53 protein-coding genes, 4 tRNA genes and 1 riboswitch (1 of these 58 running past the window's edge) are annotated in these 57,125 nt (G+C 41.0%); of the genes, 31 read left to right on the top strand and 26 right to left on the bottom strand.

From position 1 onward, the window contains the following. The 3 genes from thiL to ACTCIM_RS02495 all read left to right on the top strand — a co-directional run. Positions 1–175: the 3' end of a thiamine-phosphate kinase gene (gene thiL, locus ACTCIM_RS02505; RefSeq protein WP_472313685.1), read on the top strand. It extends 725 nt beyond the left edge of the window; 175 of the gene's 900 nt are visible here — the last part of the coding sequence; its start codon lies beyond the left edge, outside the window; the stop codon is at positions 173–175. 87 nt (positions 176–262) lie between these two features. After that, positions 263–2,062, top strand: coding sequence for a translation elongation factor 4 (gene lepA, locus ACTCIM_RS02500; protein ID WP_464278774.1), 1,800 nt, complete (start codon positions 263–265; stop codon positions 2,060–2,062). A 21-nt stretch (positions 2,063–2,083) separates the two neighbouring features. Then, positions 2,084–2,974, top strand: coding sequence for a hypothetical protein (locus tag ACTCIM_RS02495; protein ID WP_029969670.1), 891 nt, complete (start codon positions 2,084–2,086; stop codon positions 2,972–2,974). Here ACTCIM_RS02495 and ACTCIM_RS02490 read toward each other — a convergent pair. Beyond that, complete coding sequence (locus ACTCIM_RS02490; RefSeq protein ID WP_472313683.1) at positions 2,955–3,938, bottom strand: FecCD family ABC transporter permease; 984 nt, start codon at positions 3,936–3,938, stop codon at positions 2,955–2,957. The two genes, ACTCIM_RS02495 and ACTCIM_RS02490, sit on opposite strands and share 20 nt — an antisense overlap. Between ACTCIM_RS02490 and ACTCIM_RS02485 the strand changes: the two genes are divergently transcribed. The 3 genes from ACTCIM_RS02485 to ACTCIM_RS02475 are packed head-to-tail and all read left to right on the top strand — an operon-like array spanning position 3,937 to position 6,763. Then, positions 3,937–5,289, top strand: a complete 1,353-nt coding sequence (locus ACTCIM_RS02485) for a cobyrinate a,c-diamide synthase (RefSeq protein ID WP_472313681.1) — start codon at positions 3,937–3,939, stop codon at positions 5,287–5,289. The genes ACTCIM_RS02490 and ACTCIM_RS02485 overlap by 2 nt on opposite strands. Next, a complete protein-coding gene (locus tag ACTCIM_RS02480) occupies positions 5,290–6,246 on the top strand; it encodes a precorrin-8X methylmutase (RefSeq protein WP_472313679.1) in 957 nt (318 codons plus the stop codon). It abuts the gene before it with no gap. Between the two features lie 10 nt (positions 6,247–6,256). Then, positions 6,257–6,763, top strand: a complete 507-nt coding sequence (locus tag ACTCIM_RS02475; protein WP_472313677.1) for a tetratricopeptide repeat protein — start codon at positions 6,257–6,259, stop codon at positions 6,761–6,763. Positions 6,764–6,864: 101 nt separating this feature from the next. Here ACTCIM_RS02475 and secA read toward each other — a convergent pair whose 3' ends face one another. Continuing rightward, a complete protein-coding gene (secA, locus tag ACTCIM_RS02470) occupies positions 6,865–9,375 on the bottom strand; it encodes a preprotein translocase subunit SecA (protein ID WP_472313675.1) in 2,511 nt (836 codons plus the stop codon). Next, positions 9,368–10,396 carry a (Fe-S)-binding protein gene (locus ACTCIM_RS02465; RefSeq protein ID WP_472313673.1) on the bottom strand — a complete coding sequence of 343 codons (1,029 nt, stop codon included), beginning with the start codon at positions 10,394–10,396 and terminating at the stop codon, positions 9,368–9,370. Before ACTCIM_RS02465 ends, secA begins: the two co-directional genes overlap by 8 nt. A gap of 53 nt (positions 10,397–10,449) precedes the next feature. Between ACTCIM_RS02465 and panC the strand changes: the two genes are divergently transcribed. Genes panC through metK form a run of 4 tightly spaced genes read left to right on the top strand, consistent with a single transcriptional unit; the run spans position 10,450 to position 13,493 of the window. Then, a complete protein-coding gene (gene panC, locus ACTCIM_RS02460) occupies positions 10,450–11,310 on the top strand; it encodes a pantoate--beta-alanine ligase (RefSeq protein WP_029969650.1) in 861 nt (286 codons plus the stop codon). Continuing rightward, the gene (panD, locus tag ACTCIM_RS02455; protein ID WP_464278766.1) at positions 11,303–11,653 is read left to right on the top strand and encodes an aspartate 1-decarboxylase; all 351 of its coding nucleotides are present in this window, start codon (positions 11,303–11,305) and stop codon (positions 11,651–11,653) included. The genes panC and panD overlap by 8 nt, the downstream gene beginning before the upstream one ends. Continuing rightward, complete coding sequence (locus ACTCIM_RS02450) at positions 11,654–12,310, top strand: DUF502 domain-containing protein (protein WP_464278765.1); 657 nt, start codon at positions 11,654–11,656, stop codon at positions 12,308–12,310. A gap of 10 nt (positions 12,311–12,320) precedes the next feature. After that, a complete protein-coding gene (gene metK / locus ACTCIM_RS02445; RefSeq protein WP_464278764.1) occupies positions 12,321–13,493 on the top strand; it encodes a methionine adenosyltransferase in 1,173 nt (390 codons plus the stop codon). A 60-nt stretch (positions 13,494–13,553) separates the two neighbouring features. Here the strand turns inward: metK and ahcY are convergent, their stop codons facing one another. Then, positions 13,554–14,975 carry an adenosylhomocysteinase gene (gene ahcY / locus ACTCIM_RS02440; RefSeq protein WP_464278763.1) on the bottom strand — a complete coding sequence of 474 codons (1,422 nt, stop codon included), beginning with the start codon at positions 14,973–14,975 and terminating at the stop codon, positions 13,554–13,556. A 180-nt stretch (positions 14,976–15,155) separates the two neighbouring features. Here ahcY and ACTCIM_RS02435 point away from each other — a divergent pair, with 180 nt between their 5' ends. From ACTCIM_RS02435 to cobJ, 9 genes are all read left to right on the top strand, one after another. Next, on the top strand, positions 15,156–16,130 hold the full coding sequence (locus ACTCIM_RS02435) for a YIP1 family protein (RefSeq protein WP_472313672.1): 975 nt from the start codon (positions 15,156–15,158) through the stop codon (positions 16,128–16,130). A gap of 13 nt (positions 16,131–16,143) precedes the next feature. Beyond that, positions 16,144–16,479 carry a hypothetical protein gene (locus ACTCIM_RS02430; protein ID WP_472313671.1) on the top strand — a complete coding sequence of 112 codons (336 nt, stop codon included), beginning with the start codon at positions 16,144–16,146 and terminating at the stop codon, positions 16,477–16,479. Between the two features lie 14 nt (positions 16,480–16,493). Beyond that, positions 16,494–17,678 (top strand): 12,18-didecarboxysiroheme deacetylase, encoded by a 1,185-nt coding sequence (gene ahbC / locus ACTCIM_RS02425; RefSeq protein WP_029970152.1) that lies wholly within the window; start codon positions 16,494–16,496, stop codon positions 17,676–17,678. Beyond that, positions 17,679–17,863: riboswitch (cobalamin riboswitch) on the top strand. 73 nt (positions 17,864–17,936) lie between these two features. After that, on the top strand, positions 17,937–18,806 hold the full coding sequence (locus ACTCIM_RS02420) for a sirohydrochlorin cobaltochelatase (protein WP_472313669.1): 870 nt from the start codon (positions 17,937–17,939) through the stop codon (positions 18,804–18,806). Then, a complete protein-coding gene (gene cobI, locus ACTCIM_RS02415; RefSeq protein WP_472313667.1) occupies positions 18,803–19,546 on the top strand; it encodes a precorrin-2 C(20)-methyltransferase in 744 nt (247 codons plus the stop codon). The genes ACTCIM_RS02420 and cobI overlap by 4 nt, the downstream gene beginning before the upstream one ends. Beyond that, a complete protein-coding gene (gene cbiD / locus ACTCIM_RS02410) occupies positions 19,530–20,537 on the top strand; it encodes a cobalt-precorrin-5B (C(1))-methyltransferase CbiD (RefSeq protein ID WP_464278758.1) in 1,008 nt (335 codons plus the stop codon). The genes cobI and cbiD overlap by 17 nt, the downstream gene beginning before the upstream one ends. After that, the gene (locus ACTCIM_RS02405; protein WP_472313665.1) at positions 20,530–21,141 is read left to right on the top strand and encodes a cobalt-precorrin-7 (C(5))-methyltransferase; all 612 of its coding nucleotides are present in this window, start codon (positions 20,530–20,532) and stop codon (positions 21,139–21,141) included. Before cbiD ends, ACTCIM_RS02405 begins: the two co-directional genes overlap by 8 nt. Next, positions 21,132–21,908 (top strand): cobalt-precorrin 5A hydrolase, encoded by a 777-nt coding sequence (locus ACTCIM_RS02400; protein WP_472313664.1) that lies wholly within the window; start codon positions 21,132–21,134, stop codon positions 21,906–21,908. Before ACTCIM_RS02405 ends, ACTCIM_RS02400 begins: the two co-directional genes overlap by 10 nt. Beyond that, on the top strand, positions 21,854–22,621 hold the full coding sequence (gene cobJ, locus ACTCIM_RS02395; protein ID WP_472313662.1) for a precorrin-3B C(17)-methyltransferase: 768 nt from the start codon (positions 21,854–21,856) through the stop codon (positions 22,619–22,621). The genes ACTCIM_RS02400 and cobJ overlap by 55 nt, the downstream gene beginning before the upstream one ends. On the opposite strand, the gene ACTCIM_RS02390 is transcribed toward cobJ, so the two are convergent. From ACTCIM_RS02390 to hemB, 5 genes are all read right to left on the bottom strand, one after another. Beyond that, the gene (locus ACTCIM_RS02390) at positions 22,618–23,739 is read right to left on the bottom strand and encodes a class I SAM-dependent RNA methyltransferase (protein WP_464278755.1); all 1,122 of its coding nucleotides are present in this window, start codon (positions 23,737–23,739) and stop codon (positions 22,618–22,620) included. The two genes, cobJ and ACTCIM_RS02390, sit on opposite strands and share 4 nt — an antisense overlap. 4 nt (positions 23,740–23,743) lie before the next feature. Beyond that, positions 23,744–24,391, bottom strand: a complete 648-nt coding sequence (locus ACTCIM_RS02385) for a Smr/MutS family protein (protein ID WP_472313659.1) — start codon at positions 24,389–24,391, stop codon at positions 23,744–23,746. Positions 24,392–24,393: 2 nt separating this feature from the next. Beyond that, positions 24,394–25,050 (bottom strand): LOG family protein, encoded by a 657-nt coding sequence (locus tag ACTCIM_RS02380; protein ID WP_464278753.1) that lies wholly within the window; start codon positions 25,048–25,050, stop codon positions 24,394–24,396. Positions 25,051–25,121: 71 nt separating this feature from the next. Beyond that, positions 25,122–26,339 (bottom strand): diguanylate cyclase, encoded by a 1,218-nt coding sequence (locus ACTCIM_RS02375; protein ID WP_472313657.1) that lies wholly within the window; start codon positions 26,337–26,339, stop codon positions 25,122–25,124. Next, positions 26,330–27,298 carry a porphobilinogen synthase gene (gene hemB, locus ACTCIM_RS02370; protein WP_464278750.1) on the bottom strand — a complete coding sequence of 323 codons (969 nt, stop codon included), beginning with the start codon at positions 27,296–27,298 and terminating at the stop codon, positions 26,330–26,332. The genes ACTCIM_RS02375 and hemB overlap by 10 nt, the downstream gene beginning before the upstream one ends. Positions 27,299–27,478: 180 nt before the next feature. Between hemB and ACTCIM_RS02365 the strand changes: the two genes are divergently transcribed. The 8 genes from ACTCIM_RS02365 to ACTCIM_RS02330 all read left to right on the top strand — a co-directional run bounded on the left by ACTCIM_RS02365 (position 27,479) and on the right by ACTCIM_RS02330 (position 35,551). Further along, positions 27,479–27,721 carry an SHOCT domain-containing protein gene (locus ACTCIM_RS02365; protein ID WP_029968472.1) on the top strand — a complete coding sequence of 81 codons (243 nt, stop codon included), beginning with the start codon at positions 27,479–27,481 and terminating at the stop codon, positions 27,719–27,721. Positions 27,722–27,897: 176 nt separating this feature from the next. Further along, positions 27,898–28,416, top strand: coding sequence for a Spy/CpxP family protein refolding chaperone (locus ACTCIM_RS02360; RefSeq protein ID WP_472313655.1), 519 nt, complete (start codon positions 27,898–27,900; stop codon positions 28,414–28,416). 274 nt (positions 28,417–28,690) lie between these two features. Continuing rightward, positions 28,691–28,774 (top strand) — tRNA-Leu (locus tag ACTCIM_RS02355). Positions 28,775–28,800: 26 nt separating this feature from the next. Beyond that, complete coding sequence (gene tig / locus ACTCIM_RS02350; protein WP_029968468.1) at positions 28,801–30,138, top strand: trigger factor; 1,338 nt, start codon at positions 28,801–28,803, stop codon at positions 30,136–30,138. A 134-nt stretch (positions 30,139–30,272) separates the two neighbouring features. Then, a complete protein-coding gene (clpP, locus tag ACTCIM_RS02345) occupies positions 30,273–30,869 on the top strand; it encodes an ATP-dependent Clp endopeptidase proteolytic subunit ClpP (protein ID WP_472313653.1) in 597 nt (198 codons plus the stop codon). A gap of 8 nt (positions 30,870–30,877) precedes the next feature. After that, positions 30,878–32,128 carry an ATP-dependent Clp protease ATP-binding subunit ClpX gene (gene clpX, locus ACTCIM_RS02340; protein ID WP_472313651.1) on the top strand — a complete coding sequence of 417 codons (1,251 nt, stop codon included), beginning with the start codon at positions 30,878–30,880 and terminating at the stop codon, positions 32,126–32,128. A gap of 30 nt (positions 32,129–32,158) precedes the next feature. Continuing rightward, positions 32,159–34,597 carry an endopeptidase La gene (gene lon, locus ACTCIM_RS02335; protein WP_472313649.1) on the top strand — a complete coding sequence of 813 codons (2,439 nt, stop codon included), beginning with the start codon at positions 32,159–32,161 and terminating at the stop codon, positions 34,595–34,597. Between the two features lie 102 nt (positions 34,598–34,699). Then, positions 34,700–35,551, top strand: coding sequence for an AsmA family protein (locus ACTCIM_RS02330; RefSeq protein ID WP_472313646.1), 852 nt, complete (start codon positions 34,700–34,702; stop codon positions 35,549–35,551). Between the two features lie 31 nt (positions 35,552–35,582). Here the strand turns inward: ACTCIM_RS02330 and ACTCIM_RS02325 are convergent, their stop codons facing one another. From ACTCIM_RS02325 to groES, 8 genes are all read right to left on the bottom strand, one after another. Next, the gene (locus tag ACTCIM_RS02325; protein ID WP_464278745.1) at positions 35,583–36,059 is read right to left on the bottom strand and encodes a MarR family winged helix-turn-helix transcriptional regulator; all 477 of its coding nucleotides are present in this window, start codon (positions 36,057–36,059) and stop codon (positions 35,583–35,585) included. Between the two features lie 206 nt (positions 36,060–36,265). Beyond that, a tRNA-Thr gene (locus ACTCIM_RS02320) sits at positions 36,266–36,340 on the bottom strand. Between the two features lie 252 nt (positions 36,341–36,592). Further along, positions 36,593–38,050 carry an amino acid permease gene (locus ACTCIM_RS02315; protein ID WP_472313644.1) on the bottom strand — a complete coding sequence of 486 codons (1,458 nt, stop codon included), beginning with the start codon at positions 38,048–38,050 and terminating at the stop codon, positions 36,593–36,595. 33 nt (positions 38,051–38,083) lie between these two features. Beyond that, on the bottom strand, positions 38,084–39,499 hold the full coding sequence (locus ACTCIM_RS02310) for a glutamate decarboxylase (RefSeq protein ID WP_472313642.1): 1,416 nt from the start codon (positions 39,497–39,499) through the stop codon (positions 38,084–38,086). A gap of 150 nt (positions 39,500–39,649) precedes the next feature. Then, the gene (locus ACTCIM_RS02305) at positions 39,650–41,068 is read right to left on the bottom strand and encodes an aspartate ammonia-lyase (protein WP_464278742.1); all 1,419 of its coding nucleotides are present in this window, start codon (positions 41,066–41,068) and stop codon (positions 39,650–39,652) included. A gap of 12 nt (positions 41,069–41,080) precedes the next feature. After that, a complete protein-coding gene (locus ACTCIM_RS02300; protein ID WP_464278741.1) occupies positions 41,081–43,621 on the bottom strand; it encodes a cobyric acid synthase in 2,541 nt (846 codons plus the stop codon). Positions 43,622–43,737: 116 nt separating this feature from the next. Further along, positions 43,738–45,369 carry a chaperonin GroEL gene (gene groL / locus ACTCIM_RS02295; RefSeq protein WP_464278740.1) on the bottom strand — a complete coding sequence of 544 codons (1,632 nt, stop codon included), beginning with the start codon at positions 45,367–45,369 and terminating at the stop codon, positions 43,738–43,740. Between the two features lie 31 nt (positions 45,370–45,400). Then, a complete protein-coding gene (gene groES, locus ACTCIM_RS02290) occupies positions 45,401–45,688 on the bottom strand; it encodes a co-chaperone GroES (RefSeq protein WP_029969802.1) in 288 nt (95 codons plus the stop codon). A 428-nt stretch (positions 45,689–46,116) separates the two neighbouring features. Here groES and ACTCIM_RS02285 point away from each other — a divergent pair. Further along, positions 46,117–46,192 (top strand) — tRNA-Lys (locus tag ACTCIM_RS02285). Positions 46,193–46,199: 7 nt separating this feature from the next. Next, positions 46,200–46,275 (top strand) — tRNA-Glu (locus ACTCIM_RS02280). Positions 46,276–46,380: 105 nt separating this feature from the next. Here ACTCIM_RS02280 and ACTCIM_RS02275 read toward each other — a convergent pair. The 9 genes from ACTCIM_RS02275 to ileS are packed head-to-tail and all read right to left on the bottom strand — an operon-like array spanning position 46,381 to position 53,892. Next, positions 46,381–47,097: a protein phosphatase CheZ gene (locus tag ACTCIM_RS02275; protein ID WP_464278739.1), complete on the bottom strand. Its 717-nt coding sequence runs from the start codon at positions 47,095–47,097 to the stop codon at positions 46,381–46,383. Between the two features lie 10 nt (positions 47,098–47,107). Next, positions 47,108–47,821, bottom strand: a complete 714-nt coding sequence (locus ACTCIM_RS02270; protein WP_472313640.1) for a nitrogen regulation protein NR(II) — start codon at positions 47,819–47,821, stop codon at positions 47,108–47,110. Next, positions 47,805–48,332: a PilZ domain-containing protein gene (locus tag ACTCIM_RS02265; RefSeq protein ID WP_464278737.1), complete on the bottom strand. Its 528-nt coding sequence runs from the start codon at positions 48,330–48,332 to the stop codon at positions 47,805–47,807. Before ACTCIM_RS02265 ends, ACTCIM_RS02270 begins: the two co-directional genes overlap by 17 nt. 16 nt (positions 48,333–48,348) lie before the next feature. Next, entirely contained in the window at positions 48,349–48,789 is a 441-nt protein-coding gene (locus tag ACTCIM_RS02260) for an NIL domain-containing protein (RefSeq protein ID WP_472313637.1), read from the bottom strand. 4 nt (positions 48,790–48,793) lie between these two features. Further along, on the bottom strand, positions 48,794–49,678 hold the full coding sequence (gene ybgF, locus ACTCIM_RS02255; protein WP_472313635.1) for a tol-pal system protein YbgF: 885 nt from the start codon (positions 49,676–49,678) through the stop codon (positions 48,794–48,796). Then, positions 49,638–49,853, bottom strand: coding sequence for a PLD nuclease N-terminal domain-containing protein (locus tag ACTCIM_RS02250; RefSeq protein ID WP_029969520.1), 216 nt, complete (start codon positions 49,851–49,853; stop codon positions 49,638–49,640). Before ACTCIM_RS02250 ends, ybgF begins: the two co-directional genes overlap by 41 nt. Positions 49,854–49,858: 5 nt before the next feature. Beyond that, a complete protein-coding gene (lgt, locus tag ACTCIM_RS02245) occupies positions 49,859–50,605 on the bottom strand; it encodes a prolipoprotein diacylglyceryl transferase (protein ID WP_472313633.1) in 747 nt (248 codons plus the stop codon). Then, positions 50,586–51,077, bottom strand: coding sequence for a signal peptidase II (gene lspA / locus ACTCIM_RS02240; RefSeq protein ID WP_472313630.1), 492 nt, complete (start codon positions 51,075–51,077; stop codon positions 50,586–50,588). Before lspA ends, lgt begins: the two co-directional genes overlap by 20 nt. Before the next feature lie 4 nt (positions 51,078–51,081). Beyond that, positions 51,082–53,892 (bottom strand): isoleucine--tRNA ligase, encoded by a 2,811-nt coding sequence (gene ileS, locus ACTCIM_RS02235; protein ID WP_472313628.1) that lies wholly within the window; start codon positions 53,890–53,892, stop codon positions 51,082–51,084. A 113-nt stretch (positions 53,893–54,005) separates the two neighbouring features. Here ileS and ACTCIM_RS02230 point away from each other — a divergent pair, with 113 nt between their 5' ends. Together ACTCIM_RS02230 and ACTCIM_RS02225 are read left to right on the top strand one after the other, a co-directional pair. Beyond that, the gene (locus ACTCIM_RS02230) at positions 54,006–55,265 is read left to right on the top strand and encodes a YihY/virulence factor BrkB family protein (protein WP_472313625.1); all 1,260 of its coding nucleotides are present in this window, start codon (positions 54,006–54,008) and stop codon (positions 55,263–55,265) included. 555 nt (positions 55,266–55,820) lie between these two features. Continuing rightward, positions 55,821–57,125, top strand: a 1,305-nt coding sequence (locus ACTCIM_RS02225) for a type I restriction-modification system subunit M (RefSeq protein WP_472313622.1), incomplete at its 3' end; no start/stop codon positions are given.

Below are 57,125 nucleotides of genomic sequence, written 5' to 3'. Positions count from 1 at the left end.
AGCCCTGGAGGGAGGGGAGGATTATGCCCTTTTAGGCGTGGTGGAAGCTAGCCAGGTAGAAGAGTTGCTTGCAGATTTGCCTTACGTGCAAATTTTAGGAGAGGTAAGCAAAGGTGCTGGTATTTATTATCAGGGTAAAAAACTGGAGCTTAAAGGCTTTGATCATTTTAGTTAGCCCCTTTTGGGAGGTAGTCTAGAATTAGACTTTAGAGTTTTTTTTGTTTAAAAGGCCTTCACTTCGCGTAAGGGAGAAATATTTTTTATGGATATAAAAAAAATAAGAAACTTTAGTATTATAGCCCATATAGACCATGGCAAGTCCACTTTAGCCGATAGGATTCTGGAGATTACAGGGCTTATTGGAGATAGAGAGAAAAAAGACCAGTATCTGGATAAAATGGACCTGGAAAGGGAGCGCGGGATTACCATTAAGGCCCAAACCGTGCGCATTCCTTATAGGGCCAAGGATGGGCAGGAGTATATTTTAAACCTCATTGACACCCCTGGACATGTGGACTTTTCCTATGAAGTTTCCAGAAGTCTTGCTGCTTGTGATGGCGCGCTTTTAGTGGTGGATGCCACTCAGGGAGTAGAGGCCCAGACTTTAGCCAATGTCTATCTGGCCTTAGACCATGACCTGGAAGTCTTACCTGTACTGAACAAAATCGATCTGCCCAGTGCAGAGCCAGAACGGGTTATTGCTGAGATAGAAGAAGGTATTGGCCTGGATGTGGAAAACATTTCTATGGTCAGTGCCAAGACAGGAGAGGGAGTCCCTGAACTTTTGGAAAAAATTGTGCAGTTTATTCCCCCACCCAAAGGAGACAGAGATGCTCCTCTTAAGGCTTTAATCTTTGACTCCTGGTATGACCCTTATGTGGGTGTGGTGGTTTTATTTCGCGTAATAGATGGAACCATTTCCCTGGGAGAAGAGATTTTAATGTACTCTACAGGGAAAACTTACGAGGTGATTCGCCTGGGTGTATTTTCCCCCGAAGCTGTATCTATAGACCAACTAGGCCCAGGTGAAGTGGGTTTTCTCTGTGCCAATATTAAAGAGTTAAAGGATGCAAGGGTTGGTGATACCATTACCCATCCCAAAAGGCCTACTCAGTCACCTTTTCCTGGGTTTAAAAAAATAAAACCCATGGTATTTTGTGGTCTTTATCCTGTAGACCCTGGAGATTACGAAGATTTGAAGTTTGCTCTGGAAAAGTTGCAGCTTAATGATTCTTCTCTGTTTTTTGAAGCAGAAACTTCCCAGGCCTTAGGCTTTGGTTTTCGTTGTGGTTTTCTAGGCCTTTTACACATGGAGATAGTGCAGGAAAGACTGGAAAGAGAATTTAAGGTTAACTTGATAGCTACTGCTCCTTCAGTGGTTTATAAGGTGGTGAAGGTGAGTGGAGAAATAGTTAATGTAGATAATCCAGCCAAATTGCCTCCTCCAGTAGAGATTGCGGCCATTAAAGAACCTTATGTGCGAATGGAAATATATGTGCCCAATGAGTTTGTGGGCAATGTTTTTAAGCTCTGCGAAGAAAAAAGGGGTATTCAAAAGGATTTGCGCTACTTAACGCCCTCGCGGGTGATTGTTACCTATGAACTTCCTTTTGCAGAGATAGTGTATGACTTTTTTGACCGCTTAAAGTCTGTTACCCGTGGTTTTGCTTCTTTGGATTATGAGGTAATAGATTTTAGGGAGTCTGATCTGGTGAAACTGGATATTTTGATTAATGGCTCGCCAGTGGATGCCATGGCTACTATCGTGCACAGGGATAAAGCCTATTACAAAGGTAGGGCCCTGGCTCTGAAATTAAAAAAGGTTATTCCCAGGCAGCTTTTTGAAGTGGTTATTCAGGCAGCTATTGGCAATAAAATTATTGCCCGGGAAAGGATTGCTCCTTTGCGTAAAAACGTTACAGCCAAGTGTTATGGCGGCGATATTACCAGAAAGCGTAAACTTCTGGAAAAACAAAAAGAAGGCAAAAAGAGAATGAAAAAAATGGGTAATGTGGAAGTGCCACAGGAAGCCTTTTTGTCCGTGCTTAAGGCGGATGAATAAGTTCAAAAAGAGGAGTGTGAGATGGACATAGAAAAAATAAAATTTTTAACTGCTCTTACTCTGGTAGTTTGTTTTCTTTTACTCCCTCTTGGTAGTTTGGGTTTAAGTTTTTTTTATGAATTGGGTTCTAAACTCAAAAAAAAGGTGCTTTTGGATAAACTGGCCCAACAAATTGCCAGGCAGGGTTTAATCTTTGGGTTGGGTGTAGGGATAAGTTTGGCCATCCTTTCTTTTTGGCCTGGATTTGGCGTAAAAGTAAATATGGATTTTCTAAGTTCTCCTCTGTGGACACAGGGACTTATTTTTTTAGGCGCTAGCTTACTTTTAACTATTTCTTACTTTGCTCTCTGGAAGTCCTTAAAAAACATTAAAGTATTACATTTATTGCTGGGGATAGGCGCTATAGTTTTCTACAAGCTCTTTTTATTTAACTTCTTTAGAGTTAGCTATAATTTGCTCTTGGTAAGTAATACCAATTATCCTCCTCTAAATTCCATATTTTATCCTGTTGTAGGACAGCTTTTCATCTTAAGTTTTCTGTTTTCCACTAGTATGGCTTTTATTTTTCTGATTCTGAGAAGAAAAATAGACGACTTTGGGCGGGATTATTACCGTTATGCCTTACATGTGTTAAGTAAAAGCGGTATTCTGGTCCTTGTTTTAAGTATAATCCCCTGCTTGGTAGTATTTTACCTTTTACAAGAAAGGTTTGTGTTTGCTCCGCTTATCCAGCCTGGAGCAGTAATTATTTTAGCCATGCTTTTTCATTTTTTTGTTTTCTACTGGTTGCTTAAACAAAATCAACCCTTGCGCTATAAGGGGCTGATTTCCCTTTTACCTTTGGGGAGCATGGTTTTACTCTTTTTTAGGCTTGTTTCCTATTTTGAGCTTTTTAAAATGGCTGGGCACTAGTTTTTTTCTTTTTTAACAAGAGCAAACAAAAAAAGGGGCCACCCAAAAGAGCGGTCAGGGCCCCTACAGGTATTTCTTCTCCTCCTGTTAAAAGAAGACGGGCTAAGATATCTGCTCCCAAACTTAAGCTCCCTCCTAAAAGGCCACTTAGAGGTAGCAGAGTGGAAGAAGTATAAAATCCCTGCAATCTTAGAAGGTGGGGGCCAACTAGGCCGATAAAGCCAATTACTCCAGCTACACTTACACTGGCTCCTGTTAAAATGCTGGCAGCTAGAAAAAAGAAGAGGCGGTAAAAGTGAGGGTTGAGCCCCAGGGTGTGGGCTTCCAGGTCGCCCAGGGAAAGAAGGCTTAATTGTTTTAGATTAAAAAACAAAAAAAGGTGTCCTAAAAGGAAAAAAGGCAGAAAAATTTTTACTTCTAGCCAGGAACGATTGGCAAAGCTTCCTAAAATCCAAAACACAATGGAGCCCACTTTTTCTTCATCCAAAGATTTTAAAATGGAGATAAGGGCAGAGAAAAAGGTGGTGAGGATAATGCCTGCCAGGATTAGGGTTTCCTTTTGAAAAAAGTGTTTATGCCAGTTTAAATAAAGGACCAAAAGCAGGGTGATAAAAGCCCCTGCAAGGCTGAAAAGAGGAAGGGAATAAAGGCCAAAGGGGAAAAATCCCCAAAAAAGGGCCAGGCTGGCCCAGAAGGCAGCCCCAGAAGAAATGCCCAGAGTAAAGGGTTCGGCCAGGGGATTGTTTAAAATATTTTGTAGAGTAGCCCCGCTGGTAGCTAAGGAAAAGCCAACCAGATAGGCTAAAAGGGTCCTGGGTACTCTTATTTGCCAGAAAATGGTTGACTCTACTCCTGCTTTTAAGTGGTAGATATCTAGATTTACAGGGCCTGCTAAAAGAGATAAGTAAGCCAGGATAAGGCTTATACTGAGAAGTAAAAGGGCAAAAACACAGGTTCTTAGCATGCAAAGAAACTCTCTTATTTTAGCTGCCTGGTCAAGTGGTTGTGGTAAGACCTCTTTGAGCCTGGCCTTTATAGCCAGCTTAAGGAAAAAAGGTATTCAAGTTTATCCCTTTAAGATTGGCCCGGATTTTTTGGACCCTTTATACCTGGGGAAAGTAGCTAATACTTCCTGTTATAATCTGGATTTGTTTTTTAGTCCCCTGGAACATGTGCAGGATTTGCTCAAAAAAGACGGTTTTAATTTGATTGAAAGTGTAATGGGGTTTTATGATGGAGACAAGCAGGGTCAAAATTCCACTGCTCATCTGGCCTTTTCCCTGGATATACCTGTTTTTTTAATAGTAGAGCCTTTAAAAGCAGCTAATAGCCTGGCTGCAGTTGTTTATGGCTTTTGCCAGCTTAGACAAGAAGGCAAATTAATAAAAGGAATTATTTTAAATAAATATACTTCCTTACGCCAAGTAGAGCTTTTAGAAGCCAGCTTAGAGCAATATAACTTGCCTCCTTTAGTAGGCGCTTTTCCCAAGGGCAGTTTGCCAGAACTAAAGTCAAGGTATTTAGGACTTTATAATCAGGTGGATTTAAGTGGTGCAGATAGACAAAGGCTAGAAGAGGCTGGAGAAAAGTATTTTTTTTGGGAAAGGATATCTAAGGTATGTGCTTTTAAAAAGGAGAAAGTAGATTCTGCCAGGATTAAGCCAGGGAAAAGGCAGGTAAAAAAGGTAAAACTGGGCGTAATTTTAGATGAAGCCTTTAATTTTTACTATCAAGCCCAGTTAGAAGCCCTGAAACAAAGGGGGGTGGAACTGGTTTTTTTTTCCAGCCTTACTACTAAAACCCTTCCTTCCAATTTAAAGGGCCTTTATATTGGGGGAGGCTATCCTGAACTTTACGCTTCCCTGTTAAGTGCCAATAAAAGCTTACTTGAAGATATCCGGAAATTTGGCCTGGAGGGTGGAAAAATCTATGCTGAATGTGGTGGTTTGATTTTTTTGACTCAAGGAATAGAAGACCAAGATAAATTTTATCCTCTGGTAGGATTATTAAATACAAGGGTAAAGCTTTTACCTAAAAAGGCTTATTTAGGTTATGTAAAGGTAAAGATAAATAGGGATTGTGGCTGGTTTAGAAGGGACACTTTGCTTAAAGGACATGAATTCCACTATTCCACTTTATTAGATAGAAATGTTTTAGGCGTAGAAAATGTATATGAAGTGGTAGATAGTCTGGATAATCCTCTTGAAAGCAAGGGGTTTTATTTTAAAAACATCTTAGCCAGCTATATTCACTTATATTTTGCTCATCAAGAAGAGGTATTAGATAATTTTTATTCTTTTTTAAAGGAAAGTTAAATGAAAGGTATAATTGTTATTAATCATGGCAGTAGAAATGAAGAGGCCAGGCAGGATTTTTTAAATAAGGTAGAAAAGTTAAAACAAAGGGCCAGAGGTTATGTTTTGGCTGGAGCCTTTTTTTCTCTGGGCAAACCCAGTGTAGAAGAGGTAATGCAAGGTTTTAAAGAGCAGGGAATAACTAAAGTTGGCTGGTATCCCTATTTTTTAAATTCAGGCAATCATGTACGTCTGGACTTGCCTGCTTTAAAGGATAGGTTAACTCAAGACCTGGCAATGGAAATAGAGATTTTGCCCGGGCTTTATGCTGAACCTCTACTGGAAGAACTGGTTTTTGAAAGCATTGCTTCTTTTCTGGAGAGCAAATATCCCGGTTTGCCTGAGGAAATAGAAGCTAGTAGCCTGGATTTTATTGAGCAGAGCTTAAAGATTAATTTTTTCTCTAGGGAAGAAAGGGAAGTGGTTAAAAGGGTGATTCACGCTACTTGTGATTTTTCCTTTGCCCAAACTATGCGCTTTCATCCCCAGGCTATAAGCACAGGCATTTCTTTGCTCAAACAAGGGGCGAAAATTTTTTGCGATGTCAATATGGTTAGGGCTGGGCTTACTTCCTTTAACTCCTTTTGTTTGATTAAGGACAAAGAGACCTTAGAATTGTCCAAAAGGGAAAAGATAACCAGGGCAGCAGCAGCTTTTAGGTTGTTGCAAGAAGAGATTGCTGGTTCTATTGTAGTTATTGGCAATGCACCTACTGCCCTGGAAGAAGTACTTGCTTTAGCCAGGGTAAAACATATAAGGCCTGGATTGGTGGTGGGAGTGCCAGTGGGATTTGTAGGGGCAGCTTTGGCCAAAAGGCATTTGAGTGAAAGTGATTTGGTGTACATTACCAATTGGGGACCAAGGGGTGGTAGCCCGGTAGCTGCTGCTATTTTAAATGCCTTAAAGAAACTGGTTTAAGGGTGAGAAAATGAGTAAAAAGGTTTCCAGAAGAGGTTTTTTAAGGGGGATGTTAAACCCTTTTAGGCGGGATGAAGAAGAAGGTTTTAGTGGACTTAGCCCTTTGTTAGTCAGAGGGGATAAGGCTCTGGAACAGGGTGATTTTAAGCTGGCTATAGAATGTTATGAGAAGTTTTTGGAAGAGGAGCCAGATAGTCTGGAAGTGTTGAAAAAATGTGGCTATGCCTATTTTAAGGCTGGAGAGTTTGAACAGAGCAGAAAATACTTTAATAAAGTTATGGAAGTAAGGCCCAAGGAAAATTTTTGTTTGCTTTATTTAGGGCTTGGCTGGGCCAAACAGGGAGATTTGGAACAGGCTGTTAGTTATTGGAAGTCCTATTTTAATATCCAAAAGCCCCTGGTGCAAAGGGCCATTAACTCAGTGGTAGCCCTTTTTGAAGCCAAAGAGGACCAGGACCCTCTCAAGGTAGCTAAAGAAGTGGAAGAAGCTATTTTAGAGCAGAAAAAAACAAAGTAAGGTTTTTTAAAGAGTCCAGTTATTTTAGTTAATCTTCCAGAAAAAGCCAGCTTTTGCTGGCTTTTCTTTTTTTAACTTTTAAAAAGAATTTACTAATATTTTTACTTGTTTGCTCCACAGCATTTTTTGTATTTTTTGCCACTTCCACAGGGACACGGGGCATTGCGACCAATTTTAGGAGCTTTTCTTTTGACTGGGCTGGGCTTGGCTGTATCTGCTTCTCCTCCAATGAGGTTTAAATCCTGCTCTTCTTTGTGTTTAAATTCCTCTTCTTTTACCTGTTGGGACTCTATGCGCAGGTGGCATAAGGCTTTGAGGGTGTTTTCCTTGATATTAAAGAGCATATCCTGAAAAAGTTCAAAGCCTTCTCGTTTGTATTCTTGCTTGGGGTCCTTTTGGCCATAACCACGCAGTCCAATTCCTTCTTTTAGGTGATCCATGTTGAGCAGGTGCTCTTTCCAGTTGCGGTCCAGACTTTCCAGAAGGAAAAAGCGTAAGATTTCCTGGTAATAGTCTCCTGCCTGTCCTTTTAACTCCTCTAAAATTTGCAATATACCTTTTTTAGCCTCTTCATAAGTAGGCAGGGTCTTTAGCTCCAGTACTCTTTTCAGGTTAAAGATTTCCTTTAACTTAGCCAGGACTAACTTTTCTGTTTCAGGGTCCACTTTTTTGTTTTCTGAACAAGGGGCATAGACTTCTTCCAGGAGGTCATCTACAAATTCCTGGATAATAGGCTCCAGGTCCTCAGCCAGCATGAGTTCCTTTCTCTGGGCATAGATAACCAGGCGCTGCTGGTTCATGACATCGTCGTATTCCAGCAGGGTTTTTCTGATTTCAAAGTTGTGGGCTTCTACTCTTTTCTGGGCGTTTTCTATGGCTCTGCTTACCAGCTTGTTTTCTATGGGCTGGTCGTCTTCCATGCCCAGTTTGTCCATAAGACCAGAAATGCGGTCAGAACCAAAAAGGCGCATCAAGTCATCTTCTAAGGACAGAAAAAATCTGGAAGAACCAGGGTCGCCCTGGCGTCCACTTCTTCCCCTTAACTGATTATCGATTCTTCTACTTTCATGCCTTTCTGTGCCAATGATGTGCAGGCCGCCCAGTTCCTTTACTCCAGGTCCAAGCACAATGTCTGTTCCTCTTCCCGCCATATTGGTGGCAATGGTCACTCTGCCCTTTTCACCAGCCTTGGCTATGATTTCTGCTTCTTTTTCGTGGTATTTGGCATTTAGTACCTCGTGGGGGATTTTCTCTTTTTTGAGCAGGCGCGAAAGTAGTTCGGACTTTTCAATGGAAGTGGTACCCACTAAAATGGGCCTGCCTATTTTGTGCAGTTCTTTTATTTCTTTAACTATGGCCCTATATTTAGCTTCCTGGGTACGATAAATTACATCTGGATAATCAATACGAATCATGGGCTTGTGCGTGGGAATAACCACTACATCCAGGTCGTAAATCTGTTTGAATTCCACGGCTTCTGTGTCAGCAGTACCGGTCATGCCTGCCAGCTTATTATAAAGGCGGAAATAATTTTGAAAGGTAATACTGGCTAAGGTCTGGTTTTCTGCTTCTACTTTTACTCCTTCTTTGGCTTCCAGGGCCTGGTGCAAGCCATCGCTATATCGTCTGCCCGGCATAAGTCTGCCTGTAAATTCATCTACAATAATAACCTGCCCATCTTTAACAATATAATCCACATCGCGTTTAAAGAGGTAGTGGGCCTTTAGGGCCTGTAAGACATGGTGCTGTAGGTTGATGTGCTTGGGGTCAAAGAGGTTGTCCACTTTTAAAATTTCTTCCAGGCGTTTTATTCCTTCTTCTGTAAGAGTAACGGTTTTTAACTTTTCATCCACTTCAAAGTGGGTGTCTTTTTTTAGTAAGGGTACAATTTTATCTATTTTGGAATAAAGATAGGTGGACTCATCAGAAGGTCCAGAAATAATAAGAGGAGTCCTGGCTTCATCTATTAAAATGGAGTCCACTTCGTCCACTATGGCGTAGTTTAATTCTCTTTGTACCAGCTGGTGAGGATAAAATTTCATGTTGTCTCGAAGATAATCAAAGCCAAATTCGTTATTGGTGCCATAGGTAATATCTGCCTTATAGGCAGCTTTGCGCTCTTCATCATCAAGGCCGTGGACAATCACCCCCACGGAAAGCCCCAGGAATTTATAGATGTTGCCCATCCATTCCGCGTCTCTTTTGGCCAGGTAGTCGTTTACAGTAACCACATGTACACCTTTGCCTGACAGGGCGTTTAAAACCACAGGCAGGGTGGCGACCAGGGTTTTACCTTCACCTGTTTTCATTTCTGCGATTTTGCCTTGATGAAGGGCAATACCACCGATTAATTGCACATCAAAGTGGCGCATATTTAAGGTACGTTTGCCTGCTTCCCTTACCAGGGCAAAAACCTCTGGAAGTAATTCGTCTAAGGGCTTGCCCTTGGCCACTTGTTCTTTATATTCAGCTATTTTGGCTCGCATTTGGTCATCTGTAAGTTTGCTTACAGAATTTTCCAGATTGTTTATTTGGTCTACCAGGGGAGAGATTTTTTTGAGATAACGGTCGTTTTTGGTACCAATTATTTTTTTTACTAAAAAATTAAGCATTGTTCTCCTCTATAAATTGTATTGCTTCTAGCCAGTGAGCTATTTTATTTCTTGGACTAGAAAGTCTTAACTGGATAAGACATCCAAGGCAATTAGTAAAGATGGGAAGTTTTTCCTGGATTTGACTCCAGAAATGTTGAGTTACCTTGGTGGTAAGCTCTTGTTTTTTTAATCTAAGACTTCCTCCCAGGCCACAACAAAAATCTATAGTCTCTTTGCTGGTAAGATGTTTAGCAAAAAAATCATGGGCAGTATGACAGGAGTGATGAGCTATAAAATCAAAGGAATTTTCTGCCTTAAAATAGGTTAAAAATTTATCTGCCAGGAACAAGTTTTTTTCAGGAATAAGATAATTGCTTAAACCGTGATAACAAGAAGTACAAAAGGTAATTACTAGAGGTTGTCCCTTTGCTTCCCAGAGGGATAGGTTGTGCTCTTTGGCCTTGCTGGCCTTTTGCGGAAAACCAGTTAAGAGGTAAGGTAGTCCACAACACTCCCACTTTAAGTCTTCTAAAACCCTTAATCCCAGTAGTCCTAGCATTTTTTCTAGTTTTGACCTTAAATGGGGGAAATAGGGCCCTAAACAACCAGAAAATATCACCACCTCAGTGGACCAGTTTAACTTTTGGGTGCAGGAAAGGTATAATTGTTCAGGAAAAGGCGTAAATACATTTTTCTTGGAAGTAAGTGAGAGTAGAGAAGGGGTGATTCTTTTTAGAGGCTCCCTGGGCAACTGGTCTAAAATCCAGGCATATAAGTGCTCACTAACAAATTTATTTTTGGCTTTGAGTTTAGCCAGTTCTTGAGCAAAGTTTAAACCCTGCGTGCATACTTTAGCACAGCGTTCACAACCCAGACAGTAGCTGGCTAGTTTTTCCAGGATTTTGGGCTTGATTTGAGGGGCCTTGGAGAGTAAGAACCATTTCCCTCGCGGTCCCAAGTCTTCCCTTAGGGTGCTTAAAAATAAAGGGCAAACACTTAGGCATTTACCACAGGATATACACCTATTTTCTGCAGTCATTTTTCTAGACAAGTAATAGTTTTTTTTTTAACCTTTTTAGTTTAGAGATAGCTATGGAACAGATTTCTGTAATTTCCCAAATTCAAGCAAGGGTACAAAAGGCCCGGCAGGAAGGAAAGGTCATTTCCCTGGTGCCTACCATGGGGTATTTCCACGAAGGGCACCTAAGCCTTATGCGCTATGCCCGCAAGCATTCTGATTTGGTCCTTGTTTCGCTTTTTGTCAACCCAACCCAGTTTGGCCCAGGAGAAGACTTTGAAGCCTATCCCAGGGATTTGGAAAGGGATAAAAAACTTGCTCAGGAGCAGGACGTAGATATCCTTTTTACTCCCGGCAAGGAGGAGATGTATCTTCTCAATCATTTGACTTATGTACGAGTGGACAAGCTGGATAAGTTTTTGTGCGGCAGGAGCAGGCCTACCCATTTTCAGGGAGTATGTACAGTAGTTTTAAAGTTATTTAATATCTGCCAGCCAGATTTTGCAGTTTTTGGGCAAAAGGATTGGCAGCAGCTTATAATTATAAAGAAAATGGTTGAAGACTTAAATGTGGGAGTAAAAGTAGTAGGCCATCCCATTGTAAGAGAGCCAGATGGCCTGGCCATGAGTTCTAGAAATGTTTACCTTTCTAAAGAGGAGAGAAAGCAAGCAGCCAATATCTATCAGGGACTTCTTCTGGCCAAGAAGCTGGTAGAGCAGGGAGAAGTAGAAACTAGCAGGATAAAAGAAAGGGTGCAAAATTTTTATCAAGAGCAGATCCCTTTGGGAAAGTTAGATTACCTGGAGATTGTGCATCCCTTTGAACTTACATCCCTTGAGAGAATAGAAGACAAGGCCCTTATGGCTGTAGCCATGCAGGTGGGCAAGGCCAGATTGATAGATAATCTTTTGTTGCGAGGAAGTTTAGATGTTTAGAGAGTTTTTATTGGCAAAAATTCACAGGGCTACTGTTACTGAAGCCAGACTGGATTATGAGGGTAGTATTTCCATTTGTCCAGAGCTCTTAAAGGCCAGTGGTATTTTGCCTTTTGAAAAGGTTGAGGTCTATAATTTAAATAATGGAGAGAGGTTTGCCACCTATGCTATTCTGGGCAAAAAAGGTGAGATTGCTTTAAATGGCGCTGCTGCTCACAAGGGAAAGCCAGGAGATAAGGTGATAATTGCCGCTTATACCCATTTAACCCCTGCAGAGATAAATTCTCATAAACCTAAGATTGTGCTGGTGGGTAAAGAGAATAAGATTAAGAGAGTAAAATAAGTGTCAGCAGAAAGGCCTACTCTTTTTAAGCGCTTTAGGTCTTTTATCAAGGCCAACTTAATTGCCGGACTACTTTTTCTTACCCCTCTGGCAGCGACTTTTTATTTTTTAAAGTTTACTATTACCTGGATTGATAGAATTTTACTCCTTATTCCCCCAGCCTATAGGCCAGAGAACTTTTTACCTTTCCCAGTGCCTGGTTTAGGGATTTTTGTTTTATTTTTTATTTTACTCTTTACAGGCGTTCTGGTTAGAAATTATCTGGGAAGTAAACTGGTTGCGCTCTGGGAATATATTATTTCCAAAATTCCCTTGGTAAATAAGTTTTATATTTCTGTAAAACAACTTATTGAGACCATTTTAAATGGAGGAAGTAAGGACTTTAAAAGAGTGGTTTTGGTTGAATTTCCCAAGGATGGAGTGTATTCTTTAGGTTATGTAACGGGAGTTGCTGTTGGTGAAATCCAGCAGAAAACCAAAAAAAAGGTGTTAAACATTTATGTTCCCACCACTCCCAACCCCACTTCAGGCTATTACCTGGTGGTGCCAGAAGAAGAGGTCATTCCTCTGGAGATGAGTGTAGAAGATTCTTTTAAGTTGCTTATTTCAGGTGGGATCATAAATCCTGATGAAACCCCTAAAAAAAACAAGAAGTAAGGAGGAAACAATGCTTTTAACTTCAGAAAAATATTATTTTGCCTCAGAATCTGTTACTGAAGGGCATCCAGATAAAGTTGCAGACCAGATTTCTGATGCTATTTTAGATGCAATTATTGGCCAGGACCCCAATGCTAGAGTGGCCTGTGAAACTCTGGTTACCACTGGTTTGGCCTTTATTGCTGGTGAAATTTCCACCACTGCTTATGCGGACTTTCCAGAGATTGTCAGAGAAACTGTGAAGAACATTGGCTATACAGATGCTGCTATGGGCTTTGATTATGCTACCTGTGCAGTTATTTCTTCCATTGACAAGCAATCTCCAGACATTGCCATGGGTGTAAATCGGAAAAATCCAGAAGAGCAGGGAGCTGGAGATCAGGGAATGATGTTTGGCTTTGCTGTAGAAGAGACTCCCACGCTTATGCCTGCTCCCATTTATTGGGCTCATAAGTTGTCTAGAAGGCTTTCCTATGTGCGTAAAAATAATATTTTAGACTTTTTACGCCCAGATGGAAAAACAGAAGTGAGCATTGAGTACATAAAAGGGGTCCCCACCCGTATTGATAGTGTAGTGGTGGCTGCCCAGCACAATGAAAATGTGTCTTATGAAGATCTGGTAGAAGCCATTAAAGAGGAAGTTATTTTTAAGACCTTGCCTGAAGACATGGTGGATAGAAAGCAGATTAAAATCTATATCAATACCACCGGTCGTTTTGTCGTGGGTGGTCCTCAAGGAGACTGTGGGCTTACAGGTCGAAAAATTATTCAGGATACCTATGGTGGCATGGGCCATCACGGAGGAGGTGCCTTTTCTGGTAAAGATCCTTCCAAGGTGGACCGCTCTGCTGCTTATATGGCCAGGTATATTGCCAAAAATATTGTGGCTGCAGGATTGGCCAAGAAGTGTGAAGTGCAAATTGCCTACGCCATTGGCGTGGCTGAGCCTGTTTCTGTATTTGTCACCACTGGAGGCACAGGAGTGGTGCCAGATGAAACCTTGCAAAAGGCAGTAATGGAAGTCTTTGACCTCAGACCTTTTGCCATTATCAAAAGGCTTAACTTGCTTCGTCCCATTTATAAGAAAACCGCATGTTATGGCCACTTTGGAAGAGAAGATGTGGATTTTACCTGGGAAAAGACTGATGCAGTAGAAGATTTAAAGACTGCCTGTAAGATTTAAGCTTATTAAAAAGAATAAATAAAAAAAGAGCCACTCTTAAGAGTGGCTCTTTTTTTAGGGTTAATATCTATAATGCTCTGGCTTATAAGGCCCTTCAATGGGTACGCCTAAGTACTCAGCTTGTTTGGGGGTTAATTTTTCCAGTCTAACGCCTAGCCTATCCAAATGTAATCTGGCTACTTCTTCATCCAGTTTTTTAGGTAAGACCATAACTTTGGGCTCATATTGGTTTTTGGCCAGTTCTATTTGAGCCAGTACCTGGTTGGTAAAACTGGCGCTCATTACAAAACTGGGATGGCCTGTAGCACAACCTAGATTGACCAATCTTCCTTCTGCCAGAACAATAATGGACTTACCAGATTCCAAAATCCACTTGTCCACCTGGGGCTTTATGTTGATTCTTTTACATTTGGGGTTGTTTTCCAGATAGCTCATTTCTATTTCTGAATCAAAATGTCCAATATTACAGACTATGGCTTCATTTTTCATCCTTTCCATATGTTCGCCTCGAATGACATCACAGCAACCAGTAGCAGTGACAAAGATATCTCCCAGGGGAGCCACTTCTTCCATGGTTTTTACTTCATAACCCTCCATGGCAGCTTGCAGGGCACAGATGGGGTCAATTTCCGTGATAATCACTCTAGCTCCCATACCTCTCAGGGCCTGGGCACAGCCCTTGCCCACATCTCCATAGCCACAGACCACAGCTACTTTACCTGCAATCATTACATCTGTAGCTCTTTTGATTCCATCGATTAAAGATTCCCTGCAACCATACAGGTTATCAAACTTGGATTTGGTCACAGAGTCATTAACATTGATAGCTGGGAAAAGCAGCTCTCCAGTTTTTTCTAACTGATACAAGCGATGAACTCCTGTGGTGGTTTCTTCAGAAACTCCCCTGATGTTTTTAGCAATGCGTGTCCATTTTTCTGGGTCTTTTTTTAAGCTGTGTTTTAATCTTTCTACCAGAACCTGCATGTCCTTGTGCTCAAAGGTTTGTTCCAGAAAGGAAGGATCTTTTTCTGCTTTTACTCCCAGATGGATAAATAGAGTGGCATCCCCTCCGTCATCTACAATAAGGTCAGGACCAGAGCCATCAGGCCAGGTCAGGGCTTGTTCTGTACACCACCAGTATTCTTCAATGGTTTCCCCTTTCCAGGCAAAGACCTTGGCCAGGCCAGCTTTAACCACTGCAGCTGCAGCCTGGTCCTGGGTGGAAAAGATATTACAGGAAGCCCAGCGGATATCTGCGCCTAGTTTGTGAAGGGTCTGGATAAGCATGGCAGTTTGAATGGTCATGTGCAAACTGCCCATGATTTTTAAGCCCTTTAAGGGCTTTTCTTCCCCATACTTTTCTTGCAAAGCCATAAGACCTGGCATTTCATTTTCAGACAGGGCCATTTCCTTTAACCCCAAATCAGCCAGGGACATATCTTTAACTTTGTATTCAAGCTCTGGTTGTAATTCTAAAAACATATATTCCTCCTCTAACAATCTATAAAAAGAGGTTTAACCTCAAAGGATGGGTTTTAGCAAGTTTTTAAGCTTATAAAAAAATTGCCCTTTTCTCTTTTTTTAGTTTACTTGATAATTAATTGCTAAATGATTAAGAAAATAGACTAGGAAAAACACAATATAAATAAGGGAGTAAAAACAATGAAAATAAGTTGCCCTAATTGTGGTTTTAGTCGGGATGTGCCTGAGGAAAAAATACCTCCCAGGGCAACCCGGGCTACCTGCCCTAAGTGTGCCCATAAATTTGAATTTAGAAAAGCAGAGCCTGCCCCGTCTTTTATTCCTAGTTTTAGTCAGGAAGAAGAAGTAAAAAGGGAGCCAGAAATAACACCTACACCTGTAGAAGAAGAGCCCACTCAAGAGGTTTTAGCAGAATCTGCTCTGGAGGAAAAAGAGAAAAAGGAAAAGCCCCAGGCAGAAGGTTTGTGGGAAAAGTTAGAAGGTCTAAAACCAGAAGAAGACCCTCAAGTCTTATCTGAAGAAAAGGTTGAAAAAGAGCAAAAAACCGACCCAAAAGAAGAGATTCCCTGGGAGCATCTGGAAAATTATGGTTTTTTTCCTGGGCTTTTTTTGACCTTAAAGAAAACTTTGTTTTCTCCTGGAAAGTTCTTTAGTCAAATGGAGTTTAATGGCTTTGGTAAGCCCTTAGTTTATTATCTTTTGCTAGCTGAAGTCCAGGCAATTTTTACTTTTTTGTGGGAAATGCTGGGCATATTCCCGCACTTACAACAGGAAAACGCTCAGCTAGGTGGGCTTGTGGGCCTTTCAGCCATGGGTTTTGGCTCTTTACTAATACTTATTTTTTATCCCTTGCTCTTGACAGGAGCTCTTTTTTTGGCAGCCGGGCTTAATCATCTTTTTTTGAGTATTTTTCGGGCCGGGAATAAAGGTTTTGAAGGTACTTTTAGAGCCATAAGTTATGCCAGTTCACCTTTGATTTTGGGCATTATTCCTGGGATTGGCCAGTTTGTAGGTGCCCTTTGGTCCATGGTGTTGAGTATAATAGCTTATAAAAAGGTACATGAGACCACTTATACCCGGGTAATTTTGGCTTTACTCCTGACTCCTTTTATTTTAGGGCTAAGTCTCTTTTTGGTGTTTAAGTTCTTGGTTTAGAGAGTGTTAAATTATGTTTAAAAAATTAAGGGCTTTTTGGCGACAGATTAAACTTCAGCAAAGGTTGAAAGCAGAATTAAAGCCAGCCTATTTTCATAAAACTACAGAAGAAATATTGTATCTGACCAGATTGGCAGAGCAAATTTTACCTCCTGATGAAAAGTTTAAATCCAGAATTGTAAAAATTCGCCTGGAGATGTTAAAGCTTAAAAAGTTAATTGCTGAAGATGAATTTGATAAATTGCCTTTAAAAACCAGACAAGAATTGAGAAAAAGCTTAGAGCTTTCTAAGCACCAATTGGAAGAAAGCCTTGGTTTTGTAAAACCACCTACAAAAATTATTCAATAGAAAAAGAGGTTGTTATGATAGGTATTTCCAAGCTTTATTGTGATAATATTGAGCCTTCAGATGCCTTGCGTTATGGCAGGCATTCTAAAAAATTACCTTCCCATTTGCTCCAATTTTCCAAAGACAAAAAACCGGTAGTAGTCTGGAATATGACCAAAAGGTGTAACTTGCGTTGCGTGCATTGTTATGCCCAGGCAGTAAGTGAAGAAGGAGTAGATGAAATTTCTACCACCAGGGCCAAAGAGATTATTGATGATCTGGCCAGTTATGGCGCCCCTGTACTGTTATTTAGTGGTGGAGAGCCCTTGGTGCGAAAGGATTTGGTAGAGCTTGCCCATTATGCTGTATCCAAGGGCATGCGTGCAGTTATTTCCACCAATGGCACTCTTATTACCAGGGAAAAGGCCAAGGAGTTAAAAGAGGTAGGGCTTTCTTATGTGGGGATTTCCCTGGATGGGGGAGAAGAGGTGCACGACCGCTTTCGCAAAGTACCTGGCTCCTTTCAAAAGGCCATGGAAGGCGTAGAAAACTGTCAAAAAGAAGGTTTAAAGGTAGGATTGCGTTTTACCATCAATAAGAGAAATGTAGAGGAAGTTCCCAAGATATTTAAGATTTTAGAGGAAAGGGAAATTCCCCGGGTATGTTTTTATCATTTAGTCTATTCTGGTCGAGGCTCAGAGTTGATTAAAGAGGATTTGGATCATGCTGAGACCAGGAAAGTGGTAGATTTGATTATGGACTTGACCCAGGAACTCTTTGCCAGGGGCAAGAAAAAAGAAGTTTTGACTGTAGATAATCACGCTGATGGCCCTTATGTTTACTTAAGGTTGTTAAAAGAAAATCCCGCCAGGGCAGCAGAGGTGTACGAGCTTTTGCAGTTTAACGAAGGCAATAATTCTGGAAGAGGAATAGGTTGTATTTCCTGGGATGGAAGCGTTCACGCAGATCAGTTCTGGCGTAATCACACCTTTGGCAATGTCCTGGAAAGGCCTTTTTCTGAAATCTGGGAAGATCCCAGGATTGAACTGTTGCAAAAGTTAAAAAACAAAAAGGCTTATGTAAAAGGTAGATGTGCTAAGTGTAAGTATTTAAACATCTGTGCAGGTAATTTCAGGGCTAGAGCTGAAGCCTATTATGGCGATATCTGGGCTCCAGACCCTGCCTGCTATCTCACAGATGAGGAAATAGGCTTAAAATAAGGTTCTTTAACTTTTTCTGGTGCCTAACTCAGGCTTAATAGGGAATCCTGTGCAAATCAGGAGCGGTCCCGCCGCCGTGAGCCCTAAGAAAACCTAAACTTCCTGGTGTGCCACTGCCTAAAAAGGTGGGAAGGCCGAAGTTTAGGGGGGTGAGCCGGAAGACCTGCCAGAAAAAGTCTGGACCGTTTGGGTAACGGGGGCTTTACCCAAACGCGTGTCTTTTTTTGGCTAGCCCCAAAAAATTGAAGGGGGTTTGTTATGTCCTATTCTTTCTCCTTTATTTTCAGCCTTTTTTTTCTTTTTTTTAGTCTTTTTTCTGGCCAGACCCTGGCTCAAACCGCAAAGCAGGGGATTTTGTTGGTAACTTTTGGTTCTTCTTATCAGCAAGCGGAAAAGGCTTATGAGCTTATTGACCAGAAGGTTAAAAAAGCCTTTCCCAGAACGCCTGTTTACTGGGCTTATACTTCTAAAAAAATAAGAAACAAACTGGCTAAAGAAGGGAAGCAGATTGATTCTCCTCCCCTGGCTTTGGCCAAAATGTTGGAGCAGGGGTTTAGTGAAGTGGTAGTGCAGTCTTTGCATGTAATTCCTGGAGAAGAATTTGACTATCTTAAGCAGGTAGTAAATAGTTTTGCCCATTTACCCAAGGGGTTTAAAAAGATTAGCCTGGGTAAACCCCTTCTTTATTCCAGTAAGGATGTGAAAGAAGTGGTAAAAAAACTTTATCCTGTTTTACCAAAGTTAAATAAAGAAGAAGCCTTTTTATTTATGGGGCATGGTACTGAACATCCTGCAGATGTATATTATGCAGGCCTTAATTACTGGTTGCAAAATAAAGATAAGAGGTTGTTTTTAGCTACTGTAGAAGGTAGCATAGAGCTAGAAGATATTTTACCTGACTTGCGCAAGAACAAAATTAAAAGAATTTATTTAATGCCTTTTATGAGTGTGGCTGGAGACCATGCCCACAATGATTTAGCTGGAAAAGAAGAAGACTCCTGGGCAAGCACACTAACTAAACTTGGCTTTGAGTGTGTACCCTATTTAAAAGGCTTGGGAGAAATAGAAAGTGTAGTAGATATCTGGGTCAAGCATCTGCAACAAGCTTATAAGGAATTGGATAATTGAAATCTTTTCAGGTAAAAAAAGGACATTTTTATGCCCTGGGAGTAGGTCCAGGAAGTGCGGACTTACTTACCTTGCGAGCAGTAAAGGTTTTACAGGAGGCAGAGGTTATTTTTTGCCCTGCCTCTTTAAAAAAACAAGAAAGCTTGGCCCTAAAGATAATTTCTCCCTATGTGCAGGAGCAGCAAATCAGAGTGGTCTCTTATCCTATGCAGAAAAATTCCAGCCAGACCTGGGCCCACTGGCAAAAAATAGCCACAGAGATTGTGAAGTTGTGTGAGCAAGACAAAGTGGTAGCCCAGGTTACCCTGGGAGACCCTCTTTTTTATAGCACCAGTTGTTATTTGTTGAGCTTATTACAACCTCTTTTAAAGAAAAAGATTCATGTAGTTCCAGGCATTACAGCCTTTCAGGCAGCTTCAGCCAGGTTTAATCTGCCCCTTAGTTTGCAGGAAGACAGCTTTCTTTTACTGCCTGGAAGTGATGTAAAAAGGCTGGAAAAGGCCTTAACCTGCTGTGAGACGCTGGTTATTTACAAGGCTGGAAAAAACTTAAAGTCTATTTTAGACTTACTGGAAAAAAAAGGATTGTTGGCTGACACCTATCTGGTTGCTTATGTGGAGCAGGAAGAAGAATATCTTGTTCACCAGCCAAGCCCGGATATAAAACTTCCCGGTTATCTGGTAACCATTATTGTCAAACTCGGACATAAACCCTGGACTGAAAGTGAGAACAGGACTTAGTACAGGCACCTATGCTGCAGCCCTGGCCAAGGCCAGCGTGTGTTTGCTTTTGGGTAAGGCTAAAAGACTCAAAAGCATCTGGGTCTTGTTGCCAGATAAAAGATGGGTAAGAGTGGTGCTTACCAAAGCAAGACTTCTCTCTAGCCATAAGGCTGTGGCCTGGGCCAAAAAGGATGCTGGTGATGACCCTGATGTCACCCATAAAATGACTTTAGGTTGTTTGGCTTTGCTTCGAGAAGACAAGCAAATTGTGTTTAAAAGAGGCAAAGGGATTGGAGTGATAACCAGGCCAGGTTTACCTTTACCCATAGGAGAAGTGGCCATAAATCCCAGTGTAAGAAGGTTGATTGCAAAAAACCTGCACAACCTTTCTACTGCAGGAGTGGAGCTTACTTTTATGGCGCCTTTGGGAGAAAGGATAGCTTTAAAAACCTTTAATCCCCGCCTGGGTATTAAAGGAGGAATTTCCCTTTTAGGTACCACGGGCAGAGTAAGGCCCTTTTCTAAAGAAGCTATTAGAAAAACTATTGAACTTCATTTAAATTCCTTACTTGCCCAAAAAATAAATCCTCTGGTTTTGGTGGCTGGCAATTTGGGGAAAAAAGCAGCTTTAAAACTTGAATTTTCTGCAGAGCATATCGTAGAAGTAGGTAATGATTGGCAGACAGCCTTTTCCTTTTTAGAGGAAAAAGAGGTAAAAGACTTGGTTATTCTAAGCCATCCAGGAAAACTCTTGAAATTTTTAAGTAAAGAATTTTACACCCACAGCAAATACTCTTCTTCTGCCTTAAAAGCTCTTGCCAGTTATGGCTTTAATCCAGATAGTTTTAACACTGTAGAGGATTTTTTTCTGACTTTAGATAATCCGGATATTATTCATAAAATGTTAAAGGATGTAAAAAAGTCAATTCTGGATAATTTTAATCTCATGGTTAATAGCTTAAGGGTTTACTTTATAAATTACAAGAGTGAAATTATCGCTTATGCCTAAGCTTAGTATTATTGGCTGTGGTCCAGGAAATCCTTCTTATTTATTACCTGTAGCCAGAGAAAAGGCCCTGGAGCAGGATTTGCTTGTTGGCAAAAAGATGTTTTTGGATTTTTTCCCTGAATTTAAAGGAATAAAAAGAGAACTTTCCTCATCTTTACAGAAAGAAATAGGCTTTTTAAAGCAGGAAATACACAAAGTAAAGGTGGGATTACTGGTAAGTGGCTCTCCCTTGCAGTTTAGTTTGGCCCGGCTGGTCTTAAAAGAAGTTGGCCGTAAAAATTGTGTAATTATTCCAGGTATAAGTGTGGTTGAAGTGGCTTTAGCCAGACTGGGGCTGGATAGAGAAAAATTGTTTGTAAGCAGTTTTCACGGCCGAAGGCCTTTGTTGAAGCCAGAGGACCTTTTATCCTTTGAGCACTGGGTATTTTTTCTGGATAGGGATTTGAGCTGGCTTAAAGAACAGGAATTTTTATTTTCCCTGGGTAAGTTTTTTTATCTAGAAAACTTAACCTTGCCTGAAGAAAGGGTGTTAGCCTTAAAGGGCAGTGAAAATTTACCTCAAGTTAAGGGCCCAGCCCTTTTGGTAGGAAGTAAATGGCTATAGCTTATATTACCTTTTCCAGGGAAGGATACTCTTTGGCCGAGAGGTTAAAGGAAGAACTGGGGGGAAGTATCTATTTTCATGAAAGTATAGGCGCTAAAGAAGGTATCTCTTTTCCTAAAGTAGGAGAAGTTATCCCAGAGATTTGGAGAGCTTATTCCAGGATAGTTTTTTTAGGGGCTAGTGGGATTGCAGTGCGAAGTATTGCCCCTTTACTCGTTCATAAAACTGTGGACCCTGCAGTGGTAGTGGCAGATATTGGGGGCAGGTTTGTTTTTAGTTTGCTTTCCGGACACGAAGGTGGAGCCAACCTGCTGGCTTATGCAGTGGCCAATGTTTTAGGTGCCCTTCCTGTTATCACCACTGCTTCAGAAGCTCGTAAGGATATTGTGGTCGGCCTGGGCTGTAGAAAAGGGGTGAGTCTAGAAGACTTAAAGGAGGCCTTACTTAGGGCTTTGGCCAAGGTAGAGGTGGATATTACTAGAGTAAGGCACATTGCTACCCTAGAAGTAAAAAAAGGCGAGCCAGGCTTATTAGCCCTTTCCCGGGAGCTAAAGATTCCCTTACTTTTTTTGAAAAAGGAAAGGATACTGACCTCTCCCTATGTTTTGCCAGGTTCTTCCTTTGTCTTAAAGAAGGTGGGTGTACCTGCTGTGGCTGAACCAGCCTGCCTTTTAGCCAGTCATCAGCCCAAACTTATTTTAAGGAGAATGGTATGGAAAAATACCACCATTGCCCTGGCTCAGGAGCAGTTTTTGTCCTGGGAATAGGGCCTGGGGATAAAAAATATAGAACGCTTTATGCTGAAGAAATTTTGAGTAAATGTCAGGCTCTGGTGGGTTATCACAAGTATCTGGAGCTGGTAAGAGACCATTTTGAGCACAAACAAATCTTTTCTTCAGGCATGGGCCAGGAGATTTTAAGGGTGGAAAAGGCCCTGGAATTGGCAGAAGAAGGCTTAATTGTGGGAGTTGTGTCCTCAGGTGACCCTGGCATTTATGGAATGGCTGGCCTGGTTTTAGAATTAATGCAGAAAAGAGAAAAGTTTTTGCCTGTGGAAATCATTCCCGGAGTAAGTGCCGGGCAATATCTGGCAGCTAAAGTGGGTGCTCCTCTTATGCTGGACTTTGCCTGTGTGAGTTTAAGTGATTTGCTTATTGCCTGGGAAAAGATAGAAGGCAGGCTTTTGGCCCTGGCCCAGTCTGACCTGGTTACGGTGCTTTATAATCCCAGGAGTAAAAAAAGGACCTGGCAGCTAAAAAGAGCTAAAGAAATTTTTTTACGCTTTCGTCCTCCCCATACCTGGGTGGCGATAGGAAAAAATCTTAGCCTGGATAGGGAAAAGTTTATTTTAACCACTTTAAAGGATTTGAATTTAGAAGTGGTGGACATGCGTACCACTTTGATTATTGGTAATGACACCACCCAAAAGCTAGGTGATTTTTTGGTCAGTTTACGGGGATATGCCCGGAAAATGACTTAAGTTTTTTCCAGAACTAAAATTACCTCTAAATGATAGGTTTGGGGAAACATGTCCAAAAATTCCAGATAAGTAAGGTTAAAACCCTGTTTCCAGAAAGGTTTTAAGTCCCTTAAAGTATTTACTATATCGCAAGAAATCCAGACTATTTTTTTTAATCCAGAGAGATGGGCAATATTGTGCAGGTTGGGAGCTCCACTTCGGGGCGGGTCAATGATAACTGCCTCTGGTTTAAACCTGCTTACTGGTTCCAGGTCTTTATTTAGATTGGCCCGGGCTAGCGTTAGTTTTAACTGGTTAAACTGAGCAGTATATTTGGCTAACTCCAGGCTTTTGGGGTTTTCCTCCACCAGGAGCACTTTTTTCCCCAGATAGGCCAAAGCCAAGGCAAAGTTGCCCATTCCTCCGTAAAGGTCAGCTATCCTTTCTTCCTCTTTTAAAAGCGTACACGCCCGTTCTATGAGCAGGTTGTTGAGCCTAAAATTGGCCTGAAAGAAGGTATTGGCAGAGAGAAAATAGGTTAGGGGCAAGTTTTTTAAGGGAAAGCTTAAAAGTTCCTCATCTCCTTCTATACTGGTTTTTCCCTGCGGTGAACTGGCCACTACATAGGAACCCTTAGATTTGTTTTGGACCAGATTTTTAAGGTTGTGGCCCAGGGTTTTATCCAAAAGCAGGCAATCCTGAATGGGAAAGGTTTTATGGGAATTTAACTGATAGTAGCAGGGCTTTCCTTTGTGGACAAAGACCTCTCCTCTGTAGCGATATCTCCAGTTTTTGGGAGAAGGAGTGATTAAAAAATCTATTTTTTGTTTTAAGCCTCTTTGTAAGGCGTCTTCTAAGATTTGCTTTTTAAAAATCAGTCCATCCTGGGCGCGTACATGCCCAAAAGTACAACCGCCACAAACTGGAGAATGGGGACAGGGATGTTTTCTACGCCAGGGGGAAAATAGGACTTTTTGGCAGGTGGCTAAACAAAAATCCTTTTTTTCTTTATAGATTTCAACGAGTACTTGTTCCTGGGGGAAGCAGGGCGGAGAAATAAGGATAATTTTTTCTTCTTTGGTTTTAGCTAAGGCTTTACCCCGCCAAACAAGCTTTTCTACAGTTACTTCCAAGGGCATTTACTTAAGAGGGGTAAAGATAACGATCCCAAATAATTTTACCTCTACTTTTTTTGTACTTTCTAAGCAAAACATAAATCGCTCCTGCTCCCCCATGACATGGTAGAGCTGAACAGAAGGCTAAAACTATCCGTTTAAGTGGCTCTCTGGTAAGCCAGGATTGTACTTCTCTTTTGAGCACCCCCAGGCCCAAAGGAGAGTTAATTCCTCTGCCGGTAATAATTAATAAACAGCGTTTGTTTTGTAAATAGTTGTCTCGCACAAATTCTAAAAAGGTTATCTTGGCATCATCTACTGTAAAGCCATGTAAATCCAGAGTGGCCTCTATACTAAACTCGCCTCTTTTTAACTTGTTTAGAACCTTTTGATTAACCCCTTTAACAGAACCTTGCAAATATTCATCAGTATATTCCACCAGAAATTCAAAATTACCTGTAAAAAACTGTTCCCATTCTTTGGGCTCTTGTACTTTGACCTTACTTTTTTTGGGTAAGGTTATTTCTGGTCCTTTTTGTTTTAAAGGCTCTACATCAGCCATGGCCTGCCAAAAAAGCTCTAAGTCCTCCTCCTTTTTGGGCGCAGGCTTTATTTTAGGTTTTTCCCTTTTTTCAGGAAACTTTTCCTTGGGAAGTTTCTTAAAGGGGTTGTGCATGGCTAGATAATTACCAGTCTTTTGATGATGTTTAAGACTTCTTCTGCCTCATCTACCACAAAAAAGATATCAAAATCCTGCTCCTTAATAAATTTTTTGGGCAAGAGCTTGTTTTTAAACCAGTCCAGTAAGGGAGACCAAAAATCTTTGCCCACCAAAATGATGGGAAAGGGTTTTATTCTTCTGGTTTGAGTAAGGACCAGGGCTTCGCTCAGTTCATCCAGGGTGCCAAAGCCACCAGGCATGACTACATAAGCCATGGCATACTTGATAAACATTACCTTGCGGACAAAAAAGTAGCGAAAATCACAACGCAGGGTGGTGTATTCATTGGGCTTTTGTTCAAAGGGTAAATGGATGTGCAAACCTACAGACTTTCCCCCGCCTTCTAAAGCCCCTTTATTTCCGGCTTCCATTAGACCAGGCCCACCTCCAGTGATGACTCCATATCCAGCTTCAGCCAATTGTTTGGCTATCTGATAGGTAAGCTGGTATTCTTTTTCTTCTGGACTTACTCTGGCTGAGCCAAAGATGGAGACAGCAGGGCCTAAGTCATTCAGGTTTTCAAAACCATCTACAAATTCAGCCATTATTCTGAATAAACGCCAGGCATCTTTATGCGACAGGTCATCAATTAAATATTGTTTGGATAATCCCATTTTTCCTCCCTGAAATTATATTGCCAGCAATTGTTTGGTATGAGCAGAATTTAGTCAAGAAAAAAGTGGGCTTAAAGATATTCTACTCTATTTCTGCCTTTATTTTTGGCCTGGTAGAGGGCCTGGTCTGCCTGCTCGATGAACTTTTCTGGAGAAGTGCCTTTATAGGTGGTTACTCCCAGGCTAATAGTTATTCTTTCCCAGGGTGATTTTTCATGTTCAATGGTTAGACTTTCTATTCTTTGCCGAATTTTTTCAGCCAGATATTGAGCTCCCTCTAAGCTTACATGGGGTAGTAAAACAATAAATTCTTCTCCTCCAAAGCGACAGAGCAGGTCTTCTTTTCTTTTTAGTTCTTTTAAAATATGGCTGGCTACAGTCTTAAGTATTACATCTCCCTGCAGGTGACCATAGGTATCATTGTATTTTTTAAAAAAGTCAATGTCTATTAGAATTAAGCTAAGAGGATAATGATGCCTTTTACTTCGGTTTATTTCTTCTAAAATGCGCTGATTAAAATATCTCCTATTCCATATCCCAGTCAGAGCATCTGTATAGGCCTGGTTTTCTATTTTAGTATAAGAATCCTTTAACTCTTGCCCTAAAAAACAGATAAAAAAACAACCAGAAAGCAGGATAAGAATGTGCATTCCTAGGGTGGGATAAATGGAGAGACGCTGGAAGGGAAAGTTAATAAGCAGAGCTCCCAGGGTTTCTCCCACCTGGTGCTGATGCTCACTGTCCAGCTTATTATGACAGGTTAAACACTCTTTTTCAGCTTTTAAGGGGTAAAGATAGTAAAAAAAGTCCTGCTTTTCTTTTTTTTCTAGAAAAAAGAGGGGATTCTTTGTTTTTAATAAAGAATTTACCCAGGCTTTTTCTTTGCCCTTGGGTAAATTATCTGGATTTAGAGGATGAGTCCCTAGCATTTTGAATTTAACTTTTTCTTGTTTATAACTTAACTCAGATAGTTGTTTGACCATGTAGGAAGGATTTACTTTAGTTAAGAATTTGTTTTGGGTCTGAATGTCCCTATCAGGGATTTTAAGGTAAGGGTTAGGAGGAGTATTTGGGCTTGCTTCAACATATACTCCTCCCTTTTGGGCATTCCACTTGCGCATAAGCAGAATTAATTTGGCCGTGGTTTCGCCAATTTCTTTGGCTCTTTGTATATTTTGTTTAGGGATAGAGGTAATCTCCACATAGGAATAAGAGCCAAAGCCAACTATCCAGACTAAAAGAAAAAAGGGTATAAATACTTTGGGATTAAACTCTGGTTTTAAATCCATTTTAAAACTTGTTCTGTAAAATAGGATAAAATAAGTTCTGCTCCTGCCCGTTTTATAGCGATTAGGCTTTCCAGTACTACGCTTTTCTCGTCTAACCAGCCCTTTTGAACAGCTGCTTTGATTTGAGCATATTCTCCACTTACCTGGTAGGCTGCCAGGGGATAGGCAAAGTTGTCTTTTAAGAGGCGAAGGATATCCAGGTATGGTAAAGCAGGCTTTACCATAAGGATATCTGCTCCTTCTTTGATATCTGCCTTAGCTTCCCGCAAGGCCTCTAAAGAATTCCTGGGGTCCATTTGATAGGATTTTCTGTCTCCAAACTGGGGAGCGCTTTCAGCTGCTTCTCGAAAAGGACCATAAAAGGAAGAGGCGTATTTGACCGCATAGGACATAATAGGCGTTTCTACAAATCCCTTTTTATCAAGGGCCTTTCTAATGGCCTTTACCCTGCCGTCCATCATATCCGAAGGGGCCACAATGTCTGCTCCAGCTTGAGCATGGGAAAGGGCTGTTTTGGCCAGAAGCTCTAAAGTGGAGTCGTTTTGCACATATTTGTCTTTAATAATCCCGCAATGCCCATGTGAAGTATACTCACAGAGACAAACATCTGTGATGATTATTAGTTCTGGATAGGCTTCTTTTAGGGTCTTGACGCTTTTTTGGATGATTCCATCTGGATTATAGGCCTCGCTGGCAACTTCATCCTTGTGAGCAGGAATCCCAAAGAGAATAAGACTCTTAAGTCCTGCTTCTACTGCTTGTCCCACTTTTTCCTTGAGTTTTGGTAAAGATAGTTGATATTGTCCAGGCATGGAACTTATTTCCTGGCAAAAGGAACTGTCTTCAGTTTCCACCACAAAATAAGGCTGAACCAGGTCTTCAGGGTGTAGTCTGGTTTCAGCTATTATTTCCCTGAGAGCAGTAGTTCTTCTAAGTCTTCTTCCTCTAAAAAAGCCCATAATACTCTCCTAGATTGAATTGTTTTTAAGTTAAGAAAAGCTATCTTTTTCCCTTTTTCCATGGCAGAAAATTAAATAAAGGACAACTCCCTTTTCCTTTCTCTTTTTTATAACTTGTTTTTATTTTTATTGATTTTTTTTGAAGGAATTTTATATGAGAAAATAAAAAGGAGGCTTCAAATGGCTGGATTTGGTTATGGTTATCATCCCTATGGGATGGGGTTTGGCATGGGCTGGGGTATGCTAATTTTTCTCATCCTGGTGATTGGGCTTATATGGGTCTTAATTAGGCAGAGTGCTGGGAGGCCAGGGGAGTATCCTGGTAAAGAAAAAACTCCTCTGGAAATTTTAAAAGAAAGATACGCTCGAGGTGAAATAGATAAGCAGGAATTTGAAGAAAAAAAGAAAGATTTGTTGTCTTAAAAGTGGTTGCACTTTTTGCACCTTTAGAGAGAAAATAAGTGCGATAATTTGCACTTTTTAATTCTGGAAATAAAAGCATACTTCGTGTAACCATCTAAAATGAATAGTTTTTTATCTTTGGCATGTTAACTGTATAACTGAGAACGACATCTGAAATTTAAAAAAGGAGGCTTTTTATGAAAAGGTGGTTTAGTTTAGGAGCACTGGTTTTAACTTTGGCTTTAGTAGCTTCTGCTTTTGCCTTTAGGGGGCCAGGATATTATGGCTATGGCATGGGGCCTGGTATGATGTACGGCTATGAGCAAGATGGAGATGAAGTTGGACCAGGGTATTATGGTATGGGGCCGGGTATGATGTTTGGCGGTTATGGTAGAGGTCACTGCCCTGGACCTTGTATGATGTTTGGTGGTTACGGTATGGGGCCTGGCATGATGTACGGTGGATTTAATTATAGCCCAGAACAACAACAAAAGTTCTTTGAGTTGAGACAGAAGTTTCATAACCAGGTTTATCCCTTAAACCAGGAACTCTGGAGTGTTCAAACAGAGCTTAATGCAGAATTGTTTAAGAACAATCCTGATGTTAAGAAAATTGAAAAGCTGAATAAGAAAATTGCTGAACTTAGAGCTGAACTGTTGAAAAAGCAGATAGAGTTTAGAAAAGAGTTGCAAAAAGAGCTTACTACAAATAAGTGAAGTGAAAATTGAAAAAGCTCAGAGAGGTTTAAGCCCTCTGAGCTTTTATTTTCCTTTTGGAAAATAAATAGCAAGAGGAAGCAGGCAACTTCCCTGGCTATTTAAGTTTTTAATTCTCCTTTGAAGTCAAATAAATTTCTTTTTTGTCCCCAACTAGTTAATTTCTGTTAAAGTCTCTTATTTAACTCAAGCCAGAACAACTAAAAATCAAGAAAAAGCCCAATCTTTAGTTGACAACCAGCTTGGGTGCAGATTAAATGAAATTTTCTCTTTTGCGAGAGTGGCGGAATTGGTAGACGCACTGGACTTAGGATCCAGCGGCTTGTCCGTGGGGGTTCGAGTCCCCCCTCTCGCACCAGTCATTTTAAGGAGGTTTTTTAAGTTATGGAATATCAAGTGGAAGAAGTCTCTGCTGTTAAGAGAAAGGTAAAGGTTCAGGTACCTGCGGAAGAAGTAAATGCAGCCTTGGGGGCAACTATTGCCCTTTATCGCAGAGATGTGGATTTAAAAGGATTTAGAAAAGGTAAAGTGCCTGCTTCGGTTATAGAGAGCAGATTTAAAAAGCAGATTTATAATGAAGCTCAGACAGACCTTATTAATTTACATATAAATGAAATTTTAAATGAGTTAAAAATTGCTCCTCTTTCTCGCATTGATGTGGATGCTGGAGAGTTTAAAAAGGGAGAAGACTTTAGCTATTCTTTTAGCTTTGAAGTTGCTCCTCAGTTTGAACTGCCAGAATATAAGGGGCTTAAGGTAGAAGAAGAGGAAGTGGTTGTAGAGGAAGAAGAGGTTGAAGCTGTAATCAAGAGACTGCAGGAGAGAATGGCTGAATTTGTGGTTATTGATGAAGATAGAGAGCCCAAGCCTGGAGAGGCAGTGGTGGTTGATTTTAAGGCCTTTGATGGGGATAAGCCTTTAGAAGGGATTGCAGCTACCAATTTTCAATTGGTGTTAGGAGAAGGTCAGGCTTTAGAAGACTTTGAAAAGATTATCTATGGCCTTAAGTCCGGACAAACCGGCGAAGGTGAAGTTGCCTTGCCTGAAGATTTTATTAACAAAGATTTGGCCGGTAAGACTATTAAAATGCAGGTAACCTTACACGCTGTTAAGGAAAAGAAATTGCCTGCTTTAGATGATGGTTTTGCCCGAAAGGCTGGAAACTTCAAAAACTTAGAAGAATTAAAGGACTCCATTAGAAAGTCCTATACTGCCACCCGCAAGGAACTAAATAAGAGTGTGGCTCAGAAAAAACTTTTGGATGACCTTAAGGAAAAGGTGGAATTTGAATTGCCTCCTTCTTTGGTGGAGTTTCATTTAGAACAAAAAATTAGAAAATACATAGATAGGCTGGAAAGACAGGGTAAAAGCCTGGAATCCACAGGCAAGACCCTGGAGGATTTAAAAGAGGAATATAGGGCTGAAGCTGAGGATATTGCCAAGTCTGAGATTTTGTTGTTGGCTATTGCCCAGCAGGAGAACCTCACAGTAGATCAAAGCGAAATGGAAGCAGAAATTCAAAAAATAGCCACCTATTCTGGCCAGACCTTTGATGCAGTGTGGGAGTTTTATGAGAAAAATAACCTGATGATTGCGCTTAAGGATAAGATTTTAGCTGACAAGGCCATGGAGCTTATCTATTCAGAGGCAGAAGTGACCTTGGTACCTCCCAAGGCAAAAGAAGAAGACAGCCCTCAGGATAAACAAGAAGAAGAAAAATAAGCGTGGGAAAAGGGGGCTTTAAGCCCCCTTTTTGCTTTTTGTCCTTCCCTTTCTGCGTGAAAACAGGGTCTAGTCAAACCTGTAAAAAAAGATTATCTTTTTACCTAGAAATTTAAAAATAAAAGGAGTTTTCTATGTCTTATACCATTCCCATGGTTATTGAAACTACAGGCAGGGGTGAACGAGCCTATGATATTTTTTCTCGACTTTTAAAGGACAGAATTATTTTACTGGGTACTCCTATTGACGATAGAGTGGCCAATCTCATCTGTGCCCAGCTTTTGTTTTTGGAATCAGAAAATCCAGAAAAAGAGATTAGTTTTTATATTAATTCTCCTGGCGGTTCAGTGACTGCTGGTCTGGCCATTTATGATACCATGCAGTATATTTCTGCTCCTGTGGCTACGGTTTGCATTGGTCAGGCTGCCAGTATGGCCGCTATTTTGTTGGCTGCAGGAGAAAAGGGAATGCGTTATGCCCTTCCCCACAGCAGGATTCTTATTCATCAGCCCATGGGTGGATTTCAGGGACAGGCTACGGACATTGACATTCAAGCCAGAGAAATTATTCGTTTGAAGAGTATTTTAAATGAAATTTTGGCCAAACATACTGGAGCTGATATCAAGAAAGTGGAAAAAGATACCGATAGAGATTTTTATATGGGAGCAGAAGAAGCAGTGGAATATGGCCTTATTGATAAGGTCCTGGTTTCCAGAGAAGACATTAAATAGAGGTTTTTATGAGCAAGACAAAGGATTATTTAAAAGGGATTAAGTGTTCATTTTGTGGGAAGAATCAGGAGGAAGTAGAAAGGCTTATTGCTGGCCCTGATGTATATATTTGTAATGAGTGTGTTGCCCTGTGTGGAGAGATTATCTCGCAGGAGGAAAGTAAGGTTGCTTTTGATGAGCATGAGCTCTTATCTCCAGAAGAGATTAAAAAAGCCCTGGATGGTTATGTTATTGGCCAGGAGCAAGCCAAGAAAATTCTCTCTGTAGCTGTTTATAATCACTATAAGCGAATTCGGTATGCAGATCAGAAACTGGAAGGAGAGGAAGTAGAGCTAGATAAGTCCAATATTTTGCTTATCGGTCCCACTGGTTCTGGAAAAACCCTTTTGGCCAAAACTCTGGCCAGAATTTTAAAGGTGCCCTTTGCCATTGCTGATGCGACCACTTTAACAGAAGCAGGATATGTGGGCGAGGATGTGGAAAATATTCTGGTCCAGCTGGTGCAAAATGCTGATTATGATGTTGCTGCTGCTTCTAAGGGAATAGTATACATCGATGAAATAGATAAGATTGGTCGGAAAGGTGACAACCCCTCTATTACCAGAGATGTTTCTGGAGAAGGAGTACAACAGGCTTTGCTCAAAATTATTGAAGGTACTGTGGCCAATATTCCACCTAAAGGTGGGCGCAAACACCCTCAACAGGAGTTTATTCGCATAGATACCTCCAATATTTTGTTTATTATGGGAGGTGCTTTTATTGGCCTGGAAAAGATTGTGCAGCAAAGAATTGCTGGTACGGCCCTGGGATTTGGAGCCAGGATTTCGAGAAGGGACTACACTACTGATGAACTCCTAACCCAGGTTTCTCCTGAGGACTTAATTCGTTTTGGGCTTATTCCTGAGTTTGTAGGCAGGATTCCAGTGATTACAGCCTTACAGGAGCTTACAGAAGAAGATCTGGTGCGTATCCTGGTAGAGCCCAAGAATGCCCTGGTAAAGCAATATCAAAAACTTTTTGAATTAGATGGAGTAAAATTGCGTTTTACCACCAATGCCTTAAAGGCTATAGCCCAGAAGGCCTATGCCAATAAAACCGGGGCCAGAGGGCTAAGAAGTGTTTTGGAGCGTTTGATGCTGGATGTAATGTACAAACTACCTTCTCTTAAAGATGTTAAAGAGTGTGTGGTCAATAAGGCCGTGGTAGAGAACGGTTTAGAGCCGATTATAATTTATGACGAAGAAACTAAAAGTGCTTAAAAGCTACTTTTAGTTACGAGGTGATTTTGTATGGAAGAAAAAAAATTGCTTTACTTTGCTCCAGAAGAGGAGATTTTACCTGTAATGACCTTGCGGGAAGTGGTAATGTTCCCCAAGGCCATAGTTCCTCTTTTTGTGGGCAGAGAAAAGTCCATGAAAGCTATAGATGCAGCTTTGGCTGATTTTGATAAAAGGATTTTTTTGGTCACGCAAAAAGACCCTGAAATAGAAGACCCTGACAAAGATGATTTGTATGAAGTGGGTTGTGTTAGCCGCATTTTACAGGTCTTTAAGTTGCCTGATGGTACCAACAAGGTGCTCTTTGAAGGTATTTATAGGGCACGCTTAGATAAGGCTACTTTGCTTCAGGGAGATTATTTTCGAGCAAGAGTGACCAGCTATCCAGATAGTGATTATGACAAAAGTGAAGCAGAAGCTCTGATTCGTTTGGTGCAGGAATCTTTAGAAGAGTTTGCTCAATTAAATCCCAAGATGGCCAAAGAGTCCTTGCTCAGTTTATCGTCTTTAAAGGACCCTGCCTTTTTAGCTGATGGAATTTTACCTCACCTGAATGTGAAGTTTCCTGAAAAACAAGAAGTCCTGGAATTGGCCAATCCCCTGCAGAGGCTGGAAAAGGTCTATGGCTATCTTCAGGGTGAGATAGAGATTTATTCTTTAGAGCAGAGAATCAAAAATAGAGTCAAAAAGCAGATGGAAAAGAATCAGAGGGAATACTATCTCTCTGAACAACTTAAGGCCATTCATAAGGAAATGGGCAGGGATGTAGACCCCAAGGCAGAATTGGATAAGCTGGAAGAAAAAATTGAAGCCAAAAATATGCCTGAAGAAGCCAAGAAAAGGGCTCTGGAAGAGCTAAAGAAATTAAAAATTACTCCCACCAATTCTGCAGAATATACCGTAAGTTATAACTATATTGACTGGATTTTGGCTTTGCCCTGGAATGAGCTTAAAGATACAGATATTGACCTGGAAGACGCAGCCAGGATTCTGGATGAGGACCATTATGGCCTGGAAAAACCCAAAGAAAGGATTTTAGAATACCTGGCAGTGCAAAAGTTGGCAGGTAAAGTAAAGGGTCCCATATTGTGTCTGGTAGGTCCTCCTGGGGTAGGTAAGACTTCCTTGGCCAAGTCTGTAGCCAGAGCTATGCAAAGAGAATTTGTACGCCTTTCCTTAGGTGGAGTTCGGGATGAAGCTGAAATAAGAGGGCATAGGCGTACTTATGTGGGAGCTTTGCCTGGAAAAATTATTCAGAGCTTAAAAAAGGTTCAATACAATAATCCAGTTTTTTGTTTGGATGAAGTGGATAAGATGAGTGCTGACTTTAGAGGCGACCCTGCTGCAGCCCTGTTGGAAGTTTTGGACCCTGAGCAAAATTATGCCTTTAATGACCACTACTTAGACCTGGATTATGATTTGTCTAATATCTTTTTTATCACTACTGCCAATAGTTTACATACCATTCCCTTGCCTTTGCAGGATAGAATGGAAATTATTAAACTACCCGGGTACCTGGAAACAGAGAAAAAGAAGATTGCCCGTTATTTTCTTTTGCCCAAGCAATTAAAGGCTACTGGCCTGGAAGAGTCCAGGTTGCGCATCTCTGACGGAGCTATAGAAGAGATTATCCGTCATTATACCAGAGAGGCTGGAGTTAGAAATCTGGAGAGGGAGATTGCTTCTATTTGCCGCAAGGTAGCCAAAAAGCTGGTCAGTGAAAAAGAGACCAGGGAAATTACTATCTCTAAAAATAATCTTGGTAGCTACCTGGGAGTTCCCAAGGTAAAAAGAAGCGATAGGGAAGAACAACCTCTGGTAGGAGTTACGGTGGGACTGGCCTGGACTGAATTGGGTGGAGAAATCTTATTGGTAGAAGCTACCATTATGCCTGGAAGTGGAAAATTAGAGATTACAGGTAAGCTGGGTGAAGTGATGCAGGAAAGTGCCAGAGCAGCTTTAAGTTATGTGCGTTCTCGTTCGGAAGTCTTTGGTTTGAAGCCTGATTTTTACAAGGAAATAGATGTCCATATCCATGTCCCAGAAGCTGCAACCCCTAAAGATGGTCCTTCTGCTGGTATTACTTTGACTACCAGTTTGATTTCTGCACTCTTGAATCTGCCTGTGCGAAATGATCTGGCCATGACCGGAGAGATTACTTTAAGAGGTAGGGTTTTACCCATTGGAGGATTAAGGGAAAAGTTACTGGCAGCCAAGAGGTCAGAAATAAAAGAAGTGCTTATTCCCTGGGATAATCAGAAGGATTTGGAAGAAGTTCCTCAAGAGGTTTTAAAGGGGTTGGAGATTACTCCTGTAAAACATATGGATGAAGTTTTACCCCTGGCTTTAGTGGGAGCTGACAAAGAAAGTCTATTTTGTGGAACTAACAACTGTCTTTCTCTTACTCAAAAACTCCTAAAGGAAGAATTCCGTTCCTCCACTCAACAATAGTTTAAAAAAATAGATTTATTAAAGTAGCCAGGCTTTTTAAAAAAGTCTGGCTTTTTTTTGGTTTTTATTTTAAGTCTACAGAACAAAAAAGGAGGAAGGGGTATGAAAAAGATACTTATTTTGTTGGGTTCTGTAGTTTTCTTGTTTATTATTATTTTATTGCTGGCCTATTTTAACTTAAACACTATAGTAGAGCAGGGTATAAAACAGGTAGGTCCTGAAGTAACCAAAACCAGTGTTGACCTGGATAAAGCCAAAATATCTTTGTTTTCAGGCCAGGGAAAACTTTATAATTTTGTCATTGGCAACCCTAAAGGCTTTAGCAGTCCCTATCTTTTTAAGGTAAAAGAATTTGAGTTGGACTTAGAGCCACTTTCTCTACTTAAGGATTTGATAGTTATAGAAAAGATTTATATTGATAGCCCCAGTTTTACTTATGAACTAAAAGGGAAGCAGGACAACTTAAAAACTTTTATTAACAATATGGAGAAAGGAAAGAAAAAGGAAGTAAAGGAAGAAGTAAAAGAAGAAAGCAAAGAAAAAAGTGTAGAATCAAAGTCTGAAAAGAGTATTTTAATTAAGGAACTGGTGATTAAAAAGGCTAATGTGGATGTGGTGTTGGCTGATTTTGGACAACAAAAGAGTCAGGTGCTCATAGATGAGATTCGTTTAACTAACCTGGGTGGTAAAGGTAAAAGCGCTAAAGATGTAATGGCTAGAATTAGTGAAGAAATAATTAATAAGGTTATTCCTGGTATAGGCCCTGCAGTAAAGCAATTAACAGAGAAATTAAATAAAGTGGGGGAACAGGTAAAAGAAAATTTAGAAGCGTTAAAGAAGGGCAATTTAAATCAGGAAAAGGTAGAGCAACAGGTAAAAGATTTTAAGAAGGATTTTAAACCTGAAGAATTAGAAGGTCAGTTTAAAAACTTTTTGCCTGGTCAAAAACAATAGGATGGTTTTGAGGTAGAGGAGAAGGTCAGAGTTAAGCCTGGCCTTCTCTTAATTCTTTTCTTACCTTATCCATTATTTCCTGGAGATTCTGCAGAGAGACAAGAAGCTGTTGGCGTGCCTGGGGTGAGATTTGTAAGAGAATTTTTTTGTGGAGTTCGTGTCGAAAGTGTAAGATTTTCTCGATTTGTTCTTTTCCCCTCTTGGTTACAAAACATTTCTTTAACCTGGCATCCTTGGGGTCAGAGGTATAGGAGACCAGGTCTTTATTGATTAAGCCCTGCACCAGACGAGTAACTCTACCTTTGCTAATATCTAAAGTCTTGGTAAGTTTTTTTAAAGGAACAGGTTCTAAACTGGCAATGGCCAGCAAACACTGGGCCTCTGCATAAGGTAGCTCAAAACGTCCGGCCTCATAATCCTGGCGTTTTTGACAGCAGGTAGAAATCTTTTGCAACAAATCTTGAAATTTTTGGGTCTGAACTTCCAAATCTTCTTGTTCTTTGTTCATAAAAATCTTTTGGACTTTTTTTTAACTAAAGTCAAGATAAGTTTGTTCTATTTAAACTTTTAAACGAGCTTTTAGATGGAAAAGAGAAATTGATAAGGATTGAGTTCCTCAGGCTTCACTTTGAACCATAGGGATTTGCCTGATAATTTAGTGGCGTATGGGGGTAGGATTTAAAAATTATATAATTAGGTAAGCCTTATTTTTACTGGAGCCGGGAATGGGATTTGAACCCACGGCCTGCTGATTACGAATCAGCTGCTCTACCACTGAGCTATCCCGGCATTTGCTTAATTTTTAGGAAGTTAAGGAAAAATTGCAAGGAAAAAATATTCTTAAGAAATTAAAAATAAACACATTTTGCACCCAGAATACACTTCACCTTAACCTTTTTAGGGAGCAACCATTTTGGGGGAATAATAAAAAACTCATAGAAAAGATTTGTTTTGTTCTATCTGGCAGTTGTCCCAGGTGTCCTGGGATAATTGGGGGCGTCTTAAAAGGCCCCCTTTTAATAGTCTTTAGAGTGGTTGAGTTTACTTTTTTTTCCATTCAGGTTTGCGTTTGGCATGGATAAGTAAGGGAATGCTGCTAAAGAAGATAGTGCTAAGGATGACTAAGAAAGTATAAAAGAGAGGAGAGCCTACAGGAAGTTGGCTGGGTGGGAAAAAAGCCACCACAAAGCTAAAAAGCATGGCTACAAAGCCTGTGCCCGCAATAAGCCACAGTCCCAATTTCCCGCCAGGCAGTTTAAAGGGCCTGGGAAGGTGAGGTTGAGTGTAGCGCAGCTTAATGACACTGGCATACATGAGCATGTACATGATTAGATAGAGGGAAATGGTCATAGCAGAAATGAGGAAGAATCCTACTTCCACATGTTTCATAAAAAAGTACAGGCTAGAAATAATGGTAACAATGATGCCCTGAATGATAAGTATGGGAACAGGCATCTCTTTTTTATTGGTTTTTTGTAAGATAGGCGGAAGTTCTCCTGCTTCTGCTGTGGCCAGCAGGCCTCTGCTGGGGCTAGCTATCCAGGCAAACACACCTCCCATTACTCCAAAAGCCACAAAGAGAGATAAAAGTTTTAGCAGCCAATCCAGGTGCCAGATATCTTTGATTATTGCTTCAAAGGTAAGAAAAATAGCTTTGGTCAGGTCAATTTTTTCATAGGGTAAAATGGCAGCAATAGGTATGGAGCCCAGAATGTATAAGAATAGAGAAACAAGGGCTCCCAGGGCAATGGCTAAGGGAAATTGCTTGCCCGGGTTTTCCATATCCAGGACATGTACTCCCTGTACTTCTATACCTGCAAAGAGGAGTAAAATTCCTCCTAAAAAGGCAATGGTGCCAAAACCATGGATTTCTGGCCAGAATCTGGGATGTCCAGCGTGTTCTAAGGCCGGGTCGCTAATTTGTTCCCAGCCCAGAGGATGTCCTGTGCTTATCCAGTAGAGAAAAAGAACAAAGAGAATAATTCCTGGAATTACAGTGCCCAGGATAAACCCCCAGTTGGAGAGCTTGGCAAAGCTTTCTACTCCGCCAAAGGCTACCAGAGTGGCCAGCCAATAGACCAGGATACAGAAGAGTCCGATATAGTAGTGATTGCCAGCTAAATCAGGCCGTCCCAGAGCATAGGCTACAGCTACTGCACCAAAGGTAAGGGTTACTGGATACCAGACCACATTTTGTATCCATTGCAACCAGATGGCCAGAAATCCCCAGCGATTGCCAAAGGCTTCTCCAATCCAGACAAAGACTCCTCCCTGGCGTTTGGCAAAAAGTCCACCCAATTCAGCTGAAACCAGGGCTGCGGGAATAAGAAAAAACAGGGTTGCAAATCCCAAATAAATGAACATGGTCATTTCCTCTTTGGCAGTCATGGCCATGCCGCGAATACTGGTCACCACACCTGCTGCGGTCATCAGTCCAAGAGCAATCACTCCTAAGGATTTTTCTTTTTTCTGGTTTGGAGAAGGTTTAGAAGAACTCACTTTTATCCTCCTATGGGGTTAAACTTATTTTTTTCATTTACCAGGCCAGGCATGGTGGTTAAAACTTGCTCCTTCTTCTGCTTGTACGGGTGTGCTAACAGGATGTTTTTGCAGATAGTCTAAAGAGCGTCTAAAGTCTTCTAAAAGCATTTCTGCCAGGTCCAGAGAAAAGCCATGCCTTACCACTATGCGCATGATAGCTATATCTGTGGCCCTGGGAGGAAGGGTATAGGCAGGTACCTGCCAGCCTCTGGTGCGCAGGCGATCAGAAAGTTCAAATAAAGTATAGCCAGGATTTTCCCCTTCTTTTATGCGCCAGGAGACAACTGGAATACCTCTGGAGCTATCTCCATCAAAGATTAGGTCAAAGGGACCAAGTTTGGCGATTTCTTTAGCCAGATACTGGGCTACCTGGTAACAATTTTGTTGAATGCATCTATAGCCTTCTCGGCCCAACCTTAGGAAGTTGTAGTATTGGGCGATTATCTGGCCTGCTGGCCTGGAGAAGTTTAAAGCAAAGGTGGGCATTTTCCCGCCCAGATAGTTTACCCAAAAAATTAGTTCTTCAGGTAAGTCACTGGCGTCATGCCAGATTATCCAGCCCACACCTAACGGGGCAAGCCCATACTTATGGCCAGAGGCATTGATGGAGCGAACGCGGGGAATGCGAAAATCCCAGAGTAAGTCTGGCTCTACAAAGGGAGCTAAAAATCCTCCTGAAGCAGCATCCACATGGATGGGGATGTTTAGACCTGTATCCTTTTCCAGTTTATCCAGGGCCCTGGCTATTTCCAGGACAGGTTCATATTGACCGGTAAAGGTCAGTCCAAAGGTGCAGACCACTCCAATGGTATTTTCATCCACCCTTTTTAACACCTCTTCTGGATTCATGCAGAATCTGTCCTTTTCCATGGGAATTTCTCTTAATTCCACGTCAAAATAGCGGGCAAACTTATGCCAGCAGACCTGAACTGGACCAGTGATTAGGTTGGGCTTATCTGCTGGCTTGTTGGCCTTTTCTCTGGCCTTGCGCCATTTCCATTTTAAGGCCAGACCTCCCAGCATAGCTGCTTCGCTGGAGCCGGTAGTAGAGCATCCCAGGGTTTTAGCGGCCTGGGGGGAATTCCAGAGGTCTGCCAGCATATGCACACATCTCTTTTCCCTTTCAGCAGTGGAAGGGTACTCATCTTTGTCAATCATGTTTTTATCTATAGCCAGGTCCATTAGCTGGTGAACTTCATCTTCTACCCAGGTTTGACAAAAGGTGGCTAAGTTTTGTCTGGCATTGCCGTCCAAAATTAATTCATCCCGCACCAGACTATAGGCTACATCTGGCCTTAGTTGCTTTTGAGGAAAACGATACTTGGGTACAGAAAGATTTACTTCTGTACAGCCATAGATATCTGCAGTTAATTCCTCTAGGATATCTTTTTTGAAATGAATAGGCATAGGCTCTGCTCCTTTAAAGAGTATCTTGTAGTTGTTAAAAATATTACTTTAAAGGCTACTCTTTTCCCCAAGGTTTGGCAAAGTTTTTTTGTTTTTTTGAGCAGGAGAGTTATAGGGAAGGTATAGGAAAGTTTTTATACTGTTATATTTTTAATACTTTTTACCTTTTAAATTTAAAGGCCTGGGACAGGTCATTTGTTGGGGGTCTAAAAGGTCTTCCAGTTCTTTTTCTGTAAGTAAGCCCTTTTCCAAAACCAGTTCATAAATGGGTTTGTTTTTTTGTTGAGCTTCTTTGGCAATCTGGGCTGCCAGTTCATAGCCCAGGCAGGGCACCAGGGCTGTAGCTAATCCGCTGGATTTTTTAACCATTTCCAGACAATGTTCTTTATTGGCAGTGATACCCTGGATACACTTTTCTCTAAAGATAATGCTACCTTTTTTGAGCATTTCCATGGATTGAAAAAGGTTAAAAGACATAATGGGCTCAAAGACATTTAGCTCCAGTTGTCCAGCTTCAGCTGCAATGGTAATGGTCAGGTCATTGCCAATGACCTGGTAGCAAATCTGGTTCATCATTTCAGGAATAACAGGATTTACTTTGCCCGGCATAATGGAAGAGCCAGGCTGGACTGGAGGAAGGTTGATTTCCCTAAAACCAGCAAAAGGACCAGAAGAAAGTAATCTTAAATCGTTGCATATTTTGGATATTTTTACAGCAATGCGTTTTAGAATCCCAGAAAGTTGGACCAGGGCGCCAGTATCACTGGTTGCTTCAATCAGGTTGGGAGAGAGTTTTAGGGGAAGTCCTGTAAGTTCCCTTAATTTTTCTACCACCTTGGGTGCGTATTCTGGAAGGGTGTTTATGCCTGTGCCAATGGCTGTTCCACCTAGGTTTATTTCCTGCAGTAAAGTTAGGGCCTCTTGTAAGCGCTCAATATCTTCTCCAATGGTAATGCCATAGGCAGTGAATTCCTGGCCCAAAGTAATGGGCACAGCATCCTGGAGCTGAGTTCTACCCATTTTTAAGATGTCTTTGAATTCTTCTCCCTTGGCTAAGAAACTTTCCTTTAGTTCCTCAAGGGACTGGGCCAGTTCTTGGCCATACCAGATGGCAGCAAGTCTTATGGCCGTGGGATAGACATCATTGGTGGATTGGGAGAGGTTTACATGGTTGTTGGGATGTAAGTACTTGTATTCTCCTTTGTTTTTCCCAAGTATTTCCAGGCCAATATTGGCAATTACTTCGTTCATATTCATATTGATGGAAGTGCCAGCTCCACCCTGAATTACATCCACCAGAAACTGGTCATTAAACTTGCCAGTTCTGATTTGCTGGCAGGCAACAACAATTGCGTGCATGAGTTCTTCAGAAAGCAATCCCAGTTCAAAGTTAACCAGAGCTGCAGCTTCCTTGATAAAAGCCAAGGCGTCTAGGAGGCGATAATAGTGGCTTATGGGAATGCCAGTGACCTGAAAATTTTCCAGAGCCCTTACTGTTTGTACTCCATAATAGGCACTGGCAGGTACTTTCCTTGAACCCAAGCTATCCTTTTCTTCTCTAAATTTCATGGCACTCTCCTTTTAGTAGCCAAGGTGTTTTAAGATATAGTCCAGGTTCATGTTTTTTTCTACTAAATCAGCTAGTTTATCCAGCTTCCAGTTCAAATCAAAAGAGGGCCTATTGTTTAAAGGACCAAGGCCCTTGGCCTTTCTTAACCTGTTTAACCAAAAATGTCTAAATCCATCATTGTCAAAAAGGCCATGGAGATAAGTCCCCCAGATGTTAAGAGAAAGGTGTTTATATCCCAGTATTTTTTGCTTGCTATCCTGGAAGAGCGGGATGAGTTTTTTTACTGGAGTGGTCTGACCATGATGGATTTCATACCCCTGGACGGTTAAAGGCTGGGGCAAATAGGTGGCCTTGCTTTGGGTTAGTTCCTTTTGAAGAGACAGAGAACTTTTTAAAGGCAAAAGGCCCAGTCCCTTAATACTTCCTTTTCCTTCTAAAAAATATCTATCTTCTATTTCCAGGCCCAGCATCTGATAGCCACCACAAATACCAACTATCTCCATTTGTGTTTGAAATTCTAGGATTTTGGTCGCAAAGCCTTTGGTTTTTAAGTAGTTAAGGTCTGTAAAGACATTTTTGCTACCAGGAAGGATAAGAGCGTCTAATTCCTTTATCTCTTCAGGAGTTCTAATGATGAGCAGTTGGACATCTGGTTCTTCTTTTAAGGGGGTAAAATCTGTAAAATTGGAAATATGAGGCAAATCCAGGATACCTATGCGCAGTTCTTTGGATCCAGAAGCATTGCTTTGGGCTTTAAAACTTACGGAATCCTCTTCTGGTAAGTTAAAGTCAAAGTAGGGAATTATGCCCAGAGTGGGTTTACGGGTGATTTGGTGGAGAGTGGCCAGTCCAGGTTGGAGCAAACTTTTATCTCCTCTAAACTTATTGATGACAAACCCTAAGATGGTTTTTTGCTCTTCAGGGGAAAGTAAACTATAGGTGCCCACAAAAGAGGCAAAAATACCGCCCAAGTTTATGTCTCCCACTAAAAGTACAGGTGCGCTGGCATAAAGGGCCATTTTCATGTTCACAATGTCGTGTTCTTTTAAATTGATTTCTACCGGGCTACCTGCTCCTTCTATGAGAACAAGGTCGTAGTCTTTTTGCAATTGCTGAAAACACTCTTTTACTACTTCAAAAGCCTTAGGCTTGTAGGCAATGTATTCTTCTACAGAAAAGTTGCCCAGGGGCTTTCCACGCACAATAACCTGCGCGCCTGTTTCAGAGGAAGGCTTTAATAAGATGGGGTTCATTATAGCCTTGGGCTCTAAAAAACAGGCCTGGGCTTGCAGTACCTGGGCCCTGCCCATTTCCAGACCCTCCTGGGTAACAAAGGAATTTAAGGCCATGTTTTGAGCTTTAAAGGGTGCAACCCTTATGCCTCTGCGGGCCAAAAGGCGTCCTAGAGCAGCTACCAGCAAAGACTTTCCTGCATTGGAGGCTGTGCCCTGGACCATTAAGGCTCTGGCCTTGTTTGTGCTTGGAGAAAAAGACCGGGATTTTTTAAAAAAATGCCTGGCCAGGTCTAAAAATCTCTGTTGTTCCTTTAAAGGTCTAATGGCTATTCTTAAAAAGTCAGGCCCAAGACCCGGAAAATTATCTCCTTTTCTTACCAATACCCTGTTTTGAAAAAGGTATTGTCTAAATTCCTGGGCCCTGGGAGTGGATAGAAGCAGGAAGTTGGCAGGAGTGCTATGGATTTGCCAGGAAAACTCCTGGAGTTGGGATAAAAAAGTAGTTTTTAATTCCTCAAGGGTTTTTCTGGTTTTTTCTATCCACAGTGGATGTTTAAAATAGGCTAGGGCTAATTCTTGGGCCAAGGTACTAACTGACCAGGTGGGAAGATTTTGCTGGAGCGCAGAAATGAATTCAGTGCTACTTAGGGCAAAACCAATTCTTATCCCTGGGGTACTTAAAATCTTGGTCAGGGAATAAAGAAAAAGAAGGTTGGGAGCAATAAAGGGTAGGTATTTATGTTTTGACTCCAGAAAATCCCAAAAGGCCATATCCACGATAAAAAAACTTTTGGGAAACTTGTGGACGAGTTCTTTTAGCTTGACCTGAGAAAGCAAGCTCCCCGTGGGATTGTTGGGGTGAGCCAGGAAGACCAGGTGGGGTTTTTGGGCCAAAACCTTTTCTATTTCTGCCCAGGGGTAGGTAAAGTTATTGGCAGGAGAAAGGAAAATTTCCTTTAGGTTTAACTTATGTCTGGTTGCCCAGAGTTTGTATTCCAGATAACTGGGTTGCAGGATAAGTGCATCTTTAAGGTCAATTAAAGGGCCTAGAAAGGGAAATAGTTCAGAAGAGCCATTTAAGGGAAAAATATTTTCTGGTTTTACCCCGTAATATTTAGCAGCTTGCTCTCTTAACAGAGTATAGTTGGGGTCAGGATAGGCCAGACTGGAAGACAAGGTCTGGAGCAAGACTTGGTTTAACCAGGGAGGAGGGCCTAAGGGGTTTAAACTGGCTGAGAAGTCCAGGATGTTTTCTGGAGAAGTGTTTAGCTTTTGGGCAGCTTCCCAGATATTGCCGCCATGTTCTAAATCTTGCATCAAGTCTCCCTTCTTAACTTTGATTTCTTTGTAAGGGTATTGGCTTTTTTTCGCAATAAAAAAGGGCCGCCCTGAAAGACGGCCCTTTGCTTTTTTTAGAAGGAAAGAAAAGTGGATTAGTACATTCCACCCATGCCACCACCAGGCATTGAAGGAGTATCTTTCTTTTCTTCTGGTTTTTCAGCAATAGCAGCTTCAGTGGTAAGTAGGAGAGAAGCTACAGAAGCTGCGTTTTGTAAGGCAATACGAGTAACTTTTTTGGGATCAATTACTCCAGCCTTGTACAGGTCTTCGTATTCACCAGTAGCAGCATTGAAGCCTTCGCCATCTTTCATGGATTTTACTTTTTCAATAACTACAGCGCCTTCATAACCAGCGTTTTTACAGATCTGGAACAAAGGAGCCTGGGCAGCTTTGCGTACTACTTCAATACCAGCAGCTTCATCATCATCAGCTGGTTTTACATTGTCCAGAGCCTTTAAGCAGCGGATAAGAGCAACGCCACCGCCAGGAACAATGCCTTCTTCTACAGCAGCCCTAGTAGCATTGAGAGCGTCTTCTACTCTGGCTTTCTTTTCTTTCATTTCAGTTTCAGTGGCAGCACCTACATGGATAACAGCCACGCCACCAACGATTTTAGCCAGACGTTCCTGTAATTTTTCTCTATCATAATCAGAGGTGCTTTCTTCAATTTCAGCTCTGATTTGTTTGATTCTGGCCTTGATATCTTCAGGCTTGCCAGCACCATCTACAATAGTGGTGTTTTCCTTATCTACAATGATTCTCTTAGCTCTACCCAAGTCATCCAGAGTAGCATTTTCTAATTTTACACCCAGTTCCTCAGAAATTACCTGGCCACCAGTTAAGATGGCAATATCTTGGAGCATGGCTTTACGGCGTTCACCAAAACCAGGAGCCTTAACAGCAGCTACTTGCAAGGTGCCTCTTAACTTGTTCACTACCAAAGTGGCCAAAGCTTCACCTTCAATGTCCTCAGCAATGATGAGTAAAGGTCTGCCTACCTTGGCCACCTGTTCTAAAACAGGCAAAAGGTCTTTCATGGAAGAGATTTTCTTGTCGTGAATGAGGATATAAGCGTCTTCCAATTCGCAAACCATCTTTTCAGGGTCAGTTACAAAGTAAGGGGAGAGATAACCACGGTCGAACTGCATACCTTCTACTACATCCAGGGTAGTTTCCAGGCCTTTGGCTTCTTCTACAGTGATAACGCCTTCCTTACCTACCTTGCTCATGGCTTCAGCAATAATGTTTCCAATGGTAGGATCGTTGTTAGCAGAAATGGTTCCTACCTGGGCAATTTCCTTTTGGTCTCTGGTAGGTTTGGCAATTTTTTCCAATTCCTTGACAATGGCTTCTACTGCCTTGTCAATGCCACGCTTGATGGCCATGGGGTTACGGCCAGCAGCAACCAATTTTAAACCTTCATTAAAAATAGCCTGGGCCAAAACAGTAGCAGTGGTAGTACCATCACCAGCAATATCAGAAGTCTTGCTGGCAACTTCCTTTACCATCTGAGCGCCCATGTTTTCAAACTTGTCTTCCAATTCAATTTCTTTGGCTACAGTAACACCGTCTTTGGTAATAGTTGGAGAACCAAAAGACTTTTCAATTACTACATTTCTACCCTTGGGTCCAAGAGTTACCTTTACAGCCTCAGCCAGGATATCCACACCTTTTTTGAGCTTGCTTCTAGCATTAACATCAAATTTTATAACTTTAGCTCCCATATTGCTTCCTCCTTAATTGTTTGTTTTTTTATTACTCAATGATAGCCAAAATGTCGTCTTCTCTCATTACCAAGTGCTCTACGCCTTCAATTTTTACTTCTGTGCCAGCGTATTTGTTGAAAAGCACTTTGTCTCCAACTTTTACAGACATGGGAATGGTCTTCCCATCATCAGTGGTTTTACCTGGGCCTACAGCCACCACTTCACCCTTAATGGGCTTTTCTTTGGCAGTGTCAGGAATGATAATTCCACCTTTGGTAACCTCTTCTTCTTCCAAACGTTTCACCAGTACTCTGTCTTGCAATGGCTTTAAGTTCATGAATCTACCTCCTTAAGAGTTTTTATTATTGGCTTTTTATAGACAAAACCTGTAACGGTGGCTCATATAAGCACGCTATTAGCACTCGTCAAGAGTGAGTGCTAATATTTTTTGAAAAAAATTTTTATTTCAATAAATACTTGAATTAATTTGTATTTTTTAATTAAAGTTGATTGAGTTAAAAGTATAGGTCCAGAGTTTTTTTAGGATAATTAAAATACCTTTTATCTAAAGGAGTTGAATGAGGAGGTAATTGGATAGATTAAAATCTTGTTGGTGGAATTTATGTGAATATAACTTGTTTAACTATTTGTAAAAACAATAAAAAAAGTCCTTTGTTAAGCTTAACTCTTTTTATTTTTGTTAAGTTTTTTAGAAAAAAGTTGACAGTTGATGGGAGAATGAGTAAAGGTATCTTCTCTTCGGTTGGGCCGTTAACTCAGTAGGTAGAGTATCTGCCTTTTAAGCAGAGAGTCGCAGGTTCGAGTCCTGCACGGCCCACCATTTTTTTGTCCCCATCGTCTAGTGGCCTAGGACGCCGGCCTCTCACGCCGGTAACAGGGGTTCAAATCCCCTTGGGGACGCCAACCCTTAAGAAATAAAAATAAAAATATAAGCCCCTACTTTCTGGTAGGGGCTTTTTGGTTTTTTCCAATTATTTTTTATGACCTTTTGTAGTTCTCTGGATGTTATTAGAGCCCCAATTCTTGGAGTAAGGCATCCACATCTTCCTGCTTTACCTTTTCTTGAGGTCCTTTTAGTTTAGACATTTTGACCTGGGCTTCTTGTTTAATGCTCTGAAAGTCTTTTTCCGGGTGTTCTTCTTTGGTTTTAATGCTTAAGCCAGAACTGAGATAGAGATTTACTACCTTTTCTTCAATGGTTCTTAGAGTATCTACGATTTTTTTGATGCGTTGGCCGGTTAAATCCTGAAAGCTTAAAGAGGTCATGATGGCTAGGAGGTCTTGATTTAAGCTTTTTTGCCAGGCCAGAAGGGTAAAGCCTTCTTCAGGAGTAAGAGAATTTTGTTTTTTTAGTTTTTTGCAAATTTCTTCAATTTGAGGCATTTGATCTAAATGTTTTTCAACCACAGTCATAATATCCAGGGTGGCCTTTTCTGTGGTGCGCAAAATGGCATCTAGTTGGTCCGAAGTTTCATTAAAAAGGTGTTCTGCTTCCTTTTGAGACAGGCCATTGGAAGATTTTTTGGTGGCTTCAATATTTTCGTAGATATTTTTTAAACCACTGCGTAGTTCTTCACTTAAATTTTTATAAAATTCACTTTCCAGAAGGGTTTTGGTCAAAGCCTGACTTATTTCCTTTTCCAGAGTTTGGGCAATGGTTTCTTTAATAGAACCTTCCAGTTTACTACTTAAATCCGCTAAAACTTTTTTATACAGTTCTTCCATGACTTCCACCTTAGACTTGAGGTATAAATAGGGTCAAAGTAGTTGTATTTTCTTGAGAAAGAATTTCTGCTTTACCTTGAAATAGAGACAACAGTTTTTGTACAAGGGTTAAACCCAGGCCCAGATGATTTTTCTTAGAAGTTATAAAGGGTTCAAAGGCGTTTTCTACCTCTAATAGGGTAGGAGTAGTTAAAATTATCTTTAAAAAAGGCGTTTCTTTTTCAATAGTTAAGAAAAATTGGACCTGCTTGGGCTCTTTTTCCAGTTCTTCCAGGGCGTTTAACAAGGCTTGTTCCAGGGAAAAGTTTAAAAGTAAAGGAATGGTGGTAAAATTAAGGACTTTGTTTTCAACCTTTAGTTCCACATTGTGTTTAAAGAGAAGGTTATTTTGCCAGTAAGCTTCCAACCAGTTGAGAAAAGAATTTAAGTCCAGGGGCTGTTTTTCTAAGCTATTAAAGTTTTCTCGATACTGAATGATTTGGACCAGTTCATTTATCTTTTTTTCTGGTAGTTGTAATTGCTGGGGGTGTTTTTTGAGATCTTTTGCAGAAGTAGTTGTATCTAGTTTTTGCAAGACCAGGGAGGTCTGCATTTTGAGCAAGTGCAGGGGATTGTTTAAATTGTGCAAATATCCTGGAAACATCTGCCCTGCCAGGGCCTGTGCATATAAATTTAGCCAGGGAAGAAGTTCTTCTAGAGAAGATGGTTCAAAGTTTTTTGCCACGTAGAAGCTCCCTTTGTTCTTTAAAAACAAACTGAACAATTTGCTCTCGATCTGAATCGCGCAAAAAAAGATATTTCAGGGCATAGAGATATTTTTGATTTTGTTCACCTTCCAGACGCAAGATTTCTCCTACCAGGCCAATGAGAAGGGGCGGTAAGGTGGATAGAGAAAGGGCTACTTCAATGGGGGTGCCTGGTTCTAATTTTTCTTGGCTTAAAAATTTTAGGCCTGCTCCACTTATTTCTACAACCTCCCCTTTATAGGGAAAGTCCTGGGAAAGGCTATTTTGGTTGAGCAGAGAAAGGATTACATCCAGTTTGTTGTTGAGGTTGCTTAGAAATTCCAGGAGTTCTTTGGGTAAATAGGGAGAATTCAGATTTTCTAAAGAGATATCTTTAAAATCACATCCCAGACAACCCAAAAACAAAGGACGGGCGTCCTTTTCTGTGAACCTAAAAAACATTTTTAACCTGGTAGGTACTCTGGAAAAGGTTCTATTTTCTGAAGACATAACTTATCCTATAGATTTATTCTCCATTGGTGTCAATTTGCACCTGCATGGCATTGACTGGACATACCCTGGTACAGCGGCCACAGGCTGTACACTTATTGGAGTCAAACTTAATGAGCCTGGATTCTTTTTCCAGGTACAGAGCCTGAGGTAAACACAGACTTAAACATACCCCACAGTGCATACAGGAATCTTCATCCCGGGTAATGTTTTGAGAAACTTCCTGGATGGTGATTCCCTGCTCCATTAAGTAGGAAAGGCCCTTTTGAAAGTCTTCCTCTGGACCGCTGAGCTCAATAATCATATGCCCTTCTTCTTTAGGGGTAATTCTGGCCTTTAGGATATTGAAAGTAAGGTCAAACTTTCTGGCCAGGGTGCACATCATGGGTTTTCTAGAAACATTTTTGCTAAAGTGTAAGCTAATTATTTTGCTGGGATACTTTTTGGAGCCAGGCATTTTTTTACTCCTTTTCCAGTTCAGCCAAAAAGGCCTTGGCCCTTTCAGCTTCTGTGGTTTTGGGGAATTTTTGAATAAGTTCTTTTAAAAGTAAAGTAGCTGCTTTTTTCTTTTTTATTTGAGCAAAGGAAATGGCTTCTTTTAAGTAGGCTGCTGCGGTTTTATTGGACTTGGGATATTTGTCTATTACCTCTTGATAAGCCAGAATGGCCCTTTTGTAGTCTTCTTTTTGATATAAACACTCTCCTTTCCAGAAAAGGGCATTGGAAACCAGCTTATGTTTGGGGTATTCCTGGACAAATTGTTCCCAAAGGGTTTGAGCCAGGTCGTATTTTCTCTGGTAAAAGGCATTAAGGGCCTGTTGATAGAGCTCTTCTGGAGAAGAGGTCTTGAGTAGGGCTGGAGTTTGGGCTTTTGAGGAGGAAGAGGTGGGTTTTTCTAGATTTAAGCCCAGATTGCTTTCCAAAGCAGCTACCAGGCCTTCTAGTTTGGCCACTTTGTTTTGCAGTTCTTGGGTTTGCTCCAGGAGGTTTTGAGAGGACTCCTTATCTTTGTCCAAAGAGTATTTTATCTCGTCTATTTCCCCACTTAAGGAAGCTAGACTTTTACGCAAGCTTTCAATTTCTGCCCACAGATTGGCCTGGGCACTGCGCACTGGTGTGGCGCTTTGCTCTATTTTTTGCTGCAAGGTGGCAGTGATTTCTTGTAGTTTAGTTTGCAGGTTTACAACTTCTTGCTTTAATTGCTGGTTTTCCTGCTGCTGGGTGTATAACGCCAGACGCAAACTATCCAGGTCTTTTTGACTGGCACAAGCCAAAAGAAAAAAGAGATTTAGGACAAGTAAAAATTTACCAAACTTTTTTAGCTCTTTTCCTTCCCCAAAACACATACACAAGTCCTCCTAAGACTGGAATAAACACACTTCCTGCCAGCCAGGCCATCTTTTCCTGGGGTGTTTTAAAATCTGAGCGAAAAATATGCCAAATAGACCAGAGATTGGGTAAAATGGGAATGAGTAGAAGTGGAAGTACGTAAAAAAGCTTATCTGCAGGTATGCCAAACATTTAGTTTACTCCTTTTTTCTAAGTAATAGGAATAACCCAAGAAAGAAAACAAGCAAAGCAATTACCTGGGTTGCACTTAAAAAAAGAATTTCTCCTCTATAATCTCCACGCAAAAATTCAATTCCAAAACGAAAAATAGCATAAAGAATCAACAAAAGGGCAAAAATTTGACCGTCCTTTTTAAACCATTTTTTGCTCAGCAAAAGCAGGCCAAAGGTGATAAACCCGGCTAGAGAGTGATAGATTTGAGTGGGGTGAAGGGGGACAAAAAGGGGAGCCAGAGAGTCTGGGTTGGTAAAGGTGATGCTCCAGGGTACATGGGTTGGTTTGCCATAACAACATCCAGCAAAAAAACAGCCCCAGCGCCCAATGGCCTGGCCCAGAGCAATGCCTGGAGCCAAAGCATCTGCCCAGGGTAAAAGGGGTTGTTTATAGCGTTTAAAAAAGAAGTAGGAGCTAAGGGTTGCGCCCAGAGCTCCACCCAAAAAGACCAGACCACCCTTCCAGAACATCAGGATTTCCACAGGATGTTTTAAAAAATAGTTAAAGTTTAAAAGCACAAAAAAGAGCCTTGCTCCCAGTAAAGCGCCTATGAGGGCATAAAATCCCAGCTCAGAGGTAAGCTTGGGGTTTAATCCCTTTTTTTTAGCTTCCAGACTGGTAAAGGCCAGAGCCATTAAAATGGCTGCAGCAATAAAAAAACCATAAGTATAGATAGTAAAAGGTCCAAGCTTAATTAAAACGGGATGCACTTTTTTTCCTTTTGTAAAAAGAAATAATTAAACTCATGGTTCCGCAAAAAATAGCAATATCTGCCACATTAAAGGCTGGCCAATGATATTGTTTGATATAAAAATCCAGGAAATCTATTACCTTACCTATTCTGATGCGGTCTATCAGATTGCCCAGTGCTCCACCCAGAATAAGCCCTAAACCTGTAAAAAGATAATAGTCCTGTCTTTCCACAGTTTTTAGTAGGTGAAATATAAGCACTATAGCCAGCGCAGAAGCTCCAATAAAAAAATAGGTCTGCCAGGAAATATCTGCCCGATTGAGAAAACCAAAGGCAGCACCTTTATTCAGGATATGCACCAAGTTAAAGAATCCAGGGATAATCACCTTTTCTTCCCAGAGAGGAATGGTTTTACTAATCCAGACTTTGGTTATCTGGTCCAGAAGTAAAACTATTCCGGCTAGACTAAAGGCTAGTTTGTATTTGTTCATAAGTTTATGCTCCTTGCAGTTCTTTTAATACCCGGGCACAGCGAGGACAGACCTTTTCAAAGGAGTCATGGGTGCCTGTCTGGGGATGATATATCCAGCAACGTTCGCACTTTTCCCCTTCAGCCTGACTTACTTCAATTTTCAGATTTTCAATTTCTTCACTAATAAATACTTCTTTTGAGGGTTCTTCGGTTTTTAATTCCACCTGAGACACAATAAAAACTTCTCTTAACAATTCCTCTTTTCCCTTAAGTTCAGCCAGTTGTTCTGGAAGGTAAAGGGTTATCTTGCACTCCAGGGAGTGCCCTACAATGCCTTCTTTGCGCTTGGGCTCTATGGCTTTGGTAACTTCTTCTCGCAGGCTATAAACCAATTCCCAGAATTCTTTTTCTTCTGCCAAAAAGTCTAGTTCAGGTTCACTAAAATTGTAGCCAAATACAGTATCTACTTGAGGTTTCAGGGGTTCTGGAAGGTGCTGAAAAATCTCCTCTGCAGTAAAACTTAAAATGGGAGCAATGTTTTTCAGAAGTAAAAAGAGAATGGAATAAAGGACGCTTTGGGCAGAGCGTCTTTCTGGACTGGTTGGATGGCTTACATACAAGCGGTCTTTTAAAATGTCCAAATAAAAGGCAGAAAGCTCGGTTACGCAGAGTTTATGCAAGGTATGGAATACCTTGTGAAATTCAAAGTTTTCATAGGCCCTTTGCATTTTTTTATGCGCCTGTAAGGTGAGGTATAAACCATAACGATCCAGGGGCAAAAGCTTGTCTGCAGGCAAAAGGTCTTTTTGAGGGTCAAAGTCTTTTAGATTACCCAGGATAAAGCGACAGGTGTTGCGGATACGGCGATAGGCATCCACCAGACGGGTTAAAATTTCCTTGGAGATGCGTAAATCTTCTTGATAATTTACAGAGGAAACCCACAGGCGTAAAATTTCTGCTCCGTATTGGTCTATGATTTCCTGGGGAGCAACCACATTGCCAATGGACTTGGACATTTTTCTGCCTTCACCATCTACTACATAACCATGGGTGAGTACTGCCTTGTAAGGTGGCAGGTCTCTGGTGCCTATGCTGGCCAGAAGAGAAGAGTGAAACCAGCCTCTATGCTGGTCTGAACCTTCTAAATAGAGGTCAGCTGGAAAATCACACTCTGGCCTTTTTTCTACCACAGCAGCAAAACTGGTCCCAGAGTCAAACCACACATCCAGGATGTCGTCTTCTTTTTCAAATTCACTACCACCACAGTGAGGACAGGTAAGACCTGCAGGCACAATTTCCTCTAGAGAAGCTTCAAACCAATAATCTGCTCCCCTGGGATGGGTTTCAAAGCGATTTACAATTTCTTTGGCCCACTTAGCATCATACCAGGCCTCCTGACATTTTTTACAGACCAGGGCAATAATGGGTACACCCCAGGCCCTTTGCCTGGAGATACACCAATCTGGTCTTTGCTCTACCATGTTGTAAATCCTATCCCTTCCCCAGGCAGGTATCCATTTTACCTGCTTGTCTATGGCTTCCAGGGCTTTTTGCCTGAGGTTGTTGGCTTCCATGGAAATAAACCACTGGGTAGTGGCTCTAAAAATCACTGGTTTTTTACAGCGCCAGCAATGAGGATAGGAGTGCGAAATTTTGCTTTCAGCCAGCAAGTGACCAACTTCTTTAAGTTTTTCAATAACTTTAGGGTTGGCTGCAAATACATTGAGGCCTGCAAAAAATTCTACGGATTCTAAAAATTCTCCTTTGTCGTTTAAGGGAGACAAAATTTCCAGATTATAACGCAAGCCTGTTTCATAGTCTTCCTGTCCGTGTCCAGGAGCAGTGTGCACGCAACCTGTACCTGTTTCTAAGGTGACATAATCAGCCAGGACCAGAGGAGAAGGACGGTGGTAAAAGGGGTGAGTGGCCTTAAGCCCTTCTAGTTCTTCTCCTTTTACTTGCAGGAGTATTTCCGGGTTTTCCCAGCCAAAGATTTCACTGCAAGTGGCCAGAAGATAGTGGGCCAGGAGATAGTTTTCTTCTTTGACGCGTACAAATACATAGTCAAATTCAGGGTGCACAGCTACAGCCATGTTGTCAGGCAAGGTCCAGGGAGTGGTGGTCCAGATGATGACGTAGGTGTTTCCTTGTAGTTGAGGAAATTTTTCTTTTACCTTGGGGTCAGTTAAGGGAAAACGGACATAAATAGAAGGAGAAGTATGGTCTTTGTACTCTACTTCTGCTTCTGCCAGGGCTGTTTTACAGGAAATACACCAGTGAATGGGTTTTTTAGCTCGTTTTACTGCCCCCCGCTCCATGAAGTTGGCCAGCTCTCTGGCTGTGGCAGCTTCATACTCTGGGCTCATGGTCAGATAAGGTTTGTCCCAAAGTCCAAGCACTCCCAGGCGTTTAAACTCTGAACGCTGAATGTCTAAAAATTTCAGCGCATACTGGCGGCACTGTTCTCTTATTTCAGTAAGGGGCAGGCTTTTTTTGTCCAGACCCAGGTTTTGTTCTACTTTTAGTTCTATGGGTAAACCATGACAGTCCCAACCAGGTACAAACTCTGCCTGGTAGCCACTTAGGTTTTTATATTTGACCACAATATCCTTAAGTATTTTGTTCATAGCTGTTCCCAGGTGGATGTGGCCATTGGCATAAGGTGGACCATCGTGTAAGGTATAGCGGGGACAATCTTTATTTTTGGCAATCATTTTTTGATAGGCATCTATTTTTTTCCAGAATTCCAGAATTTTGGGTTCATTTTTGGTGAGATTGGCACGCATGGGAAAGGAAGTTTTAGGGAGATTAAGGGTATCTTTATAGTCGCTCATTGTTTATCAGGCCTCCTTAAGTTTTTTGCTTGACGGAATTAAGGTTATGTAGTCTTAAATAGAGTAAAACACAAGTCAAGTAAAAGCCCTCTGGGCAGTAAAAAGAGGTAAGGATGGACTTACTCAAAACCATTGAAGTTTTTTTGTGGGAAAAGAAAGAAAAAGAAGGGTTAAAAGGCCGCTTTTTCCATTACTTGCGGGTTTTGTTTTTGGCTGGAGAGGGTTTTCTCCAAGATAGAGGAAACCTTTTTGCTGCTGCCCTGACCTTTTTTTCCCTTTTGTCCTTGGTTCCCATTTTGGCCTTAGCCTTTGCTGTGGCCAAAGGTTTTGGCCTGGATAAGTTTTTGGAAAAACAACTTTTGAGTAATCTGGCAGAACAAGGAGAAGCCCTTTCCAAAGCCATTGAATTTGCGCACAACTTACTCCAGAAAACCAGAGGAGAAGTGGTTGCTGGTATTGGGGTGATTTTTCTTTTCTGGACTGTAATTAAGGTCTTTTCCCAGATAGAGACTGCTTTTAATGAAATTTGGGGAGTAGAAAGGGGAAGAAGCTGGACCAGAAAGTTTACAGATTATTTGTCTCTTTTTATTTTAGTTCCTTTTTTATTTATAACCGCCAATAGTCTTGCCCTTTATTTGGCCAAAAAACTTTCTCTCTGGACTTTGGGATTACCTTTTTTTATTTCCTGGATTTCTATTCTTTTTTTAAAACTTGTTCCCCTTTTTTTATTTACCTGCCTTTTTGCTCTTCTTTATATTGTCATTCCCTCCACAGAAGTAAAATTAAAACCAGCCTTTGTTGCTGGCTTTATTATCGCTATATTGTATTTGATTTTGCAAAAGATGATTGTGGTAGCCCAGGTGAATTTGGCCAGATTTAATGCCATCTATGGTAGTTTTGCTGCCTTTCCCCTTTTTGTCTTCTGGTTAAATTGGAGTTGGAGCCTGGTATTGCTGGGAGCAGAAATGGCCTTTGTCCTACAAAATTTTTCCCTGTTAAAAAAGAGAGACCATACCCTTTCCCTAAAGGATTTAAAATACCTTTCCTTGTATTGTTGGGCCAAGTTGGGCAAGCACTTTCTGGAAAAAGGAGGAGGAGTTAGCGTTCGGGAGTTATTAGCAGACTTACCTGTTGGGGTGGAAACCTGTAGAAAAATAGAAAAGCACCTGGTTGGAGCTGGACTGGTTAAAATTCTTTGGGAAGAAGAGAAAATGCTTTTACCTGCTTTTTCTCCTCATAGCTTAACCGTGGAACAATTCTGGGAGCTCTGGGAGGAAGAAGGCAAAGAAGCCACTTCCTTAGAAGTAAAAAAATGGGTGGAAAAGGTAAAACAAAAGGGAAGTCAATGTCTGGTAGTGGATTTGTTGAAGTAGTCCTGGTGGAGGCGAGGGATAAAGAACTATATTTTTATCTTTAGCACTTTGCTTTTAAATAAGTTTTTTAGAATCATTTTTTAGCTCACCACCATATAAAATCACTTTTAATTCTTGATGTAAATTGTTTTAATAGGTTTATTCCTTGTAAAGTCGTATTCTATTGTATAGACCTTAGGGTAAAATATAGCTGTACACTTTTCAGTTAAACTTAGACAAAAACAAAACTAACAAGTTTTGTTAAATTAAATAACTTAGAATACTAGTTAAGTTAAAATTTTTGTTGTTGATTTGCCTGGAGCATTGTATTATTTTCCCTAGAAGACAAAGGATGAAGAGATATCTTGGTTTCTAAGCATGATTTTTTTGGATAGTGATAAAATATTATATGTAGCTTAAGGGTGAGTATTTAAGATTTGAAGTAGTTTTTTCAAATTCTTAACTTTGATTGCCTTTGTTTTGACTTTTCTTGAACTTTGTATATGCTGTAAACATAATATAAACAGCTAAAAAATATATGTTAAAATAAAGCTAACAGAATAAAGGAGAAAATTTATGGCAGTGAAGAAAACCCAGTTATATAGCCATCTGTGGGAAGCAGCTAATGCCCTTCGTGGTGGAATGGATGCAAGCCAATACAAGGATTATGTTTTGACCATATTGTTTATTAAGTATGTTACTGATAGATATAAGGGTGATCCCTATGCTGAATTCCTGGTACCAGAAGGTGGTAGTTTTGACGACCTTATTGAGGCAAAAGGAAAGTCCGATATTGGTGAAAGGATAAATAAAGTGCTGGCAAAACTTGCCGAAGAAAACGAACTCAAGGGTGTTATTGACCGAATAGATTTTGACGATAGTAGCAAGTTAGGCACAGGGAAAGAGAAAGTAGATCGACTTACCAGTCTTGTGGCAATCTTTGAAAATCCAGATCTTAATTTCAAGAGTAATAGAGCCGAAGGCGATGATATACTGGGTGATGTGTACGAGTATTTCATGAAGAAGTTTGCCACCGAAGCAGGAAAGAGCAAGGGACAGTTTTATACGCCTGCCGAGGTTTCGAGAATAATGGCAAAAATAATTGGTGTGGATAAAGTCAGCTCTCCAGATCAAACAGCATATGACCCAACTTGTGGCTCTGGATCTCTCCTTCTGAAAGTAGCCGATGAAGCAAAGAGCGAAACAGGTATAGATATATCTCTCTATGGCCAGGATAAAGACATAGATGTGGCAAACCTGGCAAGAATGAATATGATTATGCACGGGCGGCCAGATGCTGTTATTGAGCAGGGGAACACCCTGGCTGATCCTAAGTTTAAAAATGATGATTCGCTTAAAACCTTTGATTTTGTAGTTGCTAATCCTCCTTTTTCACAAAAAAACTGGATGAATGGTGTAAAGGTTGAAAACGATCCATACCACCGATTTGACGATGGCATACCTCCAGCCAAAAATGGTGATTATGCATTCTTGCTTCATTTAATAAAATCTTTAAAACCCAAAGGCAAAGGTGCTATTATCCTGCCCCATGGAGTGCTATTTAGAGGCGGAGCCGAGGCTGTAATCAGGCGTAATTTAGTACAAAAAGGATATATAAAGGGAATTATCGGACTACCTCCAAACCTGTTTTATGGCACAGGCATACCTGCTATTATAATGGTTATTGACAAAGAAAACGCCTCTGCCAGAAAAGGCATTTTTATGATTGATGCCTCAAAAGGATTCAGAAAAGACGGAGCAAAAAATCGTCTGCGGGAAAGAGATATTCACAAAATAGTTACTACATTTCATAATTTTGATGAAATTCCTGGCTACTCCCGAATGGTTAGCATGGAAGAGATTAAAAATAATGACTACAAC

The sequence above is a fragment of the Desulfonauticus sp. genome (assembly GCF_055126295.1).
The sequence above is the reverse complement of the archived record's forward strand: the minus strand, read 5'-3'. Positions and strand labels throughout refer to the sequence as shown.

Coding starts and splice junctions, on each gene's coding strand:
- ileS (WP_472313628.1), bottom strand. CDS start 53,892: ATGAGCGACTATAAAGATACCCTTAATCTCCCTAAAACTTCCTTTCCC.
- ACTCIM_RS02475 (WP_472313677.1), top strand. CDS start 6,257: ATGAGTAAAAAGGTTTCCAGAAGAGGTTTTTTAAGGGGGATGTTAAAC.
- ACTCIM_RS02325 (WP_464278745.1), bottom strand. CDS start 36,059: ATGAACAAAGAACAAGAAGATTTGGAAGTTCAGACCCAAAAATTTCAA.
- groES (WP_029969802.1), bottom strand. CDS start 45,688: ATGAACTTAAAGCCATTGCAAGACAGAGTACTGGTGAAACGTTTGGAA.
- ACTCIM_RS02365 (WP_029968472.1), top strand. CDS start 27,479: ATGGCTGGATTTGGTTATGGTTATCATCCCTATGGGATGGGGTTTGGC.
- ACTCIM_RS02480 (WP_472313679.1), top strand. CDS start 5,290: ATGAAAGGTATAATTGTTATTAATCATGGCAGTAGAAATGAAGAGGCC.
- ACTCIM_RS02400 (WP_472313664.1), top strand. CDS start 21,132: ATGGCTATAGCTTATATTACCTTTTCCAGGGAAGGATACTCTTTGGCC.
- ACTCIM_RS02490 (WP_472313683.1), bottom strand. CDS start 3,938: ATGCTAAGAACCTGTGTTTTTGCCCTTTTACTTCTCAGTATAAGCCTT.
- ACTCIM_RS02495 (WP_029969670.1), top strand. CDS start 2,084: ATGGACATAGAAAAAATAAAATTTTTAACTGCTCTTACTCTGGTAGTT.
- ahbC (WP_029970152.1), top strand. CDS start 16,494: ATGATAGGTATTTCCAAGCTTTATTGTGATAATATTGAGCCTTCAGAT.
- ACTCIM_RS02465 (WP_472313673.1), bottom strand. CDS start 10,396: ATGACTGCAGAAAATAGGTGTATATCCTGTGGTAAATGCCTAAGTGTT.
- ACTCIM_RS02485 (WP_472313681.1), top strand. CDS start 3,937: ATGCAAAGAAACTCTCTTATTTTAGCTGCCTGGTCAAGTGGTTGTGGT.
- ACTCIM_RS02260 (WP_472313637.1), bottom strand. CDS start 48,789: ATGCCTGGCTCCAAAAAGTATCCCAGCAAAATAATTAGCTTACACTTT.
- ACTCIM_RS02300 (WP_464278741.1), bottom strand. CDS start 43,621: ATGCAAGATTTAGAACATGGCGGCAATATCTGGGAAGCTGCCCAAAAG.
- clpP (WP_472313653.1), top strand. CDS start 30,273: ATGTCTTATACCATTCCCATGGTTATTGAAACTACAGGCAGGGGTGAA.
- ACTCIM_RS02310 (WP_472313642.1), bottom strand. CDS start 39,499: ATGCCTATTCATTTCAAAAAAGATATCCTAGAGGAATTAACTGCAGAT.
- cobJ (WP_472313662.1), top strand. CDS start 21,854: ATGGAAAAATACCACCATTGCCCTGGCTCAGGAGCAGTTTTTGTCCTG.
- clpX (WP_472313651.1), top strand. CDS start 30,878: ATGAGCAAGACAAAGGATTATTTAAAAGGGATTAAGTGTTCATTTTGT.
- lepA (WP_464278774.1), top strand. CDS start 263: ATGGATATAAAAAAAATAAGAAACTTTAGTATTATAGCCCATATAGAC.
- groL (WP_464278740.1), bottom strand. CDS start 45,369: ATGGGAGCTAAAGTTATAAAATTTGATGTTAATGCTAGAAGCAAGCTC.
- ybgF (WP_472313635.1), bottom strand. CDS start 49,678: ATGTGTTTTGGGGAAGGAAAAGAGCTAAAAAAGTTTGGTAAATTTTTA.
- ACTCIM_RS02360 (WP_472313655.1), top strand. CDS start 27,898: ATGAAAAGGTGGTTTAGTTTAGGAGCACTGGTTTTAACTTTGGCTTTA.
- ACTCIM_RS02275 (WP_464278739.1), bottom strand. CDS start 47,097: ATGGAAGAACTGTATAAAAAAGTTTTAGCGGATTTAAGTAGTAAACTG.
- hemB (WP_464278750.1), bottom strand. CDS start 27,298: ATGGGCTTTTTTAGAGGAAGAAGACTTAGAAGAACTACTGCTCTCAGG.
- ACTCIM_RS02375 (WP_472313657.1), bottom strand. CDS start 26,339: ATGGATTTAAAACCAGAGTTTAATCCCAAAGTATTTATACCCTTTTTT.
- ACTCIM_RS02430 (WP_472313671.1), top strand. CDS start 16,144: ATGTTTAAAAAATTAAGGGCTTTTTGGCGACAGATTAAACTTCAGCAA.
- ACTCIM_RS02405 (WP_472313665.1), top strand. CDS start 20,530: ATGCCTAAGCTTAGTATTATTGGCTGTGGTCCAGGAAATCCTTCTTAT.
- ACTCIM_RS02420 (WP_472313669.1), top strand. CDS start 17,937: ATGTCCTATTCTTTCTCCTTTATTTTCAGCCTTTTTTTTCTTTTTTTT.
- ACTCIM_RS02305 (WP_464278742.1), bottom strand. CDS start 41,068: ATGAAATTTAGAGAAGAAAAGGATAGCTTGGGTTCAAGGAAAGTACCT.
- lon (WP_472313649.1), top strand. CDS start 32,159: ATGGAAGAAAAAAAATTGCTTTACTTTGCTCCAGAAGAGGAGATTTTA.
- ACTCIM_RS02250 (WP_029969520.1), bottom strand. CDS start 49,853: ATGTTTGGCATACCTGCAGATAAGCTTTTTTACGTACTTCCACTTCTA.
- ACTCIM_RS02265 (WP_464278737.1), bottom strand. CDS start 48,332: ATGTCTTCAGAAAATAGAACCTTTTCCAGAGTACCTACCAGGTTAAAA.
- secA (WP_472313675.1), bottom strand. CDS start 9,375: ATGCTTAATTTTTTAGTAAAAAAAATAATTGGTACCAAAAACGACCGT.
- ACTCIM_RS02330 (WP_472313646.1), top strand. CDS start 34,700: ATGAAAAAGATACTTATTTTGTTGGGTTCTGTAGTTTTCTTGTTTATT.
- ACTCIM_RS02385 (WP_472313659.1), bottom strand. CDS start 24,391: ATGCACAACCCCTTTAAGAAACTTCCCAAGGAAAAGTTTCCTGAAAAA.
- lspA (WP_472313630.1), bottom strand. CDS start 51,077: ATGAACAAATACAAACTAGCCTTTAGTCTAGCCGGAATAGTTTTACTT.
- ACTCIM_RS02380 (WP_464278753.1), bottom strand. CDS start 25,050: ATGGGATTATCCAAACAATATTTAATTGATGACCTGTCGCATAAAGAT.
- ahcY (WP_464278763.1), bottom strand. CDS start 14,975: ATGTTTTTAGAATTACAACCAGAGCTTGAATACAAAGTTAAAGATATG.
- ACTCIM_RS02390 (WP_464278755.1), bottom strand. CDS start 23,739: ATGCCCTTGGAAGTAACTGTAGAAAAGCTTGTTTGGCGGGGTAAAGCC.
- panD (WP_464278766.1), top strand. CDS start 11,303: ATGTTTAGAGAGTTTTTATTGGCAAAAATTCACAGGGCTACTGTTACT.
- tig (WP_029968468.1), top strand. CDS start 28,801: ATGGAATATCAAGTGGAAGAAGTCTCTGCTGTTAAGAGAAAGGTAAAG.
- ACTCIM_RS02435 (WP_472313672.1), top strand. CDS start 15,156: ATGAAAATAAGTTGCCCTAATTGTGGTTTTAGTCGGGATGTGCCTGAG.
- ACTCIM_RS02230 (WP_472313625.1), top strand. CDS start 54,006: ATGGACTTACTCAAAACCATTGAAGTTTTTTTGTGGGAAAAGAAAGAA.
- metK (WP_464278764.1), top strand. CDS start 12,321: ATGCTTTTAACTTCAGAAAAATATTATTTTGCCTCAGAATCTGTTACT.
- panC (WP_029969650.1), top strand. CDS start 10,450: ATGGAACAGATTTCTGTAATTTCCCAAATTCAAGCAAGGGTACAAAAG.